Here is a 54,750-nt window from a genome sequence, read left to right on the forward strand (position 1 = left end):
GGCTGCCGTCGAGGTGGTCAAGTACAAGAAGCCCTCCAAACCGGAGGGAGTTCCGTTTTGGACGCATGACGGAGACGTCTGTTTCACCGACGTGCTCAAGAGCGCCGTCAGGCTGACGTTCGCGAGAGGTGCCCGCATGGAAAGCAGCGATCACTTCAACACCCGGCTGGACAGCAAAGTCGTCCGAGCCATCGACTACTTCGAGGGAGACCGCGTGGACGAAGCGGCGGTCAAGGCGCTCGTCGCCGAGGCCGTGGAACTCAACGTCGCACCCAGGTGACAGTCGTCGCGGAGGAGCCGAGCCGGTCACCCAATTCAGGCGATCGATCGCGACCTTCGCAGTGCATGGCCCAATGCGAGGACCCGCGCATGGATCGCCTAGCGCGACGACACGGCGCGCGGCCGTCGTTCGAGCAGAAATGGCGTCTCGACGAAGCCGAGGGCTTGATAGACAGGTACGGCCCGTGAGTTGGCGCTTACCGTCACTCGTGGAATTCCGAGGTCGTCAGCGATGACGGTCAATGCACGGATCAATTGACTGCCTACTCCGCGACCACGATGACTCGGTTGCACGAACACGCTCTGGATGTCTCCCGTGCGCCGGTGTCTGTCTCGGATGTCCGGAACACGCTCGAACACGATGAGCCACGCCATCCCGATGAGAGCTCCTTCGAGCTCCGCAACCCGACAGATCACGCTGTCGCCCCGCTCCTGCATCCATCGAGCAAGCGAACTCGCGAACTCGATCCGCTCCGCGTCGGTCGCAGGACTCGGAAGATCCGCCCAAGCCTCCTTCAACTGGGCCAGCGCCGTCACATCCGCCGGGCCGGCGGTTCGTATGCACACTCCGCTATTCACAACATGAGCGTCCGCCCTTGCAGAGCTGTACGCAAGCGGATCGCTATGGCGACGGGACCACTGGGGCTTCGTGGTCAATCGGATGGTCACGTCCGGCCATCGAAGTCGGAGCCCGCGACCTCGTAGACGCAGTCCTGGTCGCATGAGTACGTTGACGTTCATGGCCAACGAAGACCCGGTGATCACGAACCCGGAGCACTATCGCACGATCTTCGAGAACGACTTCGTCCGCGTGCTCGACTACAGCGACGAGCCGGGGGAAAGCACCACGCCGCACGTGCACCCCAACAGTGTGATGGTGACGCTCACTGGGTTCCAGCGGCGGCTGAGCACCGGAGGAGGCACGCGCGAGGTCGATCTGCCGGCGAACCAGGTGCTCTGGCTTCCGGCGCAGCGCCACGCCGGCGAGAACATCGGCGCGACGCCGACGCACACCATCCTCATCGAGCTGAAGGGGGATGCCGCGGGGACCGTCGACGAGCACGTCATCGGACCCAACACGTGACGCAGAGCGGAGCGGTAATCGGGCGGGTGACGCGGCCTCCACGGCAAGAGCCCAGTCGTCGCAGCTCCGTCTTGAGTCCAGTGCCCTCTCCCTATCGGGCTCACACGTAGATCGCGACGAGCTTGTCGAGGGACTCCTCGAGGCCCTTCTTCGAGAGCGCGAGCTGCTCGGGGTCGATGTAGCCGAGTTCGGTGACGGTGAGTCGAGTCGCGTCGTCGCCGATCGACTCGAACGTGATGACGTGCCGAACGTCGCGCGGGATGCCCGCGGCCCCGATGGTCGCGGGGTCGATCGTGGCGCCGTGCTCGTCGGCGATGTTGTGGATGAACTCGAGGCGGTGCGGGGCGTCGACGAGCGTGTACGCCCAGGTGCTGTACAGCGCCGGGAACCCCCAGTCGGGGGCGCTCATGCACACGAGGGACGTGCCGCCGACGCGAACGTCGAGCTCGGCGACCGTGCAGGTGAAGCCGTTCGGGCCCCACCAGCGAAGCACGCGGTCGGGTTCGGTCCACGACTTCCAGGCCGCCTCGATGGGGGCGGGGATGTCGCGGCTCACGACGACATCGTGTGTCTCGTGCTGGGTCGTGTCGTTCATCGTGGCTCCTCCGCTGCAGGCCGCCGCCGCGGCATCCATTTCACTTCGATGATCGAAGCGTAGGTCACTACGATGATCAAAGTCAATGCCGGTAGACTCGATGCATGAAGCGAGCTGAAGGGCGGTCGACCTGCCCCACCAACTTCACCGTGGAGACCTTCGGCGACAGCTGGTCGCTGCTGATCATGCGCGACCTGCTCACACTCGGCAAGCACACGTTCGGGGAGTTCCTTCGGTCCGAGGAGCGCATCGGTCCGAGCGTGCTCGCCGACCGCCTCGCCCGACTCGAGCGCGGGGGAATCATTGTGCGCACCCCGAGCGAGACGGATGCCCGCAAGGTCACCTACTCGGCGACGGAGCGCGGCATCGCGGCGATCCCGCTCTTGTACGAGGCGGCGCGATGGGGCATGGGCGGCGTTCCCATCGAGGAGGACGATCCGTGGGAGGCGGTCATGGCGATGGACCGCCACGACGTGCTCGACGCGTGGCAGCAGGCCGTGCGCGAGGGTGGTTCGCTCCTCGGAGGCGCGGAGAGCGCGTTCTCCCGGCTGAGCGCCAGGGCACGCGCGGTCGTGTGACGGCGACGGTAAGCGGCGAACCACGTGGAAATCCGCGGCATTTGTCATCGGTTCTGTGGGCTAGATTCCATGAGAAGTGGCCAATTCCTACACCGGCCGCTTCCCATGAGCCCCCGCCGCAGCCACTGCATGCCGACTCTCTCTGATGCCGCTGAGCGATCCGCGGTGCAACGGAATCGAAGAAGCGTGGGCGGCGTTTGGCGAGACATGTGGTGTGCTACTACACGGCTGCTCAAATGCGAGTGTCAGTACCCCGCTGCGCGCGTTCGACGATTCGCCGGCGCGGCCAGCCACTGCATCGACTCTTCGGAGGAGTTCACCAGTGCACGGTAGCTCCCACCCGGGCCCGCCTCGGGGTGGCTCTGCGGCAATGCGGCCGCGCGGAGCGACGTCGAGATCCGGCTGGCTGCGGACCTCAGAACCTCGACCAGCGGCATCCATGGGGCGTCGTCATTCGGTACGACAGCCCCGACAGACGCGACGGTCTCGCCCGCGGCGCCCACGATCGGCACGGCGATGCCGCGGGCGCTCGGATGGATGTACCCGTCGGCGACGGCGAAGCCCTGCGTTCGAACGCGGTGGAGTTCACGGCGCAGCTCCGCGGCATCCGTGATGGTGGCGTCGGTGAGCGAGCGAAGCGGGCCGGCGAGCACCTCGTCGCGGGTCCCGGCATCAGCGTCGGCGAGGAGCACGAGTCCGGCGGCGGAGGCATGCAGCGGAAGGCGCCCGCCGACGATGGTGGCGTTCACGACGGCGTCGCGCCTGGAGAGCCGTTCGAGGAACAGTACGTCGCCGACGCTCAGGATGCCGAGCTGGACGTGCTGGCCGATGACGCCGTGCACCGCCTGGAGGTGCGGCATGGCGATCTCGCGCAGCCCGAGCGCACCGGGGGTGCGACAGGCGAGCTCCCACAGGCGCACCCCGAGGCGGTAGGTGCGGTCGGCGCTGCGCTCGACGAGGCCCTGCTCCTCGAGGTCGGCGAGCAGCGCATGGGTGGTCGCGACCGGCAGTCCGCTGCGCCGGGAGAGTTCCGACAGCGTGAGGAACGGGGCGTCGATGCTGAAGGCGTCGAGCAGCTGCAGCTGACGACTCAGCGTCGATCGGCCTGCGGATGCGCGCGCCACGGCGACCCCCTCTCGCGTCGAGCATAGCGGGCCGCTTTCGAATGATTCGAAGAAGGTGCCCGAGAGCAATCGCGCCCGCCTACCGTGTGCCCACCGAAGGTCGACGACGACAGGGAGGCGGCGATGATGCCGAGCCAGACCGGGACTGATGTACTGGCCGTTGCCGTCAAGATGATGGCGGCCGACGATGTCGTCTCGGTCGTGCTCAGACGGCCCGACGGCGGTCGACTTCCCGATTGGACGCCGGGCGCGCACCTCGACTTGGTGCTGCCCGATGGCACCACTCGTCAGTATTCGCTGTGCGGCGACCCGCGGGAACCCGACGCGTACCGGATCGCGGTCCTTCGTGAAGCCGACGGGCGAGGAGGATCCCGCTTCGTCCACGACGAGCTGCGCGTGGGCGACCTGGTCGGGTTCGGCGGCCCGCGCAACACCTTTCGACTCACCCCGGCGCCGTCGTTCGCGTTCGTCGCGGGTGGCATCGGCATCACGCCGATCCTTCCGATGCTGCGAGCGGCGAGCCCGCTCGGCGCCGATTGGCGCCTGCTCTACCTCGGCCGTTCCCGGCGCCGCATGGCCTTCCTCGACGACCTCGCGGAGCACGGAGACCGGGTCACGGTGGCGGCATCCGACGAGGTCGGGCCCACCGACATCCGCGCCTGGTTCCAGTCAGGGCCGGATGCCGCGGCGCTGGCTGAGACGAAGCTCTACGCCTGCGGACCGGCACGCTTGACCGAGGCGATCTCCGAACTCGCGGCCGAACGCCGACCGGGGTGGACCAGGGTGGAGCGGTTCGCGGCGGTCGACCGCGGCGAACCCGTGCGGACCACGCCATTCGACGTCGAGATCGCCGGCACGGGGCGAAGCATCTGTGTCCTGCCGGGGGTGCCGGTCGCCGATGCGCTGCGGAGCGCCGGCTTCGACCTGCTCACCTCCTGCTCGCGCGGCGTCTGCGGCACCTGCGAGACCCGGGTCGTCGACGGCGTGCCCGACCACCGCGACTCGATCCTCGACGATGCCGAGCGGGCCGACGGCACCTGCTTCTTCCCGTGCGTCTCGAGGGCGAAGAGCGAACGGCTCGTGATCTCCCTCTGAGATGCGACGCTCCGCAGACCTACGACCAACGCGCCGACCACCACACCGCCTCAACGAGGAGAGCCCCGATGACCACCCGCACGCCGCCACTCACCACGGCGATTCCCACCACGCACGAGGACCCGTTCAGCCGGGAGGTGCTCGCCGACCCGCTTCCGTTCCAGCACCGCCTCCGCGAGGCAGGGGAGGTGGTGCTCCTCGAGCGGTACGGCGTCTACGCGATGGGACGCTACGAGACCGTTCGCGCCGCGCTCCTCGACTGGCAGGGGTTCGAGTCCTCGGCCGGCGTCGGGATCACCGATTTCCGGAGCGAGAAGCCGTGGCGCCCGCCGAGCCTGCTGCTGGAAGCCGACCCTCCGCATCACGACGCGCCCCGGTCGGTACTCGAGAAGGTCCTGGGGCCTCGGGAACTCCGGGAATTGGCGCCGCGCTGGCAGGCCGACGCCGACGATCTCGTCGACGAGGTCCTCGCACGAGGCGTCGAGTTCGATGCCGTGGAGGCGTTCGCGGAGGCCTACCCGCTCCGGGTGTTCCCCGATGCCGTCGGCATCCCGACCGAGGGGCGCGAGCATCTGCTGCCCTACGGCGACCACCTGTTCAACAGCTTCGGGCCGGAGAACTTCCTCGTACAGCACGGAGCGTCGCAGATCGGCGAGCACTCGGCTTGGGTGAACGAGCAGTGCGCACACGATCGGCTCGCACCCGGTGGCTTCGGCTCGGCGATCTGGGCCGCCGCCGACCGGGGCGACCTGGCACTCGACCAGGCCCCGCTCATCGTCAGGTCGCTGCTTTCGGCGGGCGTGGACACCACGGTGCATGCCATCGGAGCAGTCCTCCACGCGTTCGCGACCCACCCTGACGCCTGGGCGCAACTCCGCGCCCAGCCTGCCTTGGCGCGCGTGGCCTTCGATGAGGCGATCAGGCTCGAGGCGCCCGTGCAGACGTTCTTTCGCACGACCACCCGGGAGATCGAACTCGGAGGCGTGCGGATCCCCGAACGCCGGAAGATTCTGATGTTCCTGGGCTCGGCGAATTCCGACCCGAGGCGTTGGAAGGATCCCGAGCGGTTCGACCTCACCCGGGATCCATCGGGTCACGTGGGGTTCGGCATGGGCATCCATCAGTGTGTCGGCCAGCACGTCGCGAGACTCGAGGCGACCTCGCTCCTCAGGGCTCTGGCGCGACGGGTCGAGTCGATCCAGCTCATCGGCACCCCCGATCGCCACCTGAACAACACCCTCCGTGCCTGGAAACGGATGCCGATGCGCGTCGCAGTCGCCTGAGTCAGGAACGAGGCGATCCTGGCCGCTGCCGGGCCATCACGAGACAGGCGTCAGACCGGCTCGTGCTTCGCGAGATCGGTGACCGCGGCGATCAGGCAACTGGTGGCGAAGCGCAGTGCCGTCAGTCCGACGGCACTGGTACTTGCCGGCGGGCGATGGCTTCGAGACCGCCGCTTGCAGCGAGCAGGGCGAGGAGCAACCGTCGGCCTGCCTCTGCGTCCGCGGGAGTCAGCGATGCCAGCACGTCTGCCTCGAACGCCCCGCGCTGGCGCCGTGCCAGTTCGATCGCGGCCCGGCCGCTTCCGGTGAGCGCGATCCGGCGCAGCCGGCTGTCCGCGGCATCCGGAGACCGTTCGACGTAGCCGAGCTCCTCCAGCTCGATGACCGCCTTCGACGCCGCCTGCTGGGTGACGCCCAGCGCGACGCCGAGCTCGGTGACGGTCGGGGTGTCAGCAAGGAGACGTTGGAAGACGTAACCGTGGGATCGGCGGATCCGCGGATGCCCCGCGGCTCGGAGGCGCGCGAGCAGGATCTCATCAACCGCAGCGCCGGCGAGCGAGGCGAGGATGGGCAGGTCGAGTCGTGACGGGTCGACAGTGGACATTTTCACAACTATAGTTGTGTTTTATGACGCCACCGGCAAAACCCTCTCAAATGGCGGGCGGCGACCCGGTGCACGTTGCCCGGGCTCTCCACTCCGCACTCGAGTCAGGCCGGCACGGTTCCCAAATCGAGGCCCTGTTCACGCCCGATGCGGTCACCACGGAGCATCCGAACGCAATCTCACCGCGGGGTCGCACTATTGAGCTCCACGACATCCTTGCCGGGTCGGCGGCGGGTGCGGCGCTCCTCGCGCACCAGCACTACGACGTGCACGACGCATTCGCCACGGGAGACCTTGCGGTGCTCCGGCTCACCTGGACGGGCGTGATCGCGGCCGACCGCGGCCCGTTCCGAGCCGGCCAAGAGCTCACCGCCCACATCGCACAGTTCGTGAGAGTGCACGACGGGCGCATCGCCTCCATCGAGACGTACGACTGTTACGAACCGCTCTTCTGACCCCACGGGCATGCGAACCCGGAGGGCCTCGACATCGACATCCCTCTCAAGCGGATCCGTCTGCGGGCATGTTCAGCGAAGGTCGCGTCGCAGCGGAACGGCGATCGCGACGCAGGCGGCAACCCCGGCGTAGGCGAGCAGAACGAGCGCGCCGATCGCCGGTGACGTCGGTGCGGTCGACGCGATGGGGAGTTGCTCGGCGATGGCATCGCTGAGGAAGGTGAAGTCGGTCAGCGCCGCCGTCGCGCCTCCTGGAAGGTACGGGTGGATCGCGTTCACGCCGGGGATCATCATGAGCACATGCTCGAGGAAGTAGAAGTATCCGACCACGATGCCGACCGCGAGGAGCTGGTGTCGAGCGAGCGCACCGATGGCGACGCCGAGGATCATGTAGACGAGGGCCGCCAGCGTGAGTCGTGCGAGCAGGGTGACGAGGCCGGCCGGCGGGACGCCGAGCTCGACGCCCTGCAACGTCGCGCCGAGTGCCACGGCTGCACCCGCGAAGAGGGAGGCGACGAGCCCGTACGCGAGGCCGAGCATGGCGTACACGCCGAGCTTCGCGACGAGCACGCGGCCGCGGCGAGGGACAGCGAGGAAGGTCGTGCCGATGGTGCGGTGCCGGTACTCGCTTGTGACGGCGATCGTGCCGATGAGCGCGGGGACAAAGAGCAGCAGGCCGCTCATGCCCACGACGATGCCGACGCCCTCGACGGTGTCGAGTCCGGGCAGTGGCGGGGTGGCATTCTCGGGGCCGACGATGGCCAGGATGCTGGTCAGCCCGCCGCCGCTGCCGGCGGCGATGATGAGGGACCACATCGGGAGCCGGGTGGCGAAGAGCTTGGCGAGCTCGCCTCGGATCAGTCGGTTCATGCGCGGACTCCTTCGGTGCGTGTTGCTCCGGATGCTCCGGGCGCGGTGTGAGATGCGGTGTCCGATGTGAGCCGCAGGAAGGCCTCTTCGAGGCTCGTGCCGTGCTCGGTGAACTCGACGAGCGACCCCTCCCACGCCACGTGCCCGTGATCGACCAGCACGAGATCGTCGATGCCGTGCTGGAGTTCCGTGAGGACGTGACTCGAGAGCAGGACCGTGCGACCGTCGGCGGCGAATTCGCGCAGGAAAGTGCGAAGCCAGACGGTGCCCGCCGGGTCGAGCCCGTTCGACGGCTCGTCGAGCACGAGCACTGCGGGATCCCCGAGGAGTGCCGTGGCGAGGGCAAGCCGCTGCCGCATGCCGGTCGAGAAGGCGCCCGTTCGACGGTCGAGGTATGCGGCGATACCCGTGAGTTCCGCCACTCGCCCTGCATTCGCCGGCTTATGGCCGCCAAGTGCGCAGTACGCGTGGAGGTGTCCGCGCGCCGTCATCGAGGGATGGGCCGCGGCGATGTCGAGCACGGCCCCCACCGTGCCGGAGGGGTCGTCGAGTTCGCGGTACGGGACACCGCCGATAAGGGCGGTTCCCGTATCGGGACGCGTGAGGCCCAGCAGCATCCGGAGCGTCGTGGACTTGCCCGCGCCATTGGGACCCAGGAATCCGGTAACCCGGCCCGGACGCGCGCTGAAAGTGACGTCGCTCACGGCGTCGACCCCGGCGAAGCGCTTTGAGAGGCCGAAGACCTGGATGTCCGTGCCGCTCATCTCCGAACCTGCTGCGTGATCGCGGCGGAGACACCCGGTGCATCGGCATCGCTCAGGAGGAGCTCGCCGAAATCCCAGTCCGGATGCAGTTCGACGCGACTGATCGCATCGCTGGCGAACGAATCGTTCGAGCGCCCCGCCACCACCGCCTCCCTACCAGGAAAATCGACGCGCAGCGTCGATGCATCGACACGGATGGCGGTCATCGGATGGATCCTCTCGTTGACGTACTCTCTGATCAGACATTGAGAATGTTATCACTATGAGAATGGTCGTGATGCCTTGTCGAAGAAATCGCCGATCGCTGATGTCGTCATGCATCCGGTTCGTCTGCGGATCATCCAGCAGATCGGCACCCGCCAGGTGACCACAGCGGAGCTCCGGGCGGCCCTTCCGGATATCCCGCAGGCGACGCTGTATCGCCACATCGCGGCCCTCGTAGAAGTGGACATCCTCGCCATCGTCGATGAGCGGCGGGTGCGCGGGGCCGTCGAACGAACCCTCGCCCTCGGCGGGCGGATGGCCCACGTCGATCACGCGGAGCTCCGCGAAATGGGCGAGCAGGAGTTGCGCCAGTCCTTCCTGACCTTCCTCGCTCACCTCGGCGAGACTTTTGATCGCGCGAGCAGCGACGGCACCTTCCGGGACTTCCTCGGCTTCGGGCAAATGCAGTTGCAGGTCACGACCGCCGACCTGACGGAGATCCAGGCGCGCCTGAGCGAACTGCTGACGCCCTACATCACCTCAACGAGTCCCGGCAGCCGCACAGTGACGCTCGCAACGGCCCTCATCCCCGAAGCCGCAGCTCCGACCTCGTCAGGCAGGACCAGTTCACAACCGGAGGCTGAGCCACACGCAGGGATACGAGAGCATTCCTGAAGCCGGTCGGGCGGTCAGCGATTGGACGTTCGTAAGCGGATCCTTGACTGGCTGGAAGCGTCACGACGATGGTCCCGTGGCAGCATCCTCCCGGGTGCCAACCCGCCAGTGCGCGAAAGCATCGGAGTACGGTCTAGCTATCGTTGAAGCGCGGTCGTCCGCAGCGCGCCGAAAACGTTGGCCCATTCATCTACTCTCGCCTGATCCCAGGAAATGACGACTGATAGCTCCGGAAATGGCCCGATCTGAAGCGCAACATCGCCTTCGCCGGTGTGCATATGGAGACCATGAGCCGTTTGAACTGCAGCGGAAATGCCTCGGGACGAACTGCCAAAATTACGCCCAGCCGATGTGGCACCGAACTCAGCGAGATGCGTCAGCTTGGATGTAGTTCGGTGATTGCAGTCCGGAGCCGCCCGGGATCCAAGCCGAGCGCCCACTCGGTGACATCGGTGACGAAGCGGGTGTATGCGTCATATTCGAAGGCGCCAACGTCGTTCACGTACGCGCCGTAGCCATCGACGGCGATGAAGATCCGAATGCACGCGTCGAACGGGTTGCCGGTGAATTCGCCCGTCGCGACCCCGGCCTCGATGAGTTCGAGCAGTCGAGCGCGGTCGAGCGCCTCTTGTTCGACGAGCGCGGCCGCGAGAGTGGGGGTGAACCGGCAGAGGTGACGCGCATTCAGCCAAAGACGGGCGATGTCGCGACCCTCGACGCTCTCGACGCGCTCGACCATTCTCGCGAGTCGTTCGAGCGGCGCGCCGTGCTCGGGCACCATGGCGTTGCGCTCGTCTGCGACCGCCTGCACGAACGCGGCGATGACGAGGTCTTCGGCGACTGGGAAATAGTGGGTGATCAGGCCCGGCCGAACGCCGAGTCGCTCGGCGACGGCGCGCAGGGTGATGCGCTCGAGCCCATCGGTGAGCGCTATACCGGCGGCTTCGCGCACGATCTCGGCTCGGCGCTCGCTGGGTCGCTTTCGCGAGCGCGCGACCGGAGCACTTGACACCATGCGATTCATGTTATTGGATGAGCGACCAATAACCAATTGGTCTCACGACCAATAGCGGTGCCGCCTCGGGCAGATCGACGGCACCGGCTCCAGAACTCCGAGAGGATCCTCGTGCCAACCAGCACCGACCCGGCAACGTCGCCGGCATTCGTCGACACCGCAAGCCGCCCCGAGACGCGGGGCATCGAGCTGGTGAGCCCGTCCGACCGGCACGGCCGGGCCCGCGACCTGTTCTGGGTATGGGCCGCGCCCAACGTCAGCGTGTTGAACTTCACCATCGGCGCGACGATGATCCTGCTCGGACTCGAGCTCTGGCAGGCGATCCTCGTCATCGTCGCCGGCTCACTGCCGTGGGTGTTCCCGGGCATCCTCGCGATCGCCGGTCCCGCCGCCGGAACCTCCGGCTCGGTGATCACCCGCGCGCTGTACGGCGTCATCGGCAACAAGCTCGTCGTCGCGTTCACGGGCTGGCTCATCTCGGCGGTCTTCCTCGCCCTCAACTGGCTGGCCTCCTCGTTCATGGGCGCCGACCTGCTCGCCCAGTCAGGGCTCACCGACCCGGTGCTGGGGCCTGTGCTCGTCACGGTCGTCGTGTCGGCGATCACGGTGGTCATCGCGGTCTACGGGCACGCGCTCATCATCAAGAGCTACTCGGTGATCACCATCGTGCTGCTCGCGGTCTTCCTGGCTGTGACCGCGTTCATCCTGCCCCACGTCGACTGGAGCTACCGGGCGGCCGAGCCGCTCGACGGCGTACCGCTCTGGTCGGCGATGACGGTCGGCTTCACGATCCTCGCCTCAACGCCGCTCTCGTATGCCAACAGCCCCGACATCGCGCGCTACCTGCCGCGCTCGACGAGGTCCTCGCACATCATCGCCGCGACCGCCCTCGGCGGTGCCCTGCCCTGCATCTTCTTCACGATCGTCGGCGCCCTGCTGGCCACCGCCGTCAGCGACACGGCGATGGCCGCCGGCATCGAATCGGCCCTGCTCGACCTGCTGCCGGCCTGGCTCGGTCCGATCTTCGTCCTCGGGGTCATCGTGAACACCGTCGCCTTGAACGGCATGACCACCTACACCTCCAGCATGGCGCTGCAGGCGGTCGGCGTCCCGATCCGCCGCATCCCCTCGGCCATCGTCGTGGGCGTCATCGGCACGGCCCTCACCCTCTACCTCGTGATGTCGACGAACCTGCTCGACGCGGTGAACCTCATGCTGCAGTTCCTCGTGATCGTCTCGGCCCCTGCGATGGCGATCTTCACGACCGACATCATCCTGCGCCGCAACCGCTACGACGGCGTCGGGCTCTTCGATGAGGATCGCGGTGGGCCATTCTGGTACACGGGCGGCTGGAGCATCCCCGGCATCAGCGCGGTCGTCATCGGCGGGCTCGGCACCGCGCTCTGCCTGTCGACGGACATCTGGTCGGGTCCGATCTCCGAGGCGATGGGATACATCGACCTCTCCGTGCCAGCCGGCATGATCGTGGCCGCGGGTGTCTACCTCGGTCTCTCGAAGACCTCGCTCGGGCGGAGCCCGCTCCGATGAGCGCCGCGGATGCCGCAGGCTGGCCGGATGCCGCGGACGGCTCAATCCGAGCGGACGCCGTGACCGGCCCCCACCCAGGCCGATACCCCGGCGCGGCGGCCGGGCGGCCGCGTCTCGGCACCTGGCAGGAAGCTCCGGACAATCGCTGGGCATTCGCGCACCTCGGTGAGCTGGTGCCGACCGCGACCGTTGCACGCAACGTGCCGGCCGTGCCGGCCGACGCCACCGTGCGGCTGGACACGCTGACACCTGCGCTGCCCGAGCTGGAAGCGCGGCTCGAGCGGAGCTTCACCGATGCGTTCCTCGTGGTGCGCGGCGAAGACGTGCTCGCGGAGTACTACCGGCCGGGCTTCGCTCCTGACAGCCTGCACCTCGTGATGAGCGTCTCGAAGTCGCTGTGCGGGCTCGTCGTCGGCGCACTCATCGACGAGAGCCGCATCGACCCCGAGCGGCCGGTGACCGCCTACGTGCCCGAGCTCGCCGGCTCGGTCTACGACGGGCCGAGCGTCCGGCACGTGCTCGACATGCAGATCGCCATCGACTACGACGAGGACTACACGAACCCGGCCGCCGAGGTGCAGGCGCACGACCGCGCGGGGGGCTGGCGCGACCGACGCACCGGTGATCCCGACGACACGTACGCGTTCCTCAGGACGCTCCGCGGCAGCGGTTCGCTTGGGGAGTTCCAGTACTGCTCAGCGAACACCGACGTCCTCGCCTGGGTCGTCGAGCGAGTCACGGGTCTGCGCTACAGCCACGCGCTGTCGGTGCACCTCTGGTCGAAACTCGACGCGGACCACGACGCCACGATCACCGTGGATGCCGCCGGCTTCGGCTTCGCGAACGGCGGGGTCTCGTGCACGGCGCGCGACCTTGCACGGGTGGGCCGACTCATGCTCGATGGCGGGCTCGCCCCCGGCGGCCGGGTCGTGTCGGAGGATTGGGCGAGCGCGGTCCTCGGCGGCGGAGACCGCGAGGCGATGACGTACGAGGCCTTTACCACGGCGTTCCCCAACGGTTCGTACACGAGCCAGTGGTGGTGCATGGGCAACGAACGCGGCAACGTGAGCGGAATCGGCATCCACGGCCAGAACCTGTGGCTTGATCCGCAGACGGATTCCGTCATCGTGAAGCTCTCGACCTGGCCGGACCCCGACTCGGCGTTCTGGCACGGGGTGCAGAGCGAGTTGCTGCTCGACGTGAGCAAGGCGCTCGACTCATTCGCCTAAGACCCAGGGCACGACCACGGGCCGCCGCTTCTCCACGACATCCAAGCGTTCTCGGTATGAAACACCGACCTCCTGAAATCGCTCGAGCGTATGGAGGCAGATGGCCTCCTCGTCTACGCCGCCGCCTAGCTCTGTGCGTCGCGAACACGCGGTCTACCAGTGACGCTGCCCACAAGCCGGTCGTGATCTGGACCAACGGTATCCTCCCGTTGGCGGTTGCGCGGTGTGATCGGCGACGCTAATCGCGGAGCCGCCGCACGAAGGCCCTCGAGGCGGCGTTGGGGCTGGCCGCCACACGACTGCGGGTCGGGAACGAGCGTCTGCGTCGGCGATCGACTTCCGGTCACAGGCCTGATGCTCGAACCTGGTTGTCGATACTCTGATGCGAGCTGCAAGTCACGAATCGATGACCGATGAGGTTCGCATGGGCAGTGTCCGACGTACCGTGACCACGACCGACGTTCGCGAGCTCGAAGTGCTGACGGCCGGTGACCCGACCGGCTACCCATGGTTGTGGATCCCGGGAAGCCCGTCGGCGGTCGCCGACTACCCGCACCTGGACGACCTCGCGACGAAGCTCGACCTTCGGCTGGTGACATGGTCCCGGCCAGGGTATGGCGGCTCCTCGCCTCGACCGGTGCAGGATCCCTGGCCTCGCATCGTGGACGACGTTCCGGACATCGTCGCCATTGCGGACGAGTTGCGGATCGACGAGTTCGTCGTCGTGGGTTGGTCCGGCGGTGGGCCGCGCGCCTTGGCATGCGTGGCCATGCTGCCGACGAGGTGCCGAGCCGCGGCGACGCTCGCCAGTCTTGCCCCGCACGACGCCGTGGGCCTGGACTGGATGGCCGGGATGGGACCGGGCAACGTCCTCGATTTCACCGCGGCACTGGAGGGACCCGAAGCATACGGCGCGTTCCAGGAAACGTACTTCCTGCCGATGACATCCGCCGGAGTGGGCGATGTCGCCGCTGGCTTGGCGGCCTTGCTGACCCCGTCTGATGACCCCGCGTTCACGCGGGGCCTGGCCCAATGGTTGACCGAAATGATGCACCGCGCCGGTGCGCAAGGCGTCGTCGGCGCCCGCGACGACGGGTTGGCCTTGGTGGCCCCGTGGGGATTCGACCTGGACAGCATCGATGTGCCCGTTGCCATCTGGGCGGGTGGTAAGGACGTGACGGTCCCCTTCGCCCACGGTGAATGGCTGGCATCGAACGTTCCCGGCGCGGTCCCCCATCTCCTCTACGACGCGGGCCACATCACCCTCGTCAACGACCTCGAACAGGTCTTGCGAGAGCTGCTTCAACTTAAGTAGGGCAAGCCGACCAGGACGACCTCGTCCGATCGCTGGTTCGCCCAAAGGTTGCAAGCTCGAGCGCAACCGCCGGCTGACTCGCCGCTCAACTCCGGAGAGAGACTGCCCGATGATCGATCCCCCTTTCGGACCTCTGCTGATGGAGCGGCGTGCGGGTACGCACGACGCTCCAATGGCTTCCTCGTCGATGGTTGCAGATCGCTTGTTGTCGGTCCGGCCACGTAACTGGGTCGAGCTTCATGGGGTGAGCGAGTGCCTCATAATGATCGAATGACTGAAGGATCCGGGCCCGTCGACTACTCCAAGGTCGAGTCTTCGCCGTGGGAACCAGCGGTCCGTTCGTTGACCGAGAAGCCGGGCGTCCGACTTGGCGCGGCCATTTATGGCTTGTTCCTGAGCGCAAGCCTCATCGTCACGGGTTGGATTCTTGCGTCCAGCTTCGGCCCCTGGTTTTTGATCGTGGCCGTAGCGGGCGTGTTCGGGCTGGGGCTGTTTTCGTGGCGCGCAATCACCTTCAGAAGACACGCGACTGGGGACGAGCATCACTAAGTGGCGGCTGCCACGGCGATGAGGCTCGATCACAATGATCGCCCCACACCTGACGGGATAGGAGGAAGCATGAGCTTCGATCTCACCTACGCAAAGTCGCAGCGGCCCCTGCCCACGCTCTGGGCTAGTGGGCTGCTCATCATCGGCGGAGTGTTCTTCCTCCTCCCGATGTTGTTCACGACTCTCGTTGGGCGGCCGTGGCTGCACGACCCACTGCTGGCCACGCTGTTGATCACTACCGCTGCCGTCGGCGTGACCCAACTCGCTGCGGCGCGGGCTGCGTGGCAGGGTGCCTCCTGGACGCGTGCGATTGTTTTGGGCGTCATCGTCGTTGAAATCGTCGGATTGGTTCTTGGCTACTTGTTCGTCCTCGTCGGTCTCGCTTTGGCAGGAGTCGCTCTCCTCCTGCTCTGGCGGTCGACTGCCCTCCGGTATTCAGCATCGGTAGCAGAGGCACGGCAGCGGCGATAGAACTCACTCCCTAACATCGCCAACGAGTACGAAGCTCTCGATGCCTGGCAAGCGAGCGTGCGCAACTAACCGAAAGGCGATCGACTTGCGGACGTCCAGTGACGGACCGGCTATCGGACACTTCGAACCACGGTCTAGAAGACCGGAGCTACCGCAGCAAGAGATCTCGGAGAATCAAAATCGCGCCGTTGGTGCTTGCGCTTGTCGGCCTTTGACGACCGATATGGCTCGTAGCGGATCCTGTCGCGCCATCGAGTCCATCCCGGCTGAGGCACCAGCAGCGACGCGCATCCGCAGTATCCGGTCTCGCCGACGGTCTCGCCGTCCTCAAAGGTGACGACCACGTGGGAGCGCCCGAACGCCTTCCGCTCCTCGATTCTGCTTGCTACAGCGGCTGCGATGCGCGCCGTGCGAGCGCGATGTCCGCATCCGTGTAGCTCAATTCCCAGCGCCCGCGATACGCCCAGGCTGGGCACGCCGCGCAACAGGTCCGAGCAGTGCAGCGGCCCCGGCCCGTTAGTCCGAATGAGTCCGCCCATGGTTCGCCATGTACTCCGCTCGCTCAGCCGGGGTTCTGAGGACTCGCCCGCTCCGGTCAAGCTGCGGAAGCTCAGGGTACAGGCCTGCCGAGGTCGTATAGCCCGCTCTCGACTCTCGAACGGCTTTCACCAGCATCGAGAAGAAGAAGACCATCCCTGCCACGAAGTTCAAGACGGCAACACCGAAGATGAAGTACAGCCACCATGGGATGCTCTCGGCGGTGCCTCCGACAAGGAAGTAGCACGCTCCAGAGAGACCGGCGAAAATCATCGAGAGGACTCCGAAGAGCCGAAGCGGTCGGCCCCACTCCACCGCCGTCCAACCGTCCAATTTCTTCGGCGTGACGCTCCCGTCGGAGTTCACCACGCCTGGCTCGCATATCGACTCGCATCCACCGTAAAGCTTGTGGCATCTGCCATCGTTCCCACTCTCGCGATCCCAGCTTCTGCGGCTTGCGCACCGTAGCTCAGCCTGCCGGAGGCCAATGCGATCGAGACCACTACGACGATGACCGCGAGCAACTGGCCGAGACGAATGGAGAGGATCCCTGCAACTGAGAGAGTTCCACGACGCCGATTGCTCCCGCGACTGCCATCAGAGTGCAGCCAAGGAACACTGCTCGACCGCGCCCGCCACCAGGCGATACGTTGCGCGTGGACGCGGGAGGTCCGCGGCTGCGAGTTCGGTATCCATGTAAGTCCACCGTACTGAGTTGCACGCCGATCCTCGTGAGGGATCGGCCATCGGGCGGTAACGCGGCTCCGTGGCAAAGAGCACGGTCGTCGCAGTTCAGTCCTGAGTCCGGCGTCCTATGCCGTCTGATCGATATCGTGGCCAATGACCGCGGTAGAGCCGGTTCGCGGCGGTGGGAGAGGTCGATCTCCTGGATGTGGGAGGGGGCTGATCCGTTCTGGAAGTGATCGACACGTTCGTTGAGCTCGCTGCCGGAATCACGGGTCTGATCATCGCTCTGTGGCTCTTCTTCAAACGGAGTGAATATGCGCGACGGACGAACGAGCGGCTCGACCGATTGCCGAAGCGTCTCGGTGAGGCGACAGCGCGAGATTCGACGCCCCGAACATTCGCATTGGTTTCTGCGGGCATGGTGGCGCTAGCCGTCTGGCTCATCTTTGACGCGGCTCGCCAGCTCCTCATGGGATAGATCGCCGGGCAGTTTCACAGACCGATGGGTCAGTGGACACTGGGCTCGTGCAAGATGAGCCCGTGACAAATTCGTCAAACCTCGATGTCAGAGACCTACGGATGCTCGCCCGTCTCTGCGATGCGGCGCGAGTGATGACGCTCTCCGGCCGGCTCGACCCAGACGCGGTGGCGACCCTGAGACGGCGGATGGAGGTAGACGCAACGGATGACGGCGGCAGCGACCAGACCGTCGTCGTCGCCCACCTCGAGCGCCTAACCAGCCGGCTACGCGACGAACTCGGCGCCAACTACTAAGCGGGCCTTCCCACAATGGGATCGTTCAGAGGAGCGGCGCCACACAATCGGCTTGCTGGTCCCGGTGGCTCTATGCTCGCGTCATGATCCAGTCCGGGCGCGCTTCACTCACGGTGATCTCGACCGAGACCGACCCCGCTCTCGTCTCCGAGATTGTTGAGCTGGCCCCGACGAGCATCAAACGCCGAGGTTCCGTGAGCCGCTCCGGTCGACTGTTGGACCACCACGTGTGGACGATCGACGTCGAGCAAAGCATCAATGCGGAAGACGACAGGTCGGGCACTCGGGCGCTGAAGGAACTGGTCGCGGCTGCACGACCGGGAATCGGTCGGTTCCCCCTCCTCCCACCGGACTGCTCCGCAAGGATCTGGTGGTCCGCAGACTCTGACTCGACGCAAGGCGGCTTCGTGATTCCGGTCGAGCTTGCTGCGGGGATCGCCGAACTTGGTGTCGACGTCTACGCCACCGTCTACCTCGACGATGGTTCGAACAGCGTCGAATGACTCCTGCGTAACGAACCGGTGAAGGGATCCCATTTCGGGCCTTCGCCTGGTGTCCGCCGCCGATTCGCACCTTCGGATACCGTTGGTTGGTTCAAATCACGATCCCACAGGAGCAGCCCATGACGACCGGCCTCAAAGCGATCATCATCGGGGCAGGGGCCCTCGCTGTTCTCGGGCTCGTTCTCGTACTGCTCCCCGGTCCGACCACCACTTTCGGATGGTTCGCATATCAACCTGTAGGCGACTTCGGTTTCGTCGGCGGTGCACCGTTCGTACCGGCCTCCAGGCTCTGGGGGATGGGAATCCTCGCCATCGCGGCGGTCATCGGCGCTTTCGTCTTGGGGTGGGTTCTTGGGAAGGGTCGAGGCACACGAGAGTCCGGGCCGGGCTCAGTCGACCGCGCCTGACAATTTGGCGTGATCGGGTGGCGCCCCATGCTCGATCGTCTGTGACTCACTGGTCTTGTCTGATGCACCAAGCATCTTGCATGTGGTGCGCATCGGTTCTCCTCCGATCTCGCATCGCTTCCGCAACGGCTCTTGAGGGCGGGGGCCGTGTCGCCGTTGCGCTGGGAGGATCCTTCCAATGCAGCACTCGAGCTGCACCGGCATCGTCCATGTCTACGGCTGTTGAAGGAGCGCTTGTGCCGAAGTGGACTTTGGTCGTGGTGGCTGCCATCGCGGTGCTGCTGGTTGCCGCGCTGGTCATGGCGTACTACTCCGGCCTCCTCGGGAACAGCGCCATACCGTGACTTCGACCGCGGCGATCCCCGCGGCGACAAATGCCTCGCCAACCCGTTTGGCGATCCCTCGCTGGCTCCTGCTCAAGCAGGTCAGGCCGTACCTGGCACCTATCTGCTGCCGACGCTCATCCTGCGTGGCCACTAGCGTTCCTGGTATGGCCGAACGGATCAGCATCAACACTCACGTCGCGACCGGTATGTCACAGCGTCCCGTTGCCGGCGATGTGACGGCCATAGGTGATCCGCACGAGCGATTCGAGGTTGTGCTCCGGAGAGCTGTCCGTGCCGAACTTGACCCGGAGTTCACCGATCGCCTGGTAGGCATCCGGTGGCAAGATCCTGACTATCCCGAGCAATTGATGATGCTCTTTCCCCAGGAAATGACGATGGCGGCCGTCGCCGAGTACTTCGGGCCAGAGATCGAAGCGTCGCCCCCGACGATTCAGGTCGACGATGGCGGCTACGGCGGCGACACGATTCCCGAGTACGTCATCGAACTCATCAATACCGGCATCCAGTTGGGTGGCTACGTCGGCGCCAGCCTCGCCGTCCAGCGCAGCGCAGTAAAAGCGGTCTACGCCAAAACCCGGCGCCTAGCGAAGGACTGGAACGACAGCGGACGGATCTCGCCCGAGCTGCGTGAGTCAGTGCTCCGAGAGCCGCGCTGGAGAAGGAAAGCGTTCGACCAGACCTTCGGACTGGACGCGGCTCGTGGACCCGAACTTCTCCGCGACCTCGGCTACAGTCGCCGGGAATACGAGTGGGGTGAGTACTGGGAGCGGTCACTCGATGACTAAGACCTGCTGACCGGGTGACGATCGCTTATGGGACGCTTAGGCGGATTGCATTTCGGGCCTTGCCTGATTTCCGCGGCCGATTCGCACCTTCGGATAACGCTGGTTGATTCAGATCACGACCGTCTACCGGTCCGGTTTTGGCCCTTCAGCGGGGACCACCTGATCGCTATTGTGTGGAGCTATGCCGTCTTCGTCTGGATCTCGCCTCCCCGCGTGGCGAGTCGTGCTGCTTGCCGCCGTGGTCGTTGCGGCGCTCGTTCTGGTGTTGGCCTTCTTGGTCGGAACTGGCCGCACACTCATCATGGCCGCGGTCTTCATCGTCCTGCCGCTGTTCCTCATAGCCGGGCTGGTCTACCTCGTTGAGCGACGCCGACGAGCCGCCGGATAGATTTCCCCGCTACCCGATCCCTCACAGGACTCCACCGAGCGTCGTTCTTGACGGTCGGCCGCCGAGCAAAGTGAGAGCTATTGCCCGGCGGAGAGGGCCTGGCGAACTCGAGCAGTCGCGGTAACCCACTCATCGTCGCCCTCATCTGCCCACAACTCGGCGAGCTCGCCTTCAGGAGACGCGGCAATATCGAGCGCTTTGAGCGCAACCGCCGTGATCTCCACAGGCGGCTTCGGCGCCCGCCGGACGAAGGCGGTCACGCTCTCGGTGTATGCGTCCGACTGCGTCGGGCGCCCAGCCTGGTGCGCGACAACCTCGGCGGCAGCGATGGCGATGCTCGCGACATCGGCATCAAGGTTCGCTGGTTCCTCATCGAGGATCTCGGTGAGGGCGGCGAGGACGACCTCCCAATCACTGGCATCGTCCAACTCCCATGCCCAGTCCGCTGCGGTGTCATTCCCGAACGGCTCGCCACTCCACGCTCCCATGGTGGAAGCGTAACGGGGCGCGGAGGCCAGATCCGGCGCCCGATCGAAGATGGGCTTTTGAAGACTCCGCGCTAACCCTGAATCGCGGGGTAGGTATCCATTAGGACTGTGCCGAATGGGAACGGGAACCAGAGCGTCCCGGTGCCGTTCCAACCGTCAATCGGGATGAGGAGGAACCAGACGTAACTGATCAGGATCGACGCGGTGGCCACGGCGATAATCACGATGCGGGCGCGATGAAGGATGCGGAAGGCGTCGCCCTCGGTGGCTGCACGCTTGAGAACGCGGGTGATCGCCAGGAGTACGACGAGGACGATCACGGCGGACACGACGATGCTGGGCTGCAGGGTCAGGCTGATGCACTGCGGCACGCCATCGGTCGGCACCCCGTCGGCGTCCAGGTACCCGCCATCCGCCGCAGGGCCTCCGCCCGGGCACGCGCTCTTCGTCGCATGCGTGACGAAGTTGTAGAGCAATGCCGCGCTGATCGCAGCCCAGATCAGGCCGCGCACCCGCAGCAGAATCGAGGCGCCTGGGAGGGTCGAAAGCCTCGCTTGGGGAAGGCGGTCAAGCGTGTCGGCCATAGGGAGCCTCCGGGATCGTGGTGTGCCTGCATGCTGTCAGCCCGCGGTCTCAGCACGCAAGAGCGCCTGCGCCACCTTGCGTATCGGCGAGACGAATGACCTGTAGCACGGTACTGAATCGGTCACCAGTCAGCCCAGCGAGTGGCCATTCGGGGATCGTTCTGAGGCGGGCACTATCGGCCCGGCTTCGTCCCTAAACTGGGTTCATTGTCGGTGACTCCGATCCCTATCGGTTGACCTCACAAACACGTTGGGAATGGTGGGTCATCAGAGATGCGATCGTCGTCTAGCGGCACATACCTGAGCAGCAAATGGACGGCGTTGGGCATATTCACCAGCGGATCAGTAGGGCTCGCGCTTCTGGTCTACCGCGGCTTGCGCGCACCTGCTGATGCCCTCCCAGGCGCCATTGTGATCACGCTCGCGATCTTGGTGCCGGCATGTGCGATCCTCATTGGGATTTTGGCTGTACGTCGCCGTCGGACCAAGCAATTGGTCGAGGTCATGGGCGAGCACCTTGACGCAGGAATGGTCGCGTTTCTCTGGCCGCCGGCGAAGAAGGCGCTTGATGGTCTCGGTTGGCGACCTGTGGCGGGCTTTCTTCTCAGCGTCCCCGTGGTGGGTGTTTCGCTTGACGAGTCGGGCCTGTCGGTGTGGGAATACTCGTCGCCCCGCCCATCAATGACGCTCCCGTTGAGCGATGTGGTGACGGTGCGGGATGGAAGCATGTTTGAAGGCCTCCTGAACCGGGGCGCGATCTTCATAGAAATTCGACACCCTGGAAGGAATGTGAAGCTGGCTCTCAATCCGCGGACCGGCTCTCACCGCGAGCTTTCGCTAGAGCAACGCGCACAATTAGCACAGACTCTCAGCTCAGTGCTGAAAACGAAGGGCGCCAAGTAGACCACGCATACCGTGGGGTTAGAACTGGGCCCGACCTCTGCCGCTCAAAGGATCACAGACCATCGTTCACGGAGGCATTACTTCTGGTGCGCGGTACCGACCGGGTGTTCCGCCGCATGGAGGGTCAAGTCGGGCGAGAGGCTGAGCGCGCGTTGACGTTCTCGGGCTTCGGTTCCCCCAGCAATGTGCGCGCCAACCGCATGTGTGCTCGCCGTGATGCTGTTCCGACCCCCCAGGTGGTTCGCGTCCCAAGCGCTATCAGCATCCGGCTGTCAGCCGAGGCCACCTCGAGTGCGTAGTAGTAGCTGCCCCAAATCCGATGCGCGGTAAGCGCGACAGTTTCTATGTTGCTCACGGTTCCAAGAGCGACAAGCTCTCCATACTCATCAGTCCATGCCCCGAGTTCACCTGGCTTCACCGTCAACGCGACGACCGGATTCTCCGGAGCAAGGTAGCCGAAGCTGATCGCGGTCGTGTCTCCTCTCGCCCGCAGCATGGCGCCCGCTCGACGCGCACGACCGCCGGCGAGGAACCCGATCACATATGCGAGAAGGAACCCGCCGGCATACACGAAGGCGCCGATGACCAAGAACGACTGGAGCTCCGCTGTGCCCGCGGCGGGGTCCGCAAAGGCGCGTGCGACAAGCGGCAGAACAACGCCAGCAATGACCGTTGTGGCGATGATGTACGTGGCGTACAGGCGGCTAGTCGCCCGCCGAGCATCTGCGCGAACCTCGAAAGACATCAGAAGACAGGCTCTCTCAACCGTTGTGGGACGACTGTTATCGGCATCTGTGGCGATGCGCCGCCCTTCAGTTGGCGCCGCCTATCACCGGACCGGGGAGGATCCGCCGGTCGCGTTCGCAAACGAATCGTCTCGCGGACGTGTCCGCGTGCCCAGTCCCATGAAATTCGATCGTGCGAACGACCCTGCACCTCAGAGGTTCGACGGGACGCCCGTCTCAGAGGTAGCGGCGAGTCCCAGTATCAGCACGATGAAGGCCGCGTAGAGCGCGATGCCCACGAGATACAGCCCGCTCAGGACATACCCGAAGATGAGGCCGATCAGCGCTGCCTGAGCTCCCTGCTCGCCTCGTTCTCGGATCTGCCGGCGAGCGATGTGCCCACAGACGATCGCGGGAATCCCGGCGAGGAGGCCGAACACCAGGCCGCCAAGTCCCAGGCCGAGCGTCACCCAGGCCATCACGTTCTGCGGCGCCGAGATGGGCGGCGCCCACGCGGGTGCGTCGACGGGCGCGATTGGGTAGGGAGCAACATCCGAGGGCGCGGATGCACCGTGCGCAGCGTCGGCGAACGGGATCTCACCACCCGGTGCCGTGGGCGCAGCGTAGGTGGGCGTGAGGGCGTCCATTCGGTTCCGTTCCTGGTTCGGAGATGCAGGTCGGATCGAATGCTACTGGCGGGCGGGCCGATGTCGATACCCGGTCGGTCATGGCACGCCCGCAGGCGGATCCTCACCGGTGTCTTCATTTTGAGAAGCCGCACTAACATCACGCCATGACCACTCGCCGAGCTCGACACGTCACCGTCCCGATAATCGCGTGCGTGGCAGTCGTCGTCCTCGCAGGATGCCAAGGGGTCGACCGCACCGCCCTCCGGCTGAACGAAGACGGATCGTTCGACTTCGGTGTTTGTGGGTCTCTGAGCGACATCACCGGCGGAGAAGTCCTCTCCTACCTTGACGAGAGCGACGCCAGCCCGGATCGTGTCTACCTCTCATCTGACAACCTTCCGGAAAACCTCAGCTCTGGCGATATGGTCCACCTACCAGCCCCTCGCTCAGACGACTGGGATCGCGTGCAGGTTGCAATCCTCGGCGACTACATCTCGCGCGCGGGTGAGGCCGATGCCACGACCATGACGGGACTGTTCGAGCGCGGCAACCTTCAAGTCGGTGAGTGGTCATGGGCAAGGTCCGGTGTGTTCATCGGCACCGTTCCTGTTGAGGGATGCGACCTGAGCAGCTGAACGAGGAGCGCCATTCCATTGCCGACACCGGCCGCCATGGGAGATCGCTGAGGGATCCCGTCAGGGATCCTTGTAGTGACGCGGTCGAGCGACTGACGCTCGACGACATGCCGTCGTTCAGCCGGCAGCACCAGGGCGGGTCGATTGGTCAAGTGACTGAAGTGCATCTTTCGCCGCCATGACTACCGTCGTGGTGAACAAGCCGAGGGACGCGACTCGGACGGGCTCTCCACTCTCGGCTTGAGCGATGTCGTGGCTCTTCATGATGGAGAAGGAGAAGTGGGTGAGGTCACTGAGGAACCGCCACACGACGTGCGGCATACTGCCGTCGCCATACACGTCGACGATCGGAGTCGCCGTTAACACCTGACCCTGAGAAGCCCGAACGTCGATCCCTGCCGAGCGCGCCGCGGCGTCCAGATAGTTCGTCGCGAGGGGTCCTTGAGTTTCCATGCTCGTCGCGAGACGCGAAAAGAGCTCCGAAGGACCTGGGATGGCGTCGCTACTTGCCGCGGCTAGTCGCTTGTTGTTCGCGACGAACTGCGTCACATCACGTCGCAGCACCCGAACGAACCGTTCAAGCCGCTCGGGACTGCTATCCGGCTTCAGCAGCCAAGTCAGGGCAGCGCTGTTCTCGAGCGCTCCACGCAGCATCGGATACATGAGCACAAAGTCCAGCTGCAGCCGTACCGGCTCGACCTCAAGTGTCGAACGGTGCAACTCGCGGAGATACCGCGCGGCGGTCGCGGCTCGTTCCTGCACGTACTCACCCAGGACCAGACCACCCCGCGCACTGCGGGTGGCGCTCTCATCCTTGGCAAGCAAACACGATGAAGGGATGGGTAATCTCGCAACCCGATCAAGGTCAACTGCGAGGTCACGCATCGTCGCGAAGTGCCGCGCGAGCGAGTCCGCGTGTGCCTGCATCGCATCCACGGTGCCCCGCGGCGGATCGGTGACGTCAGCGTTCATTAGCGAAGGTTAGCCGCCCGCCTTCAATCACGTTGGTCAGCACCCCCTGCTACCTTCAAGCCGTGACGCTTGAACCAAGGCCAACCGACAAGCGGATGCGATTGCGCTACGCCGGCGACTGCCGACTTTGCGGGGCGCACCTGCCCGCCGGAACCGACGCGATCTACGAGAGAGAATCGAAGACGGTGCGCTGCGTCATATGCACCGTGACACCCGTCGAACCCGACACTGGGGTTGCCGGCGCCTCTGCTCGTCGAGAGCACGAGCGCCGCAAGAACGCACGCGAGCAACGCATCCGCACCAAACACCCAAAGCTCGGCGGACTCATCCTCGCGATGACGGACGACCCGCAAAGCACCGAAGCCTGGCAGCGCGGCGCGATCGGAGAAGAACTCCTCGCCGAATGGCTCAAAGAGCTGCCGGACACCCTCCGCATGCTTCATGACCGCCGGATCCCCGGTGGTCGCGCGAACATTGACCACATGGTCGTGGCACCCTTCGGAGTGTGGGTGATCGACGCGAAACGATACAAGGGCCTTCGCCCCTCCCTGCATGTAGAAGGCGGCATCCTCCGGCCACGCGTCGAAACACTCCTCGTCGGCGGGCGCGACAAGACCAAACTCGTGAACGGCGTACAGACACAGATCACCTTCGTGACCGCCGCGCTGGCCGACGCGAACGTCGACGTGAGCGGCGCGCTCTGCTTCGTGGAAGCCGACTGGCCCCTCATCGGAGGCGCTTTCGAAGTGAATGGCATCCACGTGCTTTGGCCGAAGCTGCTCGTAAAGCGCCTTGCCGAATCCACAGCGGTAGGCCGCTCCGTCGATGTCGACAGCGTTCATGCGCGACTGGCGGCAGCATTCCCCGTCGCCTGACGCAGGTCACATCGCTCGGACCGCCAGAAGCTGAGACTCGTCCGAAAGGTACCGGCCATCGGGGCGGCAATCGCTGATCGGCCCGGCGTCGCCGCAGGCCGAGGCTTGCGCTGGCGTCAGCCGTAGGTGCTGTGGTTGGGCGTCGCTGTGCAGGCGATCGGCATCGCGCTCTTCTTCGGCCCGCAGCTCTTGGTCTTCACCCGTATCCCCTGATTCCTAGAGCCAGAAACCAATCGATTCCGATGCCTTCGCCCATGAAGGCCCGCAAGAGGTCACCGACCGGGCGTCCGTAAGCGGATCCGCAACCGACTGGCCGCTCTGGGCATCGGGGCCCTGCAGGTGTCCAGCTGCTGCTCGCCGGGCTAAGAGCAGCCTGACTTCGCTGCGGGATGGCCCGTGCAAACGAAGCCCACCCGGTCATGCCGGTGTGACGTTGCTGGACAGGGCATCCGCGGCGGGCGTACGGTGAGCGCAGCGCTGGTACCCGACCCGCCGGCAGGACGGCACCTCATGTCAGAGCACCGCGCCACCCTCAAATCCTTCCGGCACCGCCGTACCGTGATGTCATCCTTGGCCGTGTTGTTCCTGGCACCGGCGATGCTGGCCGTTCCGCTGAGCGCGACCGCGGATGAGGGCGAGGATGCGCCGACCGCCGACGTGGCGTTGCCCGAGGACAACGGTGACGCCGGGACGCCCAAAGCCACCGAAATGTCAGCGACAAATGATCCCGGCGAGACGTCCGGCGCGGCTCCCCTCATCTCCGAAGCCGAACCCCTTGCCCTCGAAGACCAACCCGCCGTGTCGGACGTCAAACCGGCCGTCCTAGAAGCCGCGGCCGGCGATCCGGCTCCTGTCCCGCCGACCATCCTCACCCTCAAGGTTGTTGTCGCCAACGGGGAGTCCACACCCGCTCAATGGTCCGTCAACGCTTATACACCTTTCGACAGTGGCGCCACGCCTGGGCCTGTTGGCCCTTCTGGTGCGACCGGCGAGGTGACACCTGGGGCTCCCTACGAGCTGATCGCTGATGGTGACATCCGATACGCGGTTGGCACCTGGAGCTGCCTGCAAGTGGACGCGAACGGTGCGGTGATCCCCGGGTACGCTGACGGTCTGAACGGCGTGGTGATCGTGCCGTTGGGGTTCTCGGTCGTGTGCACTGTGACGGTGGAGGCAGCTGAACTCACCTTGGCGAACAAGGTCATCGACACAGGTGAGGGCGTACCCGAATCGGCTTTCACCTTGGTGGCAACCCCGTTCTTCCTCTCGACGCTGCCTCCCGAAACCGTGACCGGCTCGACGGGAGGGAGCACGATTACGGTGTCGGTTTTCGAGAACTACGACCTGTCGATCAGCGGTCCCCCCGGCTATGCGACGAAATCCATCGAATGCAACACCGGCCCTGCAGGGGCATGGGTGGCGGTGACGTCGCTGCGGTTCGCGCCGCTCGCAGATGTCACCTGCGTGTTCGTCAGCCGTTCCACGACACCGTTGAGTGCGACGATCACCGGTGACCTGAACGTGGGCGGTGCTGTCACGGTCATCGGGCACAGCTTTGAAGTCGGGGAGAGCGTGACCGGAGTGCTGCAATCTACGCCGGTCGCACTCGGTTCGCGCATCGTCGGCCCTGAGGGGACGGCGGTGTTCGCGTTCGTGTTGCCGTCTGGCATCGAACCGGGCCCGCACACAGTTACCCTCACCGGTGCGAACAGTGGCGAGGCGACTGTGGCATTCACCGCCGGCGCCGCGCTGGTCGTCGCACCGGCACCCACAGCGACTGCTGTCGTCGCACCGTCACCCACAGCGACTGCTGTCGCCGCCACCCCTACGCTCGCCGCCACCAACGTCGGAGGGATGTGGCTGGCACCGTTCGCCATCGCGCTGCTTCTCGCCGGCGCCGTGATGAGCCGGATGCGGAACCGTGGGCGAACGGGCTGAGAGCTGCAAGATAGCTTCATGACCGGTCGCCGATCCTTCCGGGGGCATTGGTCCGGGCTCTTGAACCCCGTTGTCGTGTGAGCATGCGGGATCAGAGACGCAAGAATGGTGCTGTGAGCCAAGACAGCGCGAGCGGTGTGGACGTACTCCAGCCGAACCCGTCGGCGGCTCCGCGGGTGCGCTGGTACCGCCGCCGGCCGCCAGCCGACATGGATCGATTCGCCCGCGGCGTCTGGTGGGCTGGGCACGGTCAGCTCTACGTCGCCGCAGCCCTCGCGATCGTAGGGCCGTTCGTGCTGCTCGGGTGGATCTGGAGGGCCGACTGGGCATGGCTGGGACTGGCGGCGCTCGCGCTCTCCTGGCCCTTCGCACTCTCTGGAGTGCTGCTGCGCAAGGTCTCGGGCATCTTCACCGGCAGCCAGTACTCCAGGTACAACGCCTCCGGCTACTGGTCGAACAGCATCACGCTGCTGGTGCTCGCCGTGATCGGAATCGCCGCCCTCGCGTTTGCCGGCGTCTTCGTGAACGTCTACATCGTGATCATGATCTGGTCCGTTTTCGGCAACTGACGCACGCAGCGCTCAACGCGCCGAAACTGCGCTGCGACGCGTTGTCCTTTCGAGGACCCGTTAGTCGCGCTCGCACCCCCGTCTCTACGGCTGCGTCGCCCCTAATGACGCGGTCACCATACCGATGAGGATCATTCCCACTCCGGGAACAGTCATGTCACTCGGCTTCCCCCACCCGGCAAGTACCTGCCCGAGCTTGCCGACGTTCTGTCCCAAGTGCTTCTGACTCCAGCGAGACCACCTCTCGCGGTTGGAGAGGATGACCACGCCCATCACGACGAGGGCCACTCCGACAGCGATCCTCCAAATGTTCACGTCACTCTTCCTCGGCTTATTGCTGGATCGGCTTGTTGCTGGATCGGCGCACGGATCCCGGTGCGACGCCGGTTCGTTCTACAACGGGTCACGGACGATGTGCACGCGATGCTTCATGGACTCTATGAGACGCAACGGAACGAACTCGGCTCTGCGCATTGAGTCCTTCCCCCGCACCGGCAGGACTAAGATCCGCTGCAGCGCGACTGTGAGATTCAGATCTAGCCAACCGAGAAAGGCGCCGAGGCCGACGCGTGCACTCCAGCCGAAGATGACCAGCCAAAGCACGAATCCCACTGGGATGAGGATCCAGAGGAGCAGCCCGCGTACCACCAACAAGGCGAGCGCACTCACGTCGCCGAGTGCTTCGCGCGTTGCCCTGTCCATGACGTGAGCGTACTGGCAGACGGGGCCAGAACGGCCCGCGAGCGGATCCGCAATCGGGCGTCGGCAGGGGGATCGGCGGCGTGCCGCTAGCCCTTCCGCACAGCCACGTAGTCGGTCACCGGCCTCCACTCGTCGGACTCGCCGGAACCGTGCCCCAGCCGCGCCTCAGGGCGATCCAAGATTCCGACCTGCACCGGCAGCTCCTCAGCGCAAGCGGCAGTCCAGGCATCGTCAGACTCGTACGCCACAAAACAAACGTCGTCCGCCGATGCAGTTGTGGCAGCGAAGTACGACACCCCGTCCTCGCTGGCGAGAAGACGAGAGGTCAGAGGGTCGACGGATCCATCCTTGGTGACAACTTCAGGGAGCTTGTCCTCGGTGCGTTGGGGCTCATTCAGCTGCGGAATACCGAATGGCGGTGTTGCCGCGCATGCGGAGAGGCCGCCTGCGAGCAGCAGGAGGCTTAGGACGCTCATCATCGGGCGGATCCTTCTGGGATTCATAGGGCATGTATACCGGATGGAACCGGCGCGAAGAGGCTCGCTTCGCAAACGATCTTGGATCAGATCAGGGCCCCAGCGCCGAGTTCGAGATACTTGGCTACCAGTTCCCGGCTGCGAGGCCCAAGGACTCTTGGGATGCAAATTGGCTCAACATCGCAGCACGGATTCGCTTAGAGAATGGGCGGGGCTGGGAGTTCACAGACCCCTGCCTGACCACGTTCGAGGCTGCCCAGCTCGGCTCATGGCTCCAAGATCTGAGCGGGGTCGAGAATCAGGGCGAGCCTCGCTCCGGCAGAGTCACCAAGCCCGGGGAAAGGCTCATCTTCACCGAGCCGCTGCTCGCATTCGAAGCCGAGACAACATCCGGTGACGGGCTCGCAATCCGGATCCTTCTGGATCTCGAGGCACGGCCGCCATGGGTGCCGCGGGAACAATGGACGGGCGAGAATCAGTTCGTTCTGCTCGTTCCCGTCGATCGGCAGCAACTCCATGTCGCGGCTCGACAATGGGCTGAAGAGCTCGCTTCGTTCCCGGAGCGTTGAACGATCGTGGAACGAAGGCGTTCTCTCGTGGAGGGGCGGTGAGTTCGGGGAGGGCGACTCCATTTCGGTCGGCGGTGGGTTCATTGCCGCGCCGCTCGCCTCGTCGTACGTCCCCGCCGGCTGCCAGAGCTTCGATGTATTTGCAGTATCGCCGTTTTGATCGGGGCGCACTGCGTTGAACGATCCGCATGCGACGTTGCACTCGGTGGGGGCAGCGGGCTAATGCTCTTGAACGTCGACGAGCCATCCAGCGAGCGTGCGACCCTGCCATTCGGGTGATGGGTCGGCGGAGGACTCAGCCACGGATGCGAGTGGTTGGTCTTGCTGTGCAACAGGCAACCGTACGCCCTGCGTCGGCACAAGCACGGCGGTGTGCGGCACTGGCTCCACTTCGATGATGTATCGCGAGGGTCGCGAACTAAGAAAGACGCCACCCTCGAGCCCTTCACCGACCAGTGGCCACTCATCGCGGTCGGCCGGCATTGCTGCGTCTAGCGGTGCGCCGTGACCAGGGCGACGCAGCGACCTGCGGTGAACTACCTCGCGAGTAACGGCATACACGGCGACGACCCTGCCGCGTACCCGATCGGCGAACTCCTCTTCATGGTGAGACTCCATGGCGTCAACTGTGGCAGCGAGCTCCTGGCCCAGTTCATCTGCCAACGCCGGATGCGGGCCTCGGATCTCGATGCCGAAGTCGATCTCATCGCCTACTCCGAACGCGTCACCGCAGCACTCCCACTCCCATTTCGTCAACCAAACACGCGTCATGGTGCCAAGGTAGTCCGCTCACCGACAGGACCCGATACGACCTGATACTGATCCGATTCGGCACCGATCGGACGAATCCCCGAGGGTTCACTCCTTCGCTGGGCTTCATCGTTTCCCGCGCGCGTCGCCGGGTGCCGCCTTCCGTCCCGCTGGCTCCGCGGTGCGCCTCGACTCAATAGGCTTCCACCATGAGGCCGAAGCCGTTGTTCGCTCTTCTCGGGCTAGCCCTGGTCGTCGTCACGTCTGGCTGCACGGGCAACGAATTCGCCACGCGGGACAGGGCGCAGACCGACGCTGACCGTCTGCCTGCGACTACTCCGGTGGCTCTTCTCAGCGAGGTAGAAGCAGCGTCCACCCGCTTCCTGGGTACCGTCGACGGGCAGGACCTCTACTTCGCGACAGCGGTCGATAACGGCAACTACTGCATCGTCAGAGCCGGCGAGCACGCCCAGGCATCATGTAGTCCTCAGCTGCCGATCGTATTGGGCTTCGATTCTGGTGATATCGCCCTGGCGGCGCGTCAGCCGGCAGAGAACTGGGCGGCGGTCGGCGAATCCCTCTGGCAGCAGCAGTGACTCACGCACAACCAGGCTGCGTCTAGTAGCCTGCGAGGCGACGACCGGGCGGAGCCCTTCGATCTCGCGCACGACGCCTCCAGCTTCTGTGATGCCTCAGCTAATCCTCCGCGGCGCCACATCGACGGGTCGCAGCGGGTTCCCGGTCGTGGATCCGCTTGCAGTCAGAATCGATCGATTGTGGACTTCCGTGTTGCCACCCTGAGCCCGTTGGTAGCCTCGGGGCAGGAGGCGATGCACGTGACCGAATCGGGATACCGCTCCGGCGTGTGGAGAGTTGTACGTGCGCTGTTCGCGAGCTTGGGTGCTGCCCTCAACGCTGTCGCTTCAGGAGGTGCGATGCCGATGGCTCGACCCGATGATGACTTCCCGGATAAGAGACCCGACTATCGCCCATAGGCCGTCCCTGCCGACAATCGATCGTTTGTGGGTACCAGAGGGACGGAACGACGTGGCTAAGGTCGCAATATGAGCAGAGGATGGGCCGTCGTGACGGTCGCGGTCGCCGTCATCACCGCGCTCGTTGTGCTCTACTCTCTTGGGCTCCTCGGCAACGCGGCCATCCCCTGAGAGCGCCACAAACGATCGATCGTGACCGCAAGTGGATCGGCAATCGGGCGCGAGATCGCCTCGTGACTGGGTGATGCGGGCCGGCGTTGGGTGTCATCATGTCTTCGTGACTGCACAGGACGCGCTCAAGACGGCACTCCGTGATGTGTTCGCCCCCGCTGCGCGCCTGCACGGTTACAAGGGCTCCGCTCCCACCTGGCGGAAGTCCAACGGTGCGGGTGACTGGGTGGTTGTGAACGTCCAATCGTCCTCGTGGAACACGTCGGAGAACGTTCGTTGTGTGATCAACATCTCGGCTGCCCCGGAACCCTGGTTGCGTTGGCGGCGTCACCAACCCGGGCAGAGGGTACCGAAGGCGATCTCTGAGACGTTCGGGCTCTATCGTCAGCGGTTGCATCCAACAGGGACACCCGATGGCAGCGACGGGTGGTGGGAGGTCACGGACGACGCGTCTGCCAGGGACACTGTCACCGACATGGTGACGCAGTTGAATCAAGAGGGTTGGGCGGTCCTTGACACCCTTCTCTCTCGGGAAGGGATGCTCGACCACATTCGACGCGGCGACCTCGGGCACATCAAGGGAGATCACTACGACGTCTTTTTCGCGCGAGCCGAAGCGCTCCTCCTGATGGACGACGGACCCAGCGACGCCCTTGAAAACTGTTTGGCGCTCGCGCTGTCGAACGTGACACCGACGCAACGAGCGCATGCCGAGCAGTTCGACACATGGGTCAGAGCTCAAGCGCGCGAGCAAACCGCCGCCAACGAAGGCCCTCGATAGGCGGATCGCTTACCGCGCCAGCAGCCGAACAACCGTGGCGGGCGCTCTACCCGCTCCTCCGTGTCGCCCAGATCGTCGCACGGCGACGCTACCTTCGCGCGCTCCGCTGACCTCGAAGCTTCCGTCGACTCCCGGGGGGATGGACAACAGGGCATCCGGCTCCCTCAATCTCAGACCTAGACTCCATCTCATGTCGCCAGTCGCGCTCATCATCGCCGGGATGATCCAGATCTGCATCGCACCGGCACTCATCCTCGGTCGGCACGCGATCGCAGACTGGCTGGCGAGCAACGTTCCGGCCCTGGACATCGCATGGTTCCACGTGCGCGGAAGCCAGCTCATGGTCTTCGTCGGTATCGCGAGCACCATCTCCGGCGCGGCTTTCATTGGACTGGGTGCCGCCTCGCTCGCATACGCGTAGGCGGCAGCGCGCACAGAGGAGCCCCTACGCCACCTCGCCGAGCTGCCGTCTACGCTGGCGGTCACACTTCTCTCGTTGGCGGACAGGAACAGGGTATGAGCGAGGAGATGGACTCGGATGCCCTGGTGCGCCGGCTGGCCGGTGCCGGTCGGGTGAGCGTTGATACGGGCGCCGATGAGGCAGCGCTGACACTCACCCGCGTGTTGGAAGACCCTCAGGTGCGAGCGGCATTCGATCACGGTGGGCGACGGCGCAGGTGGTCGCCGCGTGCCCGGGCCGTTACCACCTTGGTGACTGCGTCCTTGGTGGCCGGGCTCGGGATCGCTGCGCCCGCGGTCGCGTTGGCGATGTTCGCGGCTCAGACCGGGCGGTTCGGGGATCCCACCACCGGCAGCGAGGAGGACTCCACGGAGTGGCTGGACCTATCCGCAGCCGACCTCCCAGACGCTGTTGCGGCAGCCTACCCGGCGGGACTCCTGCTGCCCCCGAGCGTGGATAGGGCGGACGCGGTCGCGAAGGTGCAGTCGATCTTCGATCGTTTCGCCACAGACGGTGGTGAGGCGCAAACCGGGCTCGCGGCGACCACCTTCGAGTTCTGGGCCAACTGTGCATGGACGAACGAGTGGTTGGTGGCGGATGAGCTTGACGATCAGAATCGACGGGCGCGGGCCGTCCAGTGGCTCTCCGACCCCGGGAATTTCCCGTCGATCGTCGCCAACGACGGCGGCGGTGTGGTCGACCAATTGCTCGAGGCGGCCGATTCTGCAGCTCAGGGCGACCGCGAGTCCGTTGAGGACTCCTACCGGTACGGCAACTGCGGCGACATGCTCGGAGACAAGGAGTGACGGACGTCGAGCGGGATGTTCGTGCCGGCGGCGAGCACGCGAGCAGTGACGCCCAATTCGCTCAGTTGCTGCGCGAGGTCACCCCGGAGTTACTGCGGTATTTCGCACGGCGGGTTCCTGATGCCGAAGACTGCGCAGACTGCCTCGCCGAAACGATGCTTGCCGCATGGCGGCGAATCGACGACCTCCCCGGAGCACATGAGAGCCGACGGATGTGGATATACGGGATCGCCCGACTCGTCGCATCCAATCAGCGACGTGGAAACGCCCGGAGGATCGCGCTCACGAACCAGCTCGCGCAGCAGCATCGGATCACCGGTTACCAGCCCCAATCCGAGCCTGACGTGGAACTACTTGATGCACTGGGGCGGCTTCCCGAGATCGATCGAGAAGTCGTCCAGCTCGTCGTGTGGGAGTCCTTCTCGCTCGCCGAAGCTGCGACAATCATGGGCATCAGCGCAGCGGCGGCACGCAAACGTTATTCGCGAGCCAGAGTTCGACTGCGCCAGCAACTGGGCATCACGCCATGAACGGGTCCTGCTCGATCCGCAACAGGCGCGCTGGCATCGCAGCGATGACGGGCACACCAAGCGACGACTACCGTGACCGGCACATCATCGGCGCACCCGGCTGCCTGTTCTTCTTTGGCGGGGTCCTGCCTTTGCTCTGGGCAGTCGGCCAAGTGTTCACCACCGCACTGGGCAACAGCACTGCGTTCGTCTCATCCAATTCGCCCGCCGTATACACCCCGTTCTCGGAGGTGCCCGGGCTCTGGGCCGCCGCTGGCATGGTGACGCTGACCGCTCTCACGCTGGCCTGGATGCTCGTCCGCTACACCACGGCCCGAACTGCGCCTACGATCGCCTTCGCGATCCTGTCAACCGTGGCCGCCCTGGGCAATTGGGCGATCCTCTTAGTCGACTGACCGTGTGCCTTCCGATAGACGGTCGCTCTGCGAGATGCGAGATGCGAGATGCGAGATGCGGAAGCTCTCGGCCTAGACCACTATGAGGCGATCTCCGTGACGAACTTGGAACGACTCGTATCGCTCGGAGCTGTCGATCAGGCGTAGCACCTGGCCACGGGCGAATTCGATAGAGAACGAGCGTGCATCCTTCACCTCGGTCGTCCGAACGGTGTCGGAGATCAAGCCGACTAGCACCGATGCGATGTCAAGGGGGTCGGCGACAACTGACTCGCTATCGCCCGCGAGGGTGATGCCGGCAGCACCTTCGACAGTGATGGAGAGTCCATCATCGAAATTGAGAATCAGCTCGTGGCGGCCAAAGCAGAGTTGCTCGAGGACGCGGCCCTCCATGAAAGCAAAGCTCTCGCCTACCGGTATGCCATGCATGAGCCGAGCGTACCGGGGAGGGACGATGTCGATTCTGGATGGCTCATTAGCACGCAGGGTCGGAAGAGATTTCGCTATCTGATGCTGAACCAGGGTTGATCCGGCTGAACTCTCGGTCGTACGTGAATGCATCCGGATCGCCCGCCATGAAGCGGAGATACAGGGTTCCCGTCGAACTCTGAACTGACTCTCCGAGGAGCGTGATGGTTTGTCCGCTTTCGCAGATGATCTTTATGTTGATGTTCGATGTGGCGTCCCAGGTTCCCTCGCCAGAGAGCCTCGCCGGCAAACCTAGGTCACGGGGCCTGATTGCTCCTTCGAACACCGCCGCCGCGGGAATTCCCTTCACGTGTGCAGAACCATCAGACCGAAGGTCAATCGTCGAGGTTGTGTTTGATGATTGATCACGCCATTCGCCGACCATTTCCTCCGCGGTAGCAGCGACCGGCGAGCGTCCGAAAGCCTGGTTCCAAGCGGCCGATGCCACGACGACGAGGAATCCGGCAACGACCCAGATCCCGATCGTCTTGAAAACCTGCGATCGACCACGTCGACGGGCCAGATTGATCGTCCAGACCACCAGGAAAATCAGAGCCCCAAGCATGACGAGCAGATAAAGGAGAATGAGCGGCGCAATGAGCACCCATGGAGGCTACAGGTTGGCGTGTGATCTGAAACGCAGCGAAGAATGGCCGCCTCGGGCAGCACTCACCCCCCTGCCCGCAAGCCGGTCCCCCACCGGCACCTCGCCGGCGACGCTGCCTCTGTCCGACGATGATCCGCTGCACGAGACTTCGCGCATGAACGCACTATTGATCGGATACGCACGCGTGTCCACCTACGAACAAGACCTCACCGCACAACGGGTCGCACTCGAGCGACTCGGGGTCGATCCCGCCTATATCTTCACCGACCACGGACTGACCGGAACCAATCGGGCTCGCCCCGGTCTGCGCGAAGCTCTCGCCGCGTGCCGAAACGGCGACACGCTGGTGGTGGCGAAGCTCGACCGGCTGGCGCGCTCCCTTCGTGACGCGAAGGACATCATCGACGAGCTCACCGCCAAGCACGTCAAACTCAGCATCGGCGGGTCTGTCCATGACCCGCTCGACCCGGTCGGACGACTGCTGTTCAACGTGCTCGCGATGGTCGCGGAGTTCGAGTCCGATCTGATCAGCGCTCGAACTCGAGAGGGCATGCAAGTCGCGAAATCGAAAGGCCGCCTCCGCGGCAAGCAGCCGAAGCTCTCGGTTCCGCAGCAGCGCCACCTGATGGAGGTCTACAACGCCGGCACCCACAGCACCGCAGAACTCGCCGAGCTCTTCAACGTCGCTCGCTCGACCGTGTACCGGACCATCCACCGCCAGATGCACTCGACAGGCACGCACTGAGCTGGAGCGAGTCCGCGACCATTCAGCACTGCCGTGATTCCCGCAAGACCCGCCCGCGATGATGCCCGGTCGGGGGGCGCTGAACGCACCTAGCCGCCGATGGCGTCGAGCTCGCGCCGCAGGTACCTCGGCGCTTGCACCCGCCATGCGTCGGTCACCAGCTCGGCGAGGTGATCGTCGTCGATGCGCGCCATGCGGAAGGCGACCTTCGGCTCGCCCCAGGGTGTCGCGGTGCGCAGGAACACGTCGGGCGCCATCTGGACGAGGGCCAGGGCATCGATCGGGTCGGCGACCTTCACGCCGACGACGAGCTCGGCCGCGATGATCTCGCGCATGTCGGCGGGGATGCTCGGCCAGGGGTGGCACTCCCACGCGTACAGCTTGCCCCGCACGAACCACGCGGCGCCCCCGGTCGTCGCTCGCTCCTCGCTGCCGGGCAGGCCGGCAGCGGTGCGGCGCAAGTCGTCGAGGGTGGCCACGTCGCGAGCCTAGGCCGCTCCACCGACAGGCGAGGACCGGCCCATCAGCTGGCCGGGTCGTACTGGAACTCGCGCACCTCCTGGGCGCAGCGGCACGCCACCGCGATCTTCGCGGCCCACTCGAGTGCCGCGTCCCGGGAGGGCACCTCCAGCACGGTGTAGCCGCCCTCGAGCTGGGTCGTCTGCGGGTAGGTGCCCTCGGTCACCGTGCCGTCGCCGTCGACCATGACCGGCGGGACGGCCTCGTTGATGCCGCCCCCGAAGACGTAGACGCCGGCGTCCTTCGCCTCCTCGATGACCGCGTGCGCGGCATCCGCCACGGCCGGCAGTTCGCCATCGGGCACGACCATGGCGGCGCTCGGGAAGGAGATCAGGTACTTGGTCATCGCTCGCGCCTCGGTGAGCCATCGCATCCAGTTGCGATCCGCAACTGCTTTCGAGAAGCTACTCCGATCCTGCTCACGCGTGCAAGCGCTGAAGCTCAAGCGCTCAAGCACAAGCGCTCAAGCACTTACACCTCGGCCCGAACCTCCGCCGCCACCTCCGAAAACGCGATCAGCGGCCGGCCGGTGGTCGGATGCTGCAGCACGAGCGCCTCGACGCCCCACACCTCCCGGATGAGGCCGGGCGTGAGCACCTCGCGAGGGGCCCCCGCGGCGACCACCCGGCCGGCGGCGAGCACGATCACGTGGTCGGCGTAGCCGGCGGCGAGGGAGAGGTCGTGCAGGGCCGCGAGCACCGTCAGCCCGCCACCCGCGAGCTGCCGCAGCAGGCCGAGCACGCTGAGCTGCGCCCGCACGTCGAGGTGGTTCGTCGGCTCGTCGAGCAGCAGCAGCTCGGGTTCCTGCGCGAGCGCGCGGGCGAGGTTCACGCGCTGGCGCTCGCCGCCCGACAGGGTCTCGTACGGGCGGTCGGCGAGCTCCACGAGCCCGGTGTCCTCGAGGCACCGCCGCACGATGCCGCGGTCCAGCTCGCCGGGCCCGGCGAATGCGCCGAGGTAGGGCGTGCGACCGAGGGCCACGACCTCCGAGACGCGCAGCCCTGGGGCATCCGACACCTCCTGCTCGGCGAGGGCGATGACCTGGGCGCGGTCGCGACGTCGAAGCGCCGCGAGGTCACGGTCGCCGAGGCGCGCCGTCCCGGCATCCGCTCGCTCGACGCCGGCGACGAGGTGCAGGAGCGTCGACTTTCCCGCGCCGTTCGGGCCGAGCAGCGCGCCGACGGCGCCGCCCGGCACCGTGCAGTCGACGTCGTCGATGATGAGCCGGTGACCGCGCGCGAAGCGCACCCGGTCGGTGTGCAGTGCGTCGGTCATGCGAGGTTCCGGTTCCGCAGCATCAGCACGGCGAACACGGGCCCGCCGATGAGCGCCGTCACGATGCCGACCGGCAGCTCCCGAGGATCGAACAGCGTGCGCGCGGCGGTGTCGGCCCACACCAGGAAGATGGCGCCCGCGAGGGCCGAGAGCGGCAGCAGCACGCGGTTGCGCGACCCGACGAGCAGCCGCACGGCGTGGGGGAGGATCAGCCCGACGAAGCCGATCGCGCCGCTCACCGCGACCAGCGCGCCCGTGAGCAGCGCTGTGCCGGTGAGCAGCAGCACCCGGCTCCGGCGCACGTGCACGCCGAGCGCCGCCGCGGCCGAGTCGCCGAACGCGAACGCGTCGAGGGTGCGCGCGCTCGCCAGCAGCGGGATGCCGACGACGACCACCGCGCCGCCCGCGAGCGCGACCGATCCCCAGTCGGCGCCGGCGAGCGAGCCGAGCAGCCAGTTGAGGATCTCGCGGTAGCTGTCGCCGGTCGCACTCCAGAAGATGACGAGGCTCGTGATCGCCCCGAACACCGCCGACACCGCGAGGCCTGCCAGCACCGTGCGGGTCGGCGTGAGCGCGCCCGCCGCATTCGCCAAGGCGAGCGTGGCGACGAGGGCCACCAGCGCGCCGGCGAAGGCCGCGACCGGCAGCAGCAGGCCGATGCCGAGCACGATCACGGCCACCGCGCCGACCGATGCGCCCGACGACAGGCCGAGCAGGTACGGATCGGCGAGCGGGTTGCGCGTCAGCGCCTGCATCACGACGCCGCAGAGCGCGAGCCCCGCACCGACCGCCGCGGCCGTGAGCACCCGCGGCATCCGCAGCTCCCACACGATGCCGTCGCGCAGCGGGCTGAGCGTCGGCTCGCCGATGCCGAGGTGTGCCAGCACGCTGGCCCACACGTCGGCGGGGCTGAGTCCGGCGGGTCCGATGGTGACGGCGGCGACGACGGATGCCGCGAGCAGCACGCCGAGGGCGAGGGCCCACGCGCCCGTGCGCAGGCCGGTGCGGGGGCGCGGCGTTGAGGTGACGGTGCCCACGGTGCCGGTAGTGCCCGCGCTGCCCGCGCTGCTCGCACCCGGAGCAGCAGCCGCACCAGCACCCGCCTCCGCCTCCGCCCGCGTCGCGCTCATCGCAGGTCGAGCTCCCCGAGCTGGTCGACGAGCGACGACACGGCGCCGACGTTGCGCACGCCGGCCTCGGTCGCCGGGAAGTCGACGACGAGGTAGCGCCCCTGCTGCACCGCGGGCAGCGCGGCGGTCGCCGGGTTCGACTCGAGGTGGGCGATCTTCTGCTCGGCGGTGTTCCACGCGGCATCCACGAGCACGATGACGTCGGGGTTCGCCGCCACGATCGCCTCCCAGCCCATCGACGTCCAGGTGTCCTCGACGTCGGTGGCGATGTTCTCGAGCCCGGCGGCGTCCATGATCATCTGCGGCGCGCCGATGCCCGCGCCCACGTAGGGCGTGTCGTCGCCCGAGCTGTACCAGAGGGCGGTGAGGCCGGCATCGCTCGGCTCGATGGCGTCGAGCTCGGCCCGCTGCGTCGCAACCAGGTCGGCCGCGGCATCCGGAACACCGAAGATCGCGCCCGCCTCCTCGAACTCGGCGAAGACCTCGTCGAAGGTGAGCGGGTTCGGCATGTAGCCCTCGCCCTTGCACGCCGCGGGGGCGACGTAGCTGGCGACGCCGAGCTTCGCCAGGGTGTCGCGGTCGCCCGCGCCCTCGGCCGAGAGGTTCGACTCCCACCCGGCGAAGACGAGGTCGGGCTCGGCCGCGAGCGTCACCTCCTGCGACGGCACCTTGTCGGAGAGCATCTCGATGCCGGATGCCGCGTCGGCGAACTCGTCGGGCACGGGGCCGTCGGTGAAGGCGGCGCCGACGATGCGGTCCTCGAGTCCGAGCGCGAGCAGCAACTCGAGCGTCGACGACTTGATCGTGACCACGCGCTCGGGCGCCTGCTCGAACGTGACCTCGGTGCCGCAGTTGTCGATGGTGAGCGGGTAGCCGGATGCCGCGGCATCCGTCTCGCCTGAGCCGGCCGGTGACGCGGGCGAGGCCGTCGAGCCGCTCGCGCAGCCCGCGAGGAGGAGCGCGGCGAGGGGCAGGGCGACGATGGCGACGGGAGTGCGAGTGGGCATGGGGCCTCCGGGACGGTGTGCAAGTGACGTTCCGACGAAGTCGGGGACTCGCGGCCCAATCCCGGGCCACACGCACCGATCAGATCCAGATCGGCGGTCGTGTCCATCGTAGACCTGCGACGGGCGGGGTGGCGGCAGGGTGCGGGCCTCGGCGGCGAGCTCGCCGCTAGACGAGGCCGAGCATCACCGACGCGGCGACCGCCAGCACGACGCCGGTGCCCTGCACGGCGTTGATGCGTTCGCGGAGCACGATCCAGGCGAGCAGCACGGTGGCGACCGGATAGAGGTTCACGAGCACGGCGACGACCGCGACGCTGCCCTCGTGCAGGGCGAGCATGAGCAGCACGTTGGCCCCGCCGATGAGCAGGCCGGCGGCACCGGCGAGCAGGCGGGCGCGACGTCGCGGGTCGGCCGGAGGCACGGCGCCGCGCGGCGCCGCACCCGGCGTCGTCGCCTGCTCGTCGTCGACCGGGTGCGCGTCGAGCACTGCCATCGCGCGCCGCATCGCCGGGACCCCGCGCGCCAGGCCGACGAGCATGAGCAGCAGCACGAGACCCGAGGTGGTGTCGAGGAACACCGCCACCATGCCGGCGTCGGCGGGCGCGAGGTCGAGTGCCACCGTGGCGAAGCCGAACGCCAGGCCCGAGATCGCCGCGAACAGCAGGGTGCGCGGCTTCGCGCTTCGGGTGTCGACCCGCCGCTCGAGACCGATGAGCACGGAGCCGAGGATCGCGACGACGACCGCGACCCACGCGATGGGCTCGAGGTGATCGCCGAGCACGAGGGCCACCACGACGGGCACCGCTGAGCTCAGCAGCGCGATGAGCGGCGTCAGGAGCGAGATCGGCCCGGCGGCGAGCGCCGCGGTGAAGGTGAGGAACCCGACCGCGGCCAGGAGGCCGGCCGTCACGCCGCTCGCGATCGCCGTGGGCGACCACACGCCGCCGACCGTCAGCACGACGATCACCAGCACGACGGTCGCGACGGCGTAGTTGATCGTCGTCGCGGCGAGCACCGCGATGCGCCGTGCCGCGACGCCCGAGAAGAAGTCCGCGGTGCCGTAGAGCAGCGCGGCCCCGAGCGCGAGCACGACGATCAGCAGCACCGCGACAGTCTGACGCGCACCGCCGACATCCGCTATGCCCGCGGTGCGAGCGGCGGCGAGGCCTCCACGCCGGCGCCGTCGGCCAGGCCGTCGAGCACCTCGCGCATCGCGTCGGTCGAGCGGTGCCGCGGACTCCAGCCGAGCACCGACCGCGCCCGTTCGGTCGACATGACCGGCACGTTCGCCGCGATGTCGAGCCACCCGGGATCCGAGGCCTGCAGGCGCAGCTTCCACGTGATCCACATGAGGGCCCGCACGACCGCGAGCCGCACGGGGACCACCCAGCGCGCGCCGACGACCTGGCCGAGCGCCGCCGGGTCGAGCACCGGCTCACCGGCGACGTTGAACGCGCCGCCCGGGCGCTGCTCCACGATGCGCACGATGGCGTCGGCGAGGTCGTCGGCGTGCACCGCCTGCGAGATCACCTGCGACGGCACGGTGAGGACGGGGATCCGCACCCGGCCGAGCCACCGCACGGGCAGCAGCGAGCCGGCGAAGAGTCCCGCGATCTCGCTCGCCGCCCCGCGCTGGAACACCAGCCCGGGTCGCACGCGCGTGACCACCACGTCGGGATGCTCCGCCTCGAACTCGTCGAGGAGCCGCTCGTCGACCGCCTTGTGACGGCTGTAGTGCGACGTGTGGATGCCGCCGGTCGGCCAGCTCTCGTCGACGCGGGTGTGCTTCGGACCCCGGCTGTAGGCGCCCACCGACGACACCACGACGACGTGCGGCACCCTCGAAGCGGCCGCCCCGGCGAGTACGCGCCGCAGGCCGTCGACGTTCGTGGCCCACAATTCGCGCTCGCGGTGGTTGGGCTGCAGCAGCCACGCGAGGTGCACCACCGCGTCGGCGCCCTCGAGGATCGACGCGAGCTCGGGCGCGACGCCGGGCTGCGACACGTCGACCGCGCGCCAGTCGACACCGCGATACGGCTCAGACCGCGACTCGGGCTGCCGACGCGCGACGCCGACCACCTCGGTCACTGCCTCGCTCTCGCGCAGTCGGCGCAGCACTGCCGTTCCGATGTTGCCGGTGGCTCCGATGATGACGAGGCGCATGGGCCCTCCGATCGCGTCGCCCGATGCACGTTACGTCAGCGGGCGGCGTCGATCACCGGGTTGACTCGCGCCCGGTCGCGTGGTCGCGCAGGCGCTCGCCGAGGTCGATGGCCTGTCCCGCGAGCGCCGCCGACGTGTCGAGGTCCCGCATCCAGAGGGGCACGGATGCCGCGACGAGGCCGGTCTCCGCGAGCGGCTCGACGGCCGCGGCATCCGCGTCGTCGACGAGCCAGCCATCGATGAGCCCGCCGGCCGCGCGCGCGCCGTAGTGCCGGCCGACCGCCTCGGCAGTCGTGTCGACGCCGATCGCCGGGAGGCAGGCGTCGGCCATGCCGCGCACGACCTTGCCGCCGATGATCGGCGACACGCCCACGACCGGTGCGTGCGTCTCGCGGAGCGCCTCGCGGATACCCGGGACCGACACGATCGTGCCGATCGACACGACCGGATTCGACGGGGCGACGAGCACGAGGTCGGAGCCGCGGATCGCCTCGACGACGCCCGGCGCCGGGCGCGCGTGGTCGAGGTTGCGCTGGCGGAACTCGATGGCCGGCAGGGCGGCGCGGTACCGGGTCCACCACTCCTGGAAGTGCATCTCGCGCTCGCCGTCGAGCTCATCGGCGTCGGCCACGAGCACGTGCGTGTCGACCTCGGTGTCGGTCGCGGGCATCAGGCGCACGCCGAGCGGCCAGCGTCGCTGCAGGCGGGCGGCCACCTCGGACGGCGTCGCGCCCTCGCGCAGCCATGCCGTGCGGGCGAGGTGCGTGCCGAGGTCGAGGTCGCCGAGCGTGAACCACGGCCAGCCCACGCCCCACTCCCGCAGTTCGGCGGCGACCCGCTCGGTCTCGCCGGCGCGACCCCAGCCGCGCTCGGTGTCGTTGACGCCCGCGAGCGAGTAGAGCAGCGAGTCGAAGTCGGGCATGAGCCGCACGCCTGCGAGCCACAGGTCGTCGCCCGTGTTCACGATGACGGTGACGGATGCCGCCGAGCCGCCGTTCCCATCGGGCCAGCGCCGCGCGCACTCCTCGCGCACCCCGCGCACGAAGCGCGACCCTCCGACGCCGCCCGCGAGCACTGTGATCCGCACCCTGCCACGCTACCCGCGCGCGGAGGGGCGGCCGGCGCGGTCCATCCGACCGCCGCGCCCACGCGTACCCCGAAGTGGGGCGGCCCAACGGCGACGGATTCTCATGTTCGCCTTGACGGCGGCGTCGCGGACTGGTTGCGTGTCCCCCGAACGCAGCAGTTCGCGTCGGCGACCGGGGGGACGTATGACGATGGGGTGGCTCACGCGCGGCCGCGCGCCGCGACGGCGGCGTGGCATCCGCGCGGTCGCACTCGGTGCGGTACTCGGGGCGGTCGCCGCCCTCACGCTGGTGGTGCCCGCGCAGGCGGCGGCGCCGTCGTTCGTCGACCCGCCGACCCGGCTGTACATGGCCCCGGCCGGGTCGCTGCCGGTGAGCCTTCCCGACGGCTTCCCGACGATCATCCCCGAGGGCGAGCTCGCCTTCGACGGCGGCACCGACCTCATCTCGCAGGACGTGCGCACCATCGCGGTCGAATCGGCCGAGGAGGGCTGCGTCAACGCCGACCCGTGGAATCTCTCGGGCTGCACCGCCGTGCAGCTCAGCGTCTCGCACGGCACGCTCGACTTCAGCGACGCGCCCTCGGTCGTCGACGACTCCGACAGCAGCATCGACGTGCTGCAACTGCCGAGCGGCGCCCTCGTGCGCGACAAGAGCGCGCTCAGCGACCTGCCTGCGCCGATCGTCGCCGTGATCGGAACGACCCAGCAGGTGAACGACGCGCTGAAGACCCTCGTCTACACGCCCGACGACGACTCCGACGACGACGGCACCGCAGACGACCCCTATTACTACAACGGATCGAACCCCGAGACGCTCGCCGTCACGCTCGTGCCCGGCGACCCGGCGCTCGGCTCCGCGCAGGCCGACATCCAGATCCGCGTGCAGGGGCTCAACGACTTCCCCGAGGTGACGGTGCCCGGTGCGGTCATCCCGGTCGACCCGGCGTCTCCCGACCCGCAGTACCTGAGCGCGACGCCGACACCGGGCGACGACTGGCTCGTCGAGGACGAGGACAACGACGAGCAGGACGGCGACGACACCATCGACGGGCCGGGTGACGCCTGGTTGCTCATCGCCTGGGCCGACTGCGGGGAGTTCTCCATGCGCGCCTCGCCCTTCACCATCTATGACGACCTCGAGCAGCTCTTCGGGGACACCCTCGACTTCGCCGTCTCGCCCGACCCCGCCGACCCCGAGTTCGCGGCGTACGAGGCCAACAAGCAGCTCATCGTCGACGGGGCGATGGCCGCCATCCCCGACGACGTGAAGAACCTGCCGTTCGCGACCGGCAATCCGAGCGACCCGACGAGTGCCTTCGCCGGCGTCGTGAGCGGCTCCGACAGCATCGAGGCGCTGAACTACGCGCTCGACCAGGTCGAGTTCCACGCGGGTGCGCTGACGGATGCCACGTGCACGGTGCGCTTCCTCATCTCCGACCTCGGCAACAACGGCCTGCCGCTGCAGTACCTGGGCGACCCGCCGTACGGCATCGAGCTCCCGTTCTTCGGCTTCGACCTCGACACGAACGACGTGCCCACCGTCGAGAAGGTCGTGGTGCAGGTCGGCGCCGGCACCGGGATCGACGTGACCCTGCCGACCGATGTGCCCGTTCCGGAGGGCGCGACGGGCGTGGTGCCCGTCACGATCACGCCGGCGCAGCATCCGGCGTTCGATCTCACGGTGTCGACGGCACCCGTCGCGCCGACGACGGCCGACGTCGACTACACCTCGCTCGCGGCGACGACGGTGTCGGTGCCCGCGGATGCCGCGAGCGTCGACATCCCCGTCGACGCGCTCGCCGACGCCGTGTACGACCCGGGCGAGACCTACACAGTCACCGTCACGCTCCCCGCCGATCCGCCCGGCTACGCGCTCACCTCGTCGGATCCGTCGGCGCTCGTCACCATCGGCGACGACGACCTTCCCCCCGACACGACGGCGCCGACGGTGACGGTCGAGCAGGGCGCGACGCAGGTCGATCCGACGTCGACCCTGCCGATCGCCTTCGACGTCGAGCTCTCGGAGCCGGCCGTCGGGCTCGACGCGACCGACGTCGACCTCGCGTTCAGCGGAACCGGCACGCCGGTCGCGACGCTGGTGCCCGGCGGCTCGCCGACCGAGTACACGGTGACGGTAACCGGGTTGACCGGTGACGGCGTGCTGACCGCGTCGATCGCGGCGGGGGCGTTCACGGATGCCGCGCTGAACGCGAACTCGGCATCGACGTCGACCGACAACGAGGTGACCTACGAGTCCGTCGACGAGCCCGACACGACGGCGCCGACCGTGACCATCAACCAGGGTGCGACGCAGGTGGATCCGGCGCCGGTGCTGCCGATCGTGTTCGACGTGGCGTTCAGTGAGCCGGTGCTCGGCTTCGCCGCTCCCGACGTGACGCTGGCATTCACCGGTGCCGGCACGCCGGCGGCAACCGTCGTGCCCGGCGGGGCGCCGGGCCAGTACGTGGTTTCGGTGAACGGGCTCACGAGCGACGGTCTCCTGACGGCGTCGATCGCCGCGGGCGTGGCGACGGATGCCGCGTTGAATCCCAGTGCTGCGTCGACGTCCACCGACAACACGGTGACCTTCGACCTCGACGACGGCGACGTGACCGCGCCGACGGTGACGATCAACCAGGGTGCGACGCAGGTGGATCCGGCGCCGGTGCTGCCGATCGTGTTCGACGTGGCGTTCAGCGAGCCGGTGGTCGGCTTCGCCGCGGCTGACGTGACGCTGGCATTCACCGGTGCCGGTACGCCGGCGGCAACTGTCGTGCCCGGCGGGACGCCGGGCCAGTATGTCGTCTCGGTGGACGGGCTCACGAGCGATGGCCTGCTCACGGCGTCGATCGCTGCGGGGGTGGCGACGGATGCCGCACTGAATCCCTCTGCTGCGTCGACGTCCACCGACAACACCGTGACGTTCGACCTCGACGACGGTGACGTGACGGCGCCGACGGTGACGAGCAACCAGGGTGCGACGCAGGTGGATCCGGCCACGGTGCTGCCGATCGTGTTCGACGTGGCGTTCAGCGAGCCGGTGGTCGGGTTCACCGATGCCGACCTTACGCTGGCCTTCACCGGTACCGGCACCCCGGTGGCGACGGTCACGCCGGGTGGGGCGCCGGGCCAGTACGTGGTGTCGGTGGCCGGGCTGACGAGCGACGGCGTGCTGACCGCGTCGATCGCCGCCGGCGTCGCGACGGATGCCGCCCTGAATCCCAGTGCTGCGTCGACGTCCACCGACAACACCGTGCGATACGCGCTCCTCGTCGACGAGCCCGATCCGCTCACGATCGACGTGCCCGACGACATCGTCGTCGACGCGCCTCCCGGCGAGCCGGGCGTGACCGTCGTCTTCGACCCGCCGACCACCACCGGCGGCGTCGCCCCGATCACGGTGAGCTGCGACCACGCCTCGGGCGAGCTCTACCCGATCGGCGTGACCACGCTCACCTGCACGGCCACCGACTCCGCGCCGCCCGAGGAGGTCATGCTCTTCGCGGTGATCGCCGCCACGTTCACGATCACGGTGAACGAGACGACCGAGCCCGGCCCGGGCGGACCCGGCGACCCGGGCACGCCCGGTGGCTCGGGCGGCGGCGGTACCGGCTCCGGCTCGACCACGGGCACCGGCTCCACCTCGGGCATCGCGTCGACCGGGGTCGAGACGCAGGGCGCCCTGGTCGCCGCACTGGCCCTGCTGCTGGCCGGCGCCGCGGCCGCACGGATCGGAGCGCGCCGCCTCGGTCGGCGCTGACGAGCGCACGGTTCCGGACGCCGCGAGCCCGCGCCCGCGGCATCCGGAACCGCCTGATCGAGACGAGCGCATCACCACGCGTTCGGCGCCACCCTCTGGTGTTCATCGCGCGACGGGTCCACGATGGACGGGAGAACCGCACCGGCGCGGGAGGCCCCATGAACTCGGCACCCACCACGACCCACCGCACCGTCGCCCTCGTGGGCGCGGCAGGCTCGGGCAAGACGACACTGGCCGAGGCGCTGCTGCTGCGAGCCGGCGCCATTCCGCGCGCCGGCACCGTCGAGCAGGGCAGCACGGTCTGCGACCACGACCCCGAGGAGGTGGCGCGGGGCATGAGCCTCAGCCTCGCGCTCGCGTACTTCCAGTGGACCGGGCCCGACGGCGTCGAGTACGACCTGACCCTGGCCGATGCGCCGGGCCATCCCGATTTCGTCGGCGGGGTCGACACCGCGATGTCGGTGGCGGATGTCGCGGTGATCACGGTCAGCGCGGTCGACGGCGTGACCGTGGGGACTCGCTCGGCGTGGGCTGCGGCGGAGGCGGCCGGCGTACCCCGCATCATCGCCGTGACGCAGGAGGACAAGGCCCGCGCCGACTTCCGCCGGGTGCTCGCCGACCTGCACGCCGCCTTCGGCGACCGGCTCGTGGCGCTCGAGCTGCCCCTCGGCGAGGAGCAGGCGTTCCGCGCGATCGCCGACGTGCTGAGCGAGCAGGCGCTCGTCTACGACGAGACCGGCCGGCATCACGACGAGCCGCTGCCCGCCGAGGCCGAGGCGGAGGAGCACCGCATGCACGTCGACGTGACCGAGGAGATCGTGTCGCACGACGACGAGCAGCTCGAGGCGTACCTCGACGGTCGGGAGCCCTCGGCGCCCGACCTCGAGCGCACCCTTGCCCGGGAGGTCGCGAGCGGCGAGGCCGTGCCGGTCGTCGTCTGCTCTGGCGTGACGGGCACCGGCGTCGACCGGGTCGCCGACCTGGTGTGCGCGCTCGCTCCCTCGGGTCGGGGGCACGACAGCCGGATCGTGCTCGGCGGGGCCGGCGGCGGTGGTGGCGGCGGCAACGGCGGCGGAGCGGCATCCGGAACCGAACTGGCCGTCGCGCCGAACCCCGACAGCGAGGCGCTGCTGCACGTGTTCCGCACCGTGGCCGACCCGTTCGTCGGCCAGGTCTCGACGTTCAAGGTGCTCTCGGGCGTCGTGCGTCCGAGCGACCGGCTGCACAACGCGACCACCGGCGCCGACGAACGCATCCACGGCCTCTTCCGCCTGCGCGGCGCCGAGCATGTGCCGGCCGACGTGCTGCGGGCCGGCGAGGTCGGAGCCGTGGCCAAGCTCACCGGGTCGCCGTCGGGGTCGCTGCTCTGGTCGCGGGCGAACGGCGTCGCCCGTCCGTTGCCGCTGCCGCGGCGCGAGCCGGTCTTCGCAGTGAGCCTCGCCCCGGCGACGCAATCCGACGACGAGAAGCTCATGACCTCGCTCACCCGGCTCGTCGCCGAGGACCCGACGCTCGTCATCGACCGCACCGGCGGCCACACCGTGCTGCGCGGCCTCGGCGACATGCACCTCGCGGTCGCCGTCGAGCGGCTCGCCCGCGTCTTCGGCGTGCACGTCACCACCTCGCCGGCGCCGGTGGCCTACCGCGAGACGATCGCCGGACGCGCCCAGGTCGAGGGCAAGCTGAAGAAGCAGTCCGGCGGCCACGGGCAGTTCGCGGTCGTGCACCTGCGCGTCTCACCGCTGCCGTCGGGGAGCGGCTTCGAGTTCGTCGACTCCGTCGTCGGCGGTGCCGTGCCGCGCACCTACATCCCCGCCGTCGAGAAGGGCGCGCGGGACGCGCTCGCCACGGGCGGCCCGCAGGGGCATCCGGTCGTCGACGTCAAGGTGGAGCTCTTCGACGGCAAGTCGCACTCGGTGGACTCGTCGGAGATGGCGTTCCGCACCGCAGCCTCGATCGGCGTGAAGGCCGCGCTCGCCGAGGCCGGCACGGTACTGCTCGAGCCGGTGTCGGTCGTGACCGTGACGGTGCCGGCCGAGCTGCAGGGCACGGTCCTCACCGACCTGTCCGGACGCCGCGGCCGCGTGAGCGCCACCGAGACCACCGACGACGGCCGCACCCGCGTGATCGCCGACGTCCCCGAGGCCGAGCTCGCCCGCTACGTGCTCGACCTCCGCTCGATCACCGGCGGCCAGGCCGAGCTCTCGATCACCCCCGACCGCTACGCTCGCGCCCCGGGCGGCGTCACGGCCTGAGCGGATGCCGCGGGCCCGCCCCGCCCCCGCCCGCCTGCCCGCCCACCCACGGCGCCGAGGTGACGCGAATCGACCTTCGTTGCGCCCTGAAGGTCGATTCGCGTCATCTCGCGGCGCGGGCGCCAGGGCCGGCGCGTGCGCCGGGGCATCCGGCGTCGGTCAGTACCCGCCGACCGCGACGTGCTGCGCGGCCGTCGCCAGCGCGTCGGCCACCTCGTCGGCCCCGTCTCGCAGCACGCCGACGGTGACCCGCACGAAGTCGCCGCCGGGCCGGGTGCGGGCGCCGTTCGCGGCATCCGCGGTGTCGGATGCCGCGAGGAACGGCGTGCCCGCCGCCACCCGAATACCCGCCGCGGCCAGCTGCACGAGCGCCGACCGCTCGCTCAGCACGGGCACCCACACGTTGATGCCGTCGGCCGGCGCGACGGGCACGCCCCGCGCGCGCAGCGCATCGCCGAGCGCCCGCTGCCGCGTGTAGTACTGCCGGCGGGCCTCGGCGACGGCATCGATGGACGTACCGTCGGTGAGCAGGTCGAGCAGGATCGTCTGCAGCATCCGCGAGGTCCAACCGGGGCCGAGCATGCGGCGGGCGACCACCCGGTCGACGAGGTCGCGCGGCCCGCCGAGCGCGGCGATGCGCAGGTCGGGCCCGTGCGACTTCGCGAAGCTCCGCACGTGCACGACCCGGTCGGGAAGCCAGGTGCCGAGGGTCACGTCGCCCTCGGTCGAGATCAGCCCCGAGTGGTCGTCCTCGATGACGACGAGGTCGTCGACGTCGGCGGCCGAGCGGATGACGTGCGCCAGCGCCTCGGCGCGCTCGGCGGTCATCGACGCCCCCGTCGGGTTCTGCGCGCGGGGCTGCAGCAGCACGGCGGCGGGCCGGCCGCGCAGCGCGCGGGCGAGCGCCTCGGGCACCATGCCCTGCGCGTCGAGCCGCACGGGCACCGCCTCGGCGCCGAGCACGTCGAGCAGGTCGAGGAACGGCGGGAACCCCGGACTCTCGACGACGACGCGGTCGCCGAAGCGCACGAGCTGCTCGAGGGTGCGCGAGATCGCGTCGAGAGCACCGTCGACGACCATGATCGACCCCGCGGGCGACGGCCACGAGTCGGCGAGCACGGTCGCGAGCGCGGGGATGACGGGTTCGGCCTGGTAGCTGCCGGTCTCGGCTCGGGCGGACACCCGCGAGAGCGCCGGTCCGAGCGCGGGCAGCAGCAGCGGGTCGGGCGTGCCACGGGAGAGGTCGAGGCGAACGGGGTCGTCGGGCGCCGCCATCCCGCGCATCCGCGGCGCCAGCCGCGCGGCTGCCCCCCGAGCGGATGCCCCGCCCCGTACGAAGCTCCCGGCGCGCCCGCGCGACTCGATCATGCCGGCGCGGGCGAGCGCCTGCCACGCCTGGCTCACCGTCGCGGGGCTCACGCCGAGCACGGAGGCGAGATCGCGCACGGTGGGCAGGCGTTCACCCGGCGCGAGCTCGCCCGAGCTCACGCGCCGAGCGATCACGCCGGCGATGCCGCGTGGTGTCGCGTCGGGGAATTCGGCCCGCGCGACCAGCGCAGCGGCATCCGCTCGATCGCCGTTCATCGAAGCACCGTCACAGGAATACCTGACACGACCATTGCCTCCTCACGACGCAAGGGACAGTATGAATTCACCACAGCGACACAGAGTGAAACATAAGAGAAATGTTCACGCCGAACAATAACAGAACGGGTCGCGAGCCCCGTTCGGCAGTCCCCACCCTCGGCGTCGCAGCATCGCCCGGTCGCACCTGAGCAGCAGTCCCGCCAGGCGCACCGAGCGGACGGCAACGACGCCGACCGACTCAGGAGGCAACATGACGATCGTCCGAGCGGCCATCACGCAGACGACCTGGACCGGCGACAAGGAGTCCATGCTCGACAAGCACGAGCAGTTCGCCCGCGACGCCAAGGAGCAGGGCGCCGAGGTGATCTGCTTCCAGGAGCTGTTCTACGGCCCCTACTTCGGCATCACCGAGGACGTGAAGTACTACGACTACGCCGAGCCCGCCGACGGCCCGATCGTGCAGCGCTTCGCGGCGCTCGCGAAGGAGCTCGGCATGGTGATGGTGCTGCCGATCTACGAGGAGGAGCAGCCGGGCGTCTACTACAACACCGCGGTCGTGGTCGACGCCGACGGCACCGTCCTCGGCTCGTACCGCAAGCACCACATCCCGAACCTCGACAAGTTCTGGGAGAAGTTCTACTTCCGCCCCGGCAACCTCGGCTACCCCATCTTCCACACCGCGGTCGGGCCGATCGGCGTCTACATCTGCTACGACCGGCACTTCCCCGAGGGCTGGCGCGAGCTCGGCCTCAACGGCGCGCAGATCGTGTTCAACCCGAACGCCACGAAGCCCGGCCTGTCCAACCGGCTCTGGGAGATCGAGCAGCCGGCCGCGGCCGCCGCGAACGGCTACTTCGTGGCCGCAGCGAACCGGGTGGGCCTCGAGGACAACGAGTACGGCGACCTCGCCGTGAACTTCTACGGCAAGAGCCAGTTCGTCGACCCGCAGGGCAACATCGTCGGCGACTACGGCTCGGAGTCCGAGGAGGAGGTCGTCGTCCGCGACCTCGACCTCGACATGATCCGCAACGTCCGCAACGCGTGGCAGTTCTACCGCGACCGCCGGCCCGACTCCTACACCTCCATCCCGAAGCCGTAACCCGACGAGCCACGCGAAGGAGCGAACCATGGCCACCACCCTCATCAGCGGCGGCACCGTCGTCAGTGCGACCGGACGCGCCGCGGCCGACGTGCTGATCGACGGCGAGACCATCAGGGCCGTGCTCGAGCCCGGCAGCAGCATCCTCGGCACGGATGTCGCGGCATCCGTCGACCGTGTCATCGACGCGACGGGCAAGTACGTGATCCCCGGCGGCATCGACGCGCACACGCACATGCAGCTGCCGTTCGGCGGCACCGAGGCATCCGACACCTTCGAGACCGGAACGCGCGCGGCCGCGTGGGGCGGCACGACGTCGATCATCGACTTCGCCGTGCAGACCTACGGGCAGCGCATCGAGGACGGGCTGGCCGCGTGGCACGAGAAGGCGGCCGGCAACTGCGCGATCGACTACGGGTTCCACCAGATCGTCGGCGATGTCAACGAGGCGTCGCTCGCGACGCTGCGGCGACTGCCCGACGAGGGCATCACGAGCTTCAAGATGTTCATGGCCTACCCGGGGGTCTTCTACTCGGATGACGCGCAGATCCTGAAGGCCATGCAGGTGTCGCGCGACACGGGCATGCTCACGATGATGCACGCCGAGAACGGCCCGGCGATCGACGTGCTCGCGGCCCAGCTCGTGGAGCAGGGCAAGACCGACCCCTACTACCACGGCGTCGCGCGCGCCTGGGAGATGGAGGAGGAGGCCACGCACCGCGCGATCATGCTCGCGAAGCTCACGGGTGCGCCGCTCTACGTGGTGCACGTGTCGGCGAAGCAGGCGGTCGAGCAGCTCGCGTGGGCGCGCGACAAGGGGCAGAACGTGTACGGCGAGACGTGTCCGCAGTACCTCTACCTGTCGCTCGAGGAACAGCTCGGCGCGTCGAGCGAGCAGTGGGGCCACTTCGAGGGCGCGAAATGGGTGTGCTCCACCCCGCTGCGCTCGCACGAGGAGGGCCACCAGCAGTCGATGTGGCAGGCGCTGCGCACGAACGACCTGCAGATGGTGTCGACCGACCACTGCCCGTTCTGCATGAAGGACCAGAAGGAGCTCGGCCTCGGGGACTTCCGCAATATCCCCAACGGCATCGGCTCGATCGAGCACCGCATGGACCTCATGTACCAGGGCGTCGTGACGGGCGAGATCACCCTCGAGCGGTGGGTGGAGCTCACGAGCACCACGCCGGCGCGTATGTTCGGCCTCTACGGCACGAAGGGCGTCATCCAGCCCGGCGCCGACGCCGACGTCGTCGTCTACGACCCGAACGGCCACACGTCGATCGGCCTCGAGAAGACGCACCACATGAACATGGACTACTCCGCGTGGGAGGGCTTCGAGATCGACGGCCACGTCGACACGGTGCTGTCCCGGGGCAAGGTCATCGTCGACGACGACCAGTACCTCGGCGCCAAGGGCGACGGCCGCTTCCTCAGGCGCGGCCTCAGCCAGTACCTCATCTGAGTCGACCCCCAACCCCCGAGCCGACCCCCAACCGAGCGGAGCACCCCATGGACTTCGGTGTCGTCCTCCAGACGAACCCCCCGGCATCGCGCACCGTGCACCTCGCGAAGCTCGCCGAGCAGTACGGCTTCAGCACCGCGTGGACGTTCGACTCGCACCTGCTGTGGCAGGAGCCGTACGTCATCTACAGCCAGATCCTCGCCGAGACGCACCGCATCAAGGTGGGCCCCTTCGTCACCAACCCGGCGACCCGTGACTGGACCGTCACGGCGTCGATCTTCGCGACGCTCAACGAGATGTACGGCAACCGCACGATCTGCGGCATCGGCCGCGGAGACTCGGCCGTACGCGTGACGAACGGCAAGCCCACCACGCTGAAGGAGCTGCGCGAGTCGATCCACGTGATCCGGGAGCTCGCGAACTCGCGGCCGGTGGAGTACAAGGGCTCGCAGCTGCAGTTCCCGT

Annotated in this window: 61 protein-coding genes and 1 pseudogene (2 of these 62 cut by a window edge); 33 read left to right on the forward strand and 29 right to left on the reverse strand. The window is 67.5% G+C overall.

All coding sequences use genetic code 11. The features are described from left to right. Positions 1-280, forward strand: partial view of a DUF1801 domain-containing protein gene (locus AC1DZA_RS13310; RefSeq protein WP_476773085.1) — the 3' portion only. The gene continues 110 nt to the left of window position 1, outside the view; only the last 280 of its 390 coding nucleotides appear in the window; its start codon lies off the left edge, out of view; the stop codon is at positions 278-280. 98 nt (positions 281-378) lie between these two features. On the opposite strand, the gene AC1DZA_RS13315 is transcribed toward AC1DZA_RS13310, so the two are convergent. After that, a complete protein-coding gene (locus AC1DZA_RS13315; protein WP_476773086.1) occupies positions 379-1,020 on the reverse strand; it encodes a GNAT family N-acetyltransferase in 642 nt (213 codons plus the stop codon). Between AC1DZA_RS13315 and AC1DZA_RS13320 the strand changes: the two genes are divergently transcribed. Next, complete coding sequence (locus AC1DZA_RS13320) at positions 1,019-1,363, forward strand: cytoplasmic protein (RefSeq protein ID WP_476773087.1); 345 nt, start codon at positions 1,019-1,021, stop codon at positions 1,361-1,363. The two genes, AC1DZA_RS13315 and AC1DZA_RS13320, sit on opposite strands and share 2 nt — an antisense overlap. Positions 1,364-1,463: 100 nt before the next feature. On the opposite strand, the gene AC1DZA_RS13325 is transcribed toward AC1DZA_RS13320, so the two are convergent. Continuing rightward, positions 1,464-1,958, reverse strand: coding sequence for an SRPBCC family protein (locus AC1DZA_RS13325; protein ID WP_476773088.1), 495 nt, complete (start codon positions 1,956-1,958; stop codon positions 1,464-1,466). Between the two features lie 104 nt (positions 1,959-2,062). Between AC1DZA_RS13325 and AC1DZA_RS13330 the strand changes: the two genes are divergently transcribed. Next, the gene (locus tag AC1DZA_RS13330) at positions 2,063-2,536 is read left to right on the forward strand and encodes a winged helix-turn-helix transcriptional regulator (protein WP_476773089.1); all 474 of its coding nucleotides are present in this window, start codon (positions 2,063-2,065) and stop codon (positions 2,534-2,536) included. Positions 2,537-2,781: 245 nt separating this feature from the next. On the opposite strand, the gene AC1DZA_RS13335 is transcribed toward AC1DZA_RS13330, so the two are convergent. Beyond that, on the reverse strand, positions 2,782-3,660 hold the full coding sequence (locus AC1DZA_RS13335) for an IclR family transcriptional regulator (protein ID WP_476773090.1): 879 nt from the start codon (positions 3,658-3,660) through the stop codon (positions 2,782-2,784). Positions 3,661-3,786: 126 nt separating this feature from the next. On the opposite strand from AC1DZA_RS13335, the gene AC1DZA_RS13340 reads away from it, so the two are divergent. Continuing rightward, on the forward strand, positions 3,787-4,755 hold the full coding sequence (locus AC1DZA_RS13340; protein WP_476773091.1) for a PDR/VanB family oxidoreductase: 969 nt from the start codon (positions 3,787-3,789) through the stop codon (positions 4,753-4,755). Positions 4,756-4,823: 68 nt separating this feature from the next. After that, positions 4,824-6,038, forward strand: a complete 1,215-nt coding sequence (locus AC1DZA_RS13345; RefSeq protein WP_476773092.1) for a cytochrome P450 — start codon at positions 4,824-4,826, stop codon at positions 6,036-6,038. Between the two features lie 121 nt (positions 6,039-6,159). On the opposite strand, the gene AC1DZA_RS13350 is transcribed toward AC1DZA_RS13345, so the two are convergent. Further along, positions 6,160-6,642, reverse strand: a complete 483-nt coding sequence (locus AC1DZA_RS13350) for a MarR family transcriptional regulator (RefSeq protein WP_476773093.1) — start codon at positions 6,640-6,642, stop codon at positions 6,160-6,162. Positions 6,643-6,692: 50 nt separating this feature from the next. On the opposite strand from AC1DZA_RS13350, the gene AC1DZA_RS13355 reads away from it, so the two are divergent. Beyond that, the gene (locus AC1DZA_RS13355; RefSeq protein ID WP_476773155.1) at positions 6,693-7,097 is read left to right on the forward strand and encodes a nuclear transport factor 2 family protein; all 405 of its coding nucleotides are present in this window, start codon (positions 6,693-6,695) and stop codon (positions 7,095-7,097) included. 72 nt (positions 7,098-7,169) lie between these two features. Here AC1DZA_RS13355 and AC1DZA_RS13360 read toward each other — a convergent pair whose 3' ends face one another. The 3 genes from AC1DZA_RS13360 to AC1DZA_RS13370 are packed head-to-tail and all read right to left on the reverse strand — an operon-like array spanning position 7,170 to position 8,937. Beyond that, complete coding sequence (locus tag AC1DZA_RS13360; protein WP_476773094.1) at positions 7,170-7,967, reverse strand: ABC-2 transporter permease; 798 nt, start codon at positions 7,965-7,967, stop codon at positions 7,170-7,172. Continuing rightward, positions 7,964-8,731 (reverse strand): ABC transporter ATP-binding protein, encoded by a 768-nt coding sequence (locus AC1DZA_RS13365; protein WP_476773095.1) that lies wholly within the window; start codon positions 8,729-8,731, stop codon positions 7,964-7,966. Before AC1DZA_RS13365 ends, AC1DZA_RS13360 begins: the two co-directional genes overlap by 4 nt. After that, a complete protein-coding gene (locus tag AC1DZA_RS13370) occupies positions 8,728-8,937 on the reverse strand; it encodes a hypothetical protein (protein WP_476773096.1) in 210 nt (69 codons plus the stop codon). The genes AC1DZA_RS13365 and AC1DZA_RS13370 overlap by 4 nt, the downstream gene beginning before the upstream one ends. A gap of 76 nt (positions 8,938-9,013) precedes the next feature. Here AC1DZA_RS13370 and AC1DZA_RS13375 point away from each other — a divergent pair, with 76 nt between their 5' ends. Continuing rightward, positions 9,014-9,610 carry a helix-turn-helix domain-containing protein gene (locus AC1DZA_RS13375; protein WP_476773097.1) on the forward strand — a complete coding sequence of 199 codons (597 nt, stop codon included), beginning with the start codon at positions 9,014-9,016 and terminating at the stop codon, positions 9,608-9,610. Between the two features lie 376 nt (positions 9,611-9,986). Here AC1DZA_RS13375 and AC1DZA_RS13380 read toward each other — a convergent pair whose 3' ends face one another. After that, complete coding sequence (locus tag AC1DZA_RS13380) at positions 9,987-10,391, reverse strand: hypothetical protein (RefSeq protein ID WP_476760681.1); 405 nt, start codon at positions 10,389-10,391, stop codon at positions 9,987-9,989. Positions 10,392-10,487: 96 nt separating this feature from the next. After that, positions 10,488-10,634: pseudogene (locus AC1DZA_RS13385) on the reverse strand (TetR/AcrR family transcriptional regulator); the annotation flags it as partial. A 102-nt stretch (positions 10,635-10,736) separates the two neighbouring features. On the opposite strand from AC1DZA_RS13385, the gene AC1DZA_RS13390 reads away from it, so the two are divergent. The 5 genes from AC1DZA_RS13390 to AC1DZA_RS13410 all read left to right on the forward strand — a co-directional run bounded on the left by AC1DZA_RS13390 (position 10,737) and on the right by AC1DZA_RS13410 (position 15,737). Continuing rightward, positions 10,737-12,173, forward strand: coding sequence for a purine-cytosine permease family protein (locus tag AC1DZA_RS13390; RefSeq protein WP_476773098.1), 1,437 nt, complete (start codon positions 10,737-10,739; stop codon positions 12,171-12,173). Continuing rightward, the gene (locus AC1DZA_RS13395; RefSeq protein ID WP_476773099.1) at positions 12,170-13,402 is read left to right on the forward strand and encodes a serine hydrolase domain-containing protein; all 1,233 of its coding nucleotides are present in this window, start codon (positions 12,170-12,172) and stop codon (positions 13,400-13,402) included. Before AC1DZA_RS13390 ends, AC1DZA_RS13395 begins: the two co-directional genes overlap by 4 nt. Positions 13,403-13,847: 445 nt before the next feature. Next, positions 13,848-14,717, forward strand: coding sequence for an alpha/beta fold hydrolase (locus AC1DZA_RS13400; protein WP_476773100.1), 870 nt, complete (start codon positions 13,848-13,850; stop codon positions 14,715-14,717). Between the two features lie 270 nt (positions 14,718-14,987). Further along, a complete protein-coding gene (locus tag AC1DZA_RS13405) occupies positions 14,988-15,266 on the forward strand; it encodes a hypothetical protein (RefSeq protein ID WP_476773101.1) in 279 nt (92 codons plus the stop codon). Positions 15,267-15,335: 69 nt separating this feature from the next. After that, positions 15,336-15,737 (forward strand): hypothetical protein, encoded by a 402-nt coding sequence (locus AC1DZA_RS13410; RefSeq protein WP_476773102.1) that lies wholly within the window; start codon positions 15,336-15,338, stop codon positions 15,735-15,737. A 516-nt stretch (positions 15,738-16,253) separates the two neighbouring features. Here the strand turns inward: AC1DZA_RS13410 and AC1DZA_RS13415 are convergent. After that, on the reverse strand, positions 16,254-16,643 hold the full coding sequence (locus tag AC1DZA_RS13415) for a DUF2721 domain-containing protein (protein ID WP_476773103.1): 390 nt from the start codon (positions 16,641-16,643) through the stop codon (positions 16,254-16,256). 1,175 nt (positions 16,644-17,818) lie between these two features. Here AC1DZA_RS13415 and AC1DZA_RS13420 point away from each other — a divergent pair. From AC1DZA_RS13420 to AC1DZA_RS13430, 3 genes are all read left to right on the forward strand, one after another. Next, positions 17,819-18,238: a hypothetical protein gene (locus AC1DZA_RS13420; RefSeq protein ID WP_476773104.1), complete on the forward strand. Its 420-nt coding sequence runs from the start codon at positions 17,819-17,821 to the stop codon at positions 18,236-18,238. Positions 18,239-18,357: 119 nt separating this feature from the next. Further along, the gene (locus AC1DZA_RS13425; protein WP_476773105.1) at positions 18,358-18,645 is read left to right on the forward strand and encodes a hypothetical protein; all 288 of its coding nucleotides are present in this window, start codon (positions 18,358-18,360) and stop codon (positions 18,643-18,645) included. Between the two features lie 490 nt (positions 18,646-19,135). Then, positions 19,136-19,777, forward strand: a complete 642-nt coding sequence (locus AC1DZA_RS13430; protein WP_476773106.1) for a hypothetical protein — start codon at positions 19,136-19,138, stop codon at positions 19,775-19,777. A 465-nt stretch (positions 19,778-20,242) separates the two neighbouring features. Here the strand turns inward: AC1DZA_RS13430 and AC1DZA_RS13435 are convergent, their stop codons facing one another. Together AC1DZA_RS13435 and AC1DZA_RS13440 are read right to left on the reverse strand one after the other, a co-directional pair. Further along, the gene (locus tag AC1DZA_RS13435) at positions 20,243-20,653 is read right to left on the reverse strand and encodes a DUF4259 domain-containing protein (RefSeq protein WP_476773107.1); all 411 of its coding nucleotides are present in this window, start codon (positions 20,651-20,653) and stop codon (positions 20,243-20,245) included. Between the two features lie 71 nt (positions 20,654-20,724). After that, positions 20,725-21,237: a hypothetical protein gene (locus tag AC1DZA_RS13440; protein ID WP_476773108.1), complete on the reverse strand. Its 513-nt coding sequence runs from the start codon at positions 21,235-21,237 to the stop codon at positions 20,725-20,727. Positions 21,238-21,648: 411 nt separating this feature from the next. Between AC1DZA_RS13440 and AC1DZA_RS13445 the strand changes: the two genes are divergently transcribed. After that, positions 21,649-22,140, forward strand: coding sequence for a hypothetical protein (locus tag AC1DZA_RS13445; protein WP_476773109.1), 492 nt, complete (start codon positions 21,649-21,651; stop codon positions 22,138-22,140). Positions 22,141-22,264: 124 nt separating this feature from the next. On the opposite strand, the gene AC1DZA_RS13450 is transcribed toward AC1DZA_RS13445, so the two are convergent. Next, entirely contained in the window at positions 22,265-22,885 is a 621-nt protein-coding gene (locus AC1DZA_RS13450; protein WP_476773110.1) for a hypothetical protein, read from the reverse strand. 192 nt (positions 22,886-23,077) lie between these two features. Next, positions 23,078-23,512 carry a DUF4190 domain-containing protein gene (locus AC1DZA_RS13455; RefSeq protein ID WP_476773111.1) on the reverse strand — a complete coding sequence of 145 codons (435 nt, stop codon included), beginning with the start codon at positions 23,510-23,512 and terminating at the stop codon, positions 23,078-23,080. Positions 23,513-23,706: 194 nt separating this feature from the next. Between AC1DZA_RS13455 and AC1DZA_RS13460 the strand changes: the two genes are divergently transcribed. Beyond that, a complete protein-coding gene (locus tag AC1DZA_RS13460) occupies positions 23,707-24,129 on the forward strand; it encodes a hypothetical protein (protein ID WP_476773112.1) in 423 nt (140 codons plus the stop codon). Positions 24,130-24,246: 117 nt separating this feature from the next. On the opposite strand, the gene AC1DZA_RS13465 is transcribed toward AC1DZA_RS13460, so the two are convergent. Continuing rightward, positions 24,247-25,101 carry a hypothetical protein gene (locus AC1DZA_RS13465; RefSeq protein ID WP_476773113.1) on the reverse strand — a complete coding sequence of 285 codons (855 nt, stop codon included), beginning with the start codon at positions 25,099-25,101 and terminating at the stop codon, positions 24,247-24,249. Between the two features lie 62 nt (positions 25,102-25,163). Between AC1DZA_RS13465 and AC1DZA_RS13470 the strand changes: the two genes are divergently transcribed. The 3 genes from AC1DZA_RS13470 (at position 25,164) to AC1DZA_RS13480 (ending at position 28,483) form a co-directional block, all read left to right on the forward strand. Continuing rightward, the gene (locus AC1DZA_RS13470; protein ID WP_476773114.1) at positions 25,164-25,976 is read left to right on the forward strand and encodes a nuclease-related domain-containing protein; all 813 of its coding nucleotides are present in this window, start codon (positions 25,164-25,166) and stop codon (positions 25,974-25,976) included. A 510-nt stretch (positions 25,977-26,486) separates the two neighbouring features. After that, positions 26,487-27,914: a hypothetical protein gene (locus AC1DZA_RS13475; protein ID WP_476773115.1), complete on the forward strand. Its 1,428-nt coding sequence runs from the start codon at positions 26,487-26,489 to the stop codon at positions 27,912-27,914. Positions 27,915-28,027: 113 nt separating this feature from the next. After that, positions 28,028-28,483 (forward strand): hypothetical protein, encoded by a 456-nt coding sequence (locus AC1DZA_RS13480; protein ID WP_476773116.1) that lies wholly within the window; start codon positions 28,028-28,030, stop codon positions 28,481-28,483. Positions 28,484-28,876: 393 nt separating this feature from the next. Here AC1DZA_RS13480 and AC1DZA_RS13485 read toward each other — a convergent pair whose 3' ends face one another. Beyond that, positions 28,877-29,185, reverse strand: a complete 309-nt coding sequence (locus tag AC1DZA_RS13485; RefSeq protein WP_476773117.1) for a hypothetical protein — start codon at positions 29,183-29,185, stop codon at positions 28,877-28,879. Positions 29,186-29,271: 86 nt separating this feature from the next. Beyond that, positions 29,272-29,664: a hypothetical protein gene (locus AC1DZA_RS13490; protein ID WP_476773118.1), complete on the reverse strand. Its 393-nt coding sequence runs from the start codon at positions 29,662-29,664 to the stop codon at positions 29,272-29,274. 29 nt (positions 29,665-29,693) lie between these two features. Here AC1DZA_RS13490 and AC1DZA_RS13495 point away from each other — a divergent pair, with 29 nt between their 5' ends. Next, entirely contained in the window at positions 29,694-30,230 is a 537-nt protein-coding gene (locus tag AC1DZA_RS13495; protein ID WP_476773119.1) for a WapI family immunity protein, read from the forward strand. A 219-nt stretch (positions 30,231-30,449) separates the two neighbouring features. Here the strand turns inward: AC1DZA_RS13495 and AC1DZA_RS13500 are convergent, their stop codons facing one another. Beyond that, positions 30,450-31,001, reverse strand: coding sequence for a DUF6578 domain-containing protein (locus AC1DZA_RS13500; RefSeq protein WP_476773120.1), 552 nt, complete (start codon positions 30,999-31,001; stop codon positions 30,450-30,452). Positions 31,002-31,189: 188 nt separating this feature from the next. On the opposite strand from AC1DZA_RS13500, the gene AC1DZA_RS13505 reads away from it, so the two are divergent. The 6 genes from AC1DZA_RS13505 (at position 31,190) to AC1DZA_RS13530 (ending at position 35,118) form a co-directional block, all read left to right on the forward strand. Then, the gene (locus AC1DZA_RS13505; protein ID WP_476773121.1) at positions 31,190-31,576 is read left to right on the forward strand and encodes a hypothetical protein; all 387 of its coding nucleotides are present in this window, start codon (positions 31,190-31,192) and stop codon (positions 31,574-31,576) included. 676 nt (positions 31,577-32,252) lie between these two features. Then, positions 32,253-32,927, forward strand: a complete 675-nt coding sequence (locus tag AC1DZA_RS13510) for a DUF4304 domain-containing protein (RefSeq protein ID WP_476773122.1) — start codon at positions 32,253-32,255, stop codon at positions 32,925-32,927. Positions 32,928-33,117: 190 nt separating this feature from the next. Further along, positions 33,118-33,348, forward strand: a complete 231-nt coding sequence (locus tag AC1DZA_RS13515; RefSeq protein WP_476773123.1) for a hypothetical protein — start codon at positions 33,118-33,120, stop codon at positions 33,346-33,348. A 95-nt stretch (positions 33,349-33,443) separates the two neighbouring features. Then, a complete protein-coding gene (locus AC1DZA_RS13520) occupies positions 33,444-34,193 on the forward strand; it encodes a hypothetical protein (protein WP_476773124.1) in 750 nt (249 codons plus the stop codon). Continuing rightward, positions 34,190-34,723, forward strand: coding sequence for an RNA polymerase sigma factor (locus tag AC1DZA_RS13525; protein WP_476773125.1), 534 nt, complete (start codon positions 34,190-34,192; stop codon positions 34,721-34,723). The genes AC1DZA_RS13520 and AC1DZA_RS13525 overlap by 4 nt, the downstream gene beginning before the upstream one ends. Positions 34,724-34,767: 44 nt before the next feature. After that, positions 34,768-35,118 carry a hypothetical protein gene (locus AC1DZA_RS13530; protein WP_476773126.1) on the forward strand — a complete coding sequence of 117 codons (351 nt, stop codon included), beginning with the start codon at positions 34,768-34,770 and terminating at the stop codon, positions 35,116-35,118. A 72-nt stretch (positions 35,119-35,190) separates the two neighbouring features. Here AC1DZA_RS13530 and AC1DZA_RS13535 read toward each other — a convergent pair whose 3' ends face one another. Then, positions 35,191-35,547: a hypothetical protein gene (locus AC1DZA_RS13535; protein ID WP_476773127.1), complete on the reverse strand. Its 357-nt coding sequence runs from the start codon at positions 35,545-35,547 to the stop codon at positions 35,191-35,193. Positions 35,548-35,593: 46 nt separating this feature from the next. Further along, positions 35,594-36,190 carry a hypothetical protein gene (locus AC1DZA_RS13540; RefSeq protein WP_476773128.1) on the reverse strand — a complete coding sequence of 199 codons (597 nt, stop codon included), beginning with the start codon at positions 36,188-36,190 and terminating at the stop codon, positions 35,594-35,596. Positions 36,191-36,347: 157 nt separating this feature from the next. Here AC1DZA_RS13540 and AC1DZA_RS13545 point away from each other — a divergent pair, with 157 nt between their 5' ends. Continuing rightward, positions 36,348-36,938 (forward strand): recombinase family protein, encoded by a 591-nt coding sequence (locus AC1DZA_RS13545; protein ID WP_476773156.1) that lies wholly within the window; start codon positions 36,348-36,350, stop codon positions 36,936-36,938. An 89-nt stretch (positions 36,939-37,027) separates the two neighbouring features. On the opposite strand, the gene AC1DZA_RS13550 is transcribed toward AC1DZA_RS13545, so the two are convergent. The 8 genes from AC1DZA_RS13550 to cofD form a co-directional block, all read right to left on the reverse strand. Next, positions 37,028-37,417: an MmcQ/YjbR family DNA-binding protein gene (locus AC1DZA_RS13550; protein WP_476773129.1), complete on the reverse strand. Its 390-nt coding sequence runs from the start codon at positions 37,415-37,417 to the stop codon at positions 37,028-37,030. Between the two features lie 44 nt (positions 37,418-37,461). Further along, positions 37,462-37,803, reverse strand: a complete 342-nt coding sequence (locus AC1DZA_RS13555; protein ID WP_476773130.1) for a YciI family protein — start codon at positions 37,801-37,803, stop codon at positions 37,462-37,464. A 125-nt stretch (positions 37,804-37,928) separates the two neighbouring features. Further along, positions 37,929-38,732, reverse strand: coding sequence for an ABC transporter ATP-binding protein (locus AC1DZA_RS13560; RefSeq protein ID WP_476773131.1), 804 nt, complete (start codon positions 38,730-38,732; stop codon positions 37,929-37,931). After that, positions 38,729-39,862, reverse strand: a complete 1,134-nt coding sequence (locus AC1DZA_RS13565; RefSeq protein WP_476773132.1) for a putative F420-0 ABC transporter permease subunit — start codon at positions 39,860-39,862, stop codon at positions 38,729-38,731. Before AC1DZA_RS13565 ends, AC1DZA_RS13560 begins: the two co-directional genes overlap by 4 nt. Next, the gene (locus tag AC1DZA_RS13570) at positions 39,859-40,869 is read right to left on the reverse strand and encodes a putative F420-0 ABC transporter substrate-binding protein (protein WP_476773133.1); all 1,011 of its coding nucleotides are present in this window, start codon (positions 40,867-40,869) and stop codon (positions 39,859-39,861) included. Before AC1DZA_RS13570 ends, AC1DZA_RS13565 begins: the two co-directional genes overlap by 4 nt. Before the next feature lie 166 nt (positions 40,870-41,035). Then, the gene (locus AC1DZA_RS13575; protein WP_476773134.1) at positions 41,036-41,974 is read right to left on the reverse strand and encodes an EamA family transporter; all 939 of its coding nucleotides are present in this window, start codon (positions 41,972-41,974) and stop codon (positions 41,036-41,038) included. A 32-nt stretch (positions 41,975-42,006) separates the two neighbouring features. Beyond that, positions 42,007-43,032 (reverse strand): NAD-dependent epimerase/dehydratase family protein, encoded by a 1,026-nt coding sequence (locus AC1DZA_RS13580; RefSeq protein ID WP_476773135.1) that lies wholly within the window; start codon positions 43,030-43,032, stop codon positions 42,007-42,009. A gap of 52 nt (positions 43,033-43,084) precedes the next feature. After that, the gene (cofD, locus tag AC1DZA_RS13585) at positions 43,085-44,119 is read right to left on the reverse strand and encodes a 2-phospho-L-lactate transferase (RefSeq protein ID WP_476773136.1); all 1,035 of its coding nucleotides are present in this window, start codon (positions 44,117-44,119) and stop codon (positions 43,085-43,087) included. Between the two features lie 190 nt (positions 44,120-44,309). On the opposite strand from cofD, the gene AC1DZA_RS13590 reads away from it, so the two are divergent. Continuing rightward, a complete protein-coding gene (locus AC1DZA_RS13590) occupies positions 44,310-47,879 on the forward strand; it encodes an HYR domain-containing protein (RefSeq protein WP_476773137.1) in 3,570 nt (1,189 codons plus the stop codon). Between the two features lie 158 nt (positions 47,880-48,037). Next, a complete protein-coding gene (locus AC1DZA_RS13595) occupies positions 48,038-50,134 on the forward strand; it encodes an elongation factor G (protein ID WP_476773138.1) in 2,097 nt (698 codons plus the stop codon). A 159-nt stretch (positions 50,135-50,293) separates the two neighbouring features. Here AC1DZA_RS13595 and AC1DZA_RS13600 read toward each other — a convergent pair whose 3' ends face one another. Next, positions 50,294-51,718 carry an aminotransferase-like domain-containing protein gene (locus AC1DZA_RS13600; protein ID WP_476773139.1) on the reverse strand — a complete coding sequence of 475 codons (1,425 nt, stop codon included), beginning with the start codon at positions 51,716-51,718 and terminating at the stop codon, positions 50,294-50,296. Positions 51,719-51,971: 253 nt separating this feature from the next. Between AC1DZA_RS13600 and AC1DZA_RS13605 the strand changes: the two genes are divergently transcribed. The 3 genes in view from AC1DZA_RS13605 to AC1DZA_RS13615 are tightly spaced (at most 47 nt apart) and all read left to right on the forward strand, a layout consistent with a single transcriptional unit that may run on beyond the window. After that, positions 51,972-52,820, forward strand: coding sequence for a nitrilase-related carbon-nitrogen hydrolase (locus tag AC1DZA_RS13605; protein WP_476773140.1), 849 nt, complete (start codon positions 51,972-51,974; stop codon positions 52,818-52,820). A 28-nt stretch (positions 52,821-52,848) separates the two neighbouring features. Continuing rightward, positions 52,849-54,285 carry a dihydropyrimidinase gene (gene hydA, locus AC1DZA_RS13610; protein WP_476773141.1) on the forward strand — a complete coding sequence of 479 codons (1,437 nt, stop codon included), beginning with the start codon at positions 52,849-52,851 and terminating at the stop codon, positions 54,283-54,285. Positions 54,286-54,332: 47 nt separating this feature from the next. Further along, on the forward strand, positions 54,333-54,750 hold the 5' end (the start) of the coding sequence (locus AC1DZA_RS13615) for a TIGR03842 family LLM class F420-dependent oxidoreductase (protein ID WP_476773142.1). Its footprint extends 617 nt past the window's final position; 418 of the gene's 1,035 nt are visible here — the first part of the coding sequence; it begins with the start codon at positions 54,333-54,335; its stop codon lies off the right edge, out of view.

Source organism: Agromyces sp. P2_B3 (assembly GCF_056404815.1).

Bases quoted from the DNA above. Each gene is read 5' to 3' on its own strand.
- AC1DZA_RS13325 (WP_476773088.1), bottom strand. From the start codon at position 1,958: ATGAACGACACGACCCAGCACGAGACACACGATGTCGTCGTGAGCCGC.
- AC1DZA_RS13535 (WP_476773127.1), bottom strand. From the start codon at position 35,547: ATGCATGGCATACCGGTAGGCGAGAGCTTTGCTTTCATGGAGGGCCGC.
- AC1DZA_RS13605 (WP_476773140.1), top strand. From the start codon at position 51,972: ATGACGATCGTCCGAGCGGCCATCACGCAGACGACCTGGACCGGCGAC.
- AC1DZA_RS13580 (WP_476773135.1), bottom strand. From the start codon at position 43,032: ATGCGCCTCGTCATCATCGGAGCCACCGGCAACATCGGAACGGCAGTG.
- AC1DZA_RS13565 (WP_476773132.1), bottom strand. From the start codon at position 39,862: ATGAGCGCGACGCGGGCGGAGGCGGAGGCGGGTGCTGGTGCGGCTGCT.
- AC1DZA_RS13395 (WP_476773099.1), top strand. From the start codon at position 12,170: ATGAGCGCCGCGGATGCCGCAGGCTGGCCGGATGCCGCGGACGGCTCA.
- AC1DZA_RS13405 (WP_476773101.1), top strand. From the start codon at position 14,988: ATGACTGAAGGATCCGGGCCCGTCGACTACTCCAAGGTCGAGTCTTCG.
- AC1DZA_RS13515 (WP_476773123.1), top strand. From the start codon at position 33,118: ATGTCGCCAGTCGCGCTCATCATCGCCGGGATGATCCAGATCTGCATC.
- AC1DZA_RS13410 (WP_476773102.1), top strand. From the start codon at position 15,336: ATGAGCTTCGATCTCACCTACGCAAAGTCGCAGCGGCCCCTGCCCACG.
- AC1DZA_RS13425 (WP_476773105.1), top strand. From the start codon at position 18,358: ATGACGACCGGCCTCAAAGCGATCATCATCGGGGCAGGGGCCCTCGCT.
- AC1DZA_RS13440 (WP_476773108.1), bottom strand. From the start codon at position 21,237: ATGGCCGACACGCTTGACCGCCTTCCCCAAGCGAGGCTTTCGACCCTC.
- AC1DZA_RS13490 (WP_476773118.1), bottom strand. From the start codon at position 29,664: ATGATGAGCGTCCTAAGCCTCCTGCTGCTCGCAGGCGGCCTCTCCGCA.
- AC1DZA_RS13430 (WP_476773106.1), top strand. From the start codon at position 19,136: ATGGCCGAACGGATCAGCATCAACACTCACGTCGCGACCGGTATGTCA.
- AC1DZA_RS13595 (WP_476773138.1), top strand. From the start codon at position 48,038: ATGAACTCGGCACCCACCACGACCCACCGCACCGTCGCCCTCGTGGGC.
- AC1DZA_RS13370 (WP_476773096.1), bottom strand. From the start codon at position 8,937: ATGACCGCCATCCGTGTCGATGCATCGACGCTGCGCGTCGATTTTCCT.
- AC1DZA_RS13555 (WP_476773130.1), bottom strand. From the start codon at position 37,803: ATGACCAAGTACCTGATCTCCTTCCCGAGCGCCGCCATGGTCGTGCCC.
- AC1DZA_RS13315 (WP_476773086.1), bottom strand. From the start codon at position 1,020: ATGAACGTCAACGTACTCATGCGACCAGGACTGCGTCTACGAGGTCGC.
- AC1DZA_RS13545 (WP_476773156.1), top strand. From the start codon at position 36,348: ATGAACGCACTATTGATCGGATACGCACGCGTGTCCACCTACGAACAA.
- AC1DZA_RS13520 (WP_476773124.1), top strand. From the start codon at position 33,444: ATGAGCGAGGAGATGGACTCGGATGCCCTGGTGCGCCGGCTGGCCGGT.
- AC1DZA_RS13350 (WP_476773093.1), bottom strand. From the start codon at position 6,642: ATGTCCACTGTCGACCCGTCACGACTCGACCTGCCCATCCTCGCCTCG.
- AC1DZA_RS13450 (WP_476773110.1), bottom strand. From the start codon at position 22,885: ATGTCTTTCGAGGTTCGCGCAGATGCTCGGCGGGCGACTAGCCGCCTG.
- AC1DZA_RS13500 (WP_476773120.1), bottom strand. From the start codon at position 31,001: ATGACGCGTGTTTGGTTGACGAAATGGGAGTGGGAGTGCTGCGGTGAC.
- AC1DZA_RS13495 (WP_476773119.1), top strand. From the start codon at position 29,694: ATGTATACCGGATGGAACCGGCGCGAAGAGGCTCGCTTCGCAAACGAT.
- AC1DZA_RS13320 (WP_476773087.1), top strand. From the start codon at position 1,019: ATGGCCAACGAAGACCCGGTGATCACGAACCCGGAGCACTATCGCACG.
- AC1DZA_RS13475 (WP_476773115.1), top strand. From the start codon at position 26,487: ATGTCAGAGCACCGCGCCACCCTCAAATCCTTCCGGCACCGCCGTACC.
- AC1DZA_RS13465 (WP_476773113.1), bottom strand. From the start codon at position 25,101: ATGAACGCTGACGTCACCGATCCGCCGCGGGGCACCGTGGATGCGATG.
- AC1DZA_RS13570 (WP_476773133.1), bottom strand. From the start codon at position 40,869: ATGCCCACTCGCACTCCCGTCGCCATCGTCGCCCTGCCCCTCGCCGCG.
- AC1DZA_RS13330 (WP_476773089.1), top strand. From the start codon at position 2,063: ATGAAGCGAGCTGAAGGGCGGTCGACCTGCCCCACCAACTTCACCGTG.
- AC1DZA_RS13380 (WP_476760681.1), bottom strand. From the start codon at position 10,391: ATGGTGCCCGAGCACGGCGCGCCGCTCGAACGACTCGCGAGAATGGTC.
- AC1DZA_RS13365 (WP_476773095.1), bottom strand. From the start codon at position 8,731: ATGAGCGGCACGGACATCCAGGTCTTCGGCCTCTCAAAGCGCTTCGCC.
- AC1DZA_RS13345 (WP_476773092.1), top strand. From the start codon at position 4,824: ATGACCACCCGCACGCCGCCACTCACCACGGCGATTCCCACCACGCAC.
- AC1DZA_RS13505 (WP_476773121.1), top strand. From the start codon at position 31,190: ATGAGGCCGAAGCCGTTGTTCGCTCTTCTCGGGCTAGCCCTGGTCGTC.
- AC1DZA_RS13360 (WP_476773094.1), bottom strand. From the start codon at position 7,967: ATGAACCGACTGATCCGAGGCGAGCTCGCCAAGCTCTTCGCCACCCGG.
- AC1DZA_RS13485 (WP_476773117.1), bottom strand. From the start codon at position 29,185: ATGGACAGGGCAACGCGCGAAGCACTCGGCGACGTGAGTGCGCTCGCC.
- AC1DZA_RS13355 (WP_476773155.1), top strand. From the start codon at position 6,693: ATGGCGGGCGGCGACCCGGTGCACGTTGCCCGGGCTCTCCACTCCGCA.
- AC1DZA_RS13530 (WP_476773126.1), top strand. From the start codon at position 34,768: ATGACGGGCACACCAAGCGACGACTACCGTGACCGGCACATCATCGGC.
- AC1DZA_RS13420 (WP_476773104.1), top strand. From the start codon at position 17,819: ATGATCCAGTCCGGGCGCGCTTCACTCACGGTGATCTCGACCGAGACC.
- AC1DZA_RS13455 (WP_476773111.1), bottom strand. From the start codon at position 23,512: ATGGACGCCCTCACGCCCACCTACGCTGCGCCCACGGCACCGGGTGGT.
- AC1DZA_RS13600 (WP_476773139.1), bottom strand. From the start codon at position 51,718: ATGAACGGCGATCGAGCGGATGCCGCTGCGCTGGTCGCGCGGGCCGAA.
- AC1DZA_RS13560 (WP_476773131.1), bottom strand. From the start codon at position 38,732: ATGACCGACGCACTGCACACCGACCGGGTGCGCTTCGCGCGCGGTCAC.
- AC1DZA_RS13590 (WP_476773137.1), top strand. From the start codon at position 44,310: ATGGGGTGGCTCACGCGCGGCCGCGCGCCGCGACGGCGGCGTGGCATC.
- AC1DZA_RS13435 (WP_476773107.1), bottom strand. From the start codon at position 20,653: ATGGGAGCGTGGAGTGGCGAGCCGTTCGGGAATGACACCGCAGCGGAC.
- AC1DZA_RS13340 (WP_476773091.1), top strand. From the start codon at position 3,787: ATGCCGAGCCAGACCGGGACTGATGTACTGGCCGTTGCCGTCAAGATG.
- hydA (WP_476773141.1), top strand. From the start codon at position 52,849: ATGGCCACCACCCTCATCAGCGGCGGCACCGTCGTCAGTGCGACCGGA.